Genomic DNA, 56091 nt, shown 5'->3' with positions numbered 1-56091 from the left:
ACGCCTACAGCACCGCCGCCTACCGCACCGGACTGCTCGCCGATTCCCGCGGCCGGGTCGACGCCGTCGAGGCCTACGAGACCAAGGCCGCGGGGGTGTCCGGCGTCCTCGCGCACACGCCGCGTGGCACGCGCGGGGCGCGGTGGTACCTCGGGCAGGCGCCGGAGGCCCCCACCCGGCACGGCAGCATCTGGCGGCAGACCGAGGACGGCGCCGAGGCGGCCACCTGCACCGCGGACCGGTCGCACGCCTGCTGGGGCCTGCGCACCGGGTCCCTGTCCTACTGGCAGGAGACCGGCGAGGTGTGGACGCTGACCCGCACGGCCGGACGGCGGGCGCTCTACGCGGTGCCGCTGTCCGCGGTGGACGGCTCACTGGAGTAGCGTCCGCCCCCGATCCGGCGCCCGCTCCGGACGCGTGTCCGTTCAGCGGTCGCTTTTGGATGCGCCCCCGCCTCCGTGGTTCCCTGGCTCGCATGAGCAACGTCACTGTGACCACCTGGTCCCTGGAGCAGACGGCGCCGGCCGACCTGCTCCCCGCGATCGCGCCCGACGGCGACGTCAGGATCGTGCGTGCCGAGGTTCCCTCGCCCGAGTTCAGCCGCTTCCTGTACGCGTCGGTCGGCGGCGACATCCGCTGGACGGACCGGCTCGGCTGGACGTACGCGCAGTGGCAGGAGGCTCTGGACCGGCCGGGTGTCGAGACCTGGGTCGCATACGACCAGGGGACGCCCGCCGGTTACGTCGAGCTGGACCCGCAGGACGACGGCGTCGTCGAGATCATGTACTTCGGACTGATCCCCGCGTTCCGGGGCCGCCGCATCGGCGGGCACCTCCTCTCCTACGGCGCCGCCCGCGCCTGGGACCTGGCCGACCGCTGGCCGGGCCGGGCCGAGACCAAGCGCGTCTGGCTGCACACCTGCAGCAAGGACGGCGCGCACGCGATGGACAACTACCTCCGGCGCGGCTTCAAGCTCTTCGACACGAAGGTCGAGGAGGAGCCGGAGATCGCCACACCGGGACCGTGGCCGGGGGCGCGAGCCGTCTGAGCCGTTCCGGCCCGGTTCAGGGCCCTTGTGTGACCGACGACACCCTTGTCCCAGCATTCGGGACAAGGGTGTCCACATGACGGACGATGGTGGACTGTGCGGAGATCCCCGTGACACGCTTCCGTCATGTCTGGAACTGGAATTGCCTTGGTGAGTCGGCGGCACGTCGACCTCGGCCGCATGTCCAGCGCCATCTGTCCGGCGAGCTGACGAACCCTTCAGTGGCCTTCGGCCACGGGCTCAGCACCGCCGACCTCTTCTCTTCCGCACCCCTGCGCAAGGACGCGCCCATACTTCCGTATGCGCCCGTATGCGCAGGTCAGAGCCGCTGACACACCTGTCCCGCAGTCTCGAAGGACGTAGCAACCATGGCCGCCACCCCGCAGAACCCCGCCACGCCCCGCCGCAAGGTGAGCCGTCACCGTGGCGAGGGGCAGTGGGCCGTGGGTCACTTCACCCCCCTCAACGGCAACGAGCAGTTCAAGAAGGACGACGACGGTCTCAATGTGCGGACACGCATTGAGACGATCTACTCCAAGCGGGGTTTCGACTCGATCGACCCCAACGACCTGCGCGGCCGGATGCGCTGGTGGGGGCTCTACACCCAGCGCAAGCCCGGGATCGACGGCGGCAAGACCGCCATCCTGGAGCCGGAGGAGCTGGACGACAAGTACTTCATGCTGCGGGTCCGCATCGACGGCGGTCGGCTGACCACCGCGCAGCTGCGGGTCATCGGTGAGATCTCCCAGGAGTTCGCACGCGGCACCGCCGACCTCACCGACCGGCAGAACGTCCAGTACCACTGGATCCGCATCGAGGACGTCCCGGAGATCTGGAACCGGCTGGAGGCCGTCGGCCTGTCCACGACCGAGGCCTGCGGCGACACGCCCCGCGTCATCCTCGGTTCGCCCGTCGCCGGCATCGCCGAGGACGAGATCATCGACGGCACGCCCGCCATCGACGAGATCCACCGCCGGGTCATCGGCAACAAGGCGTTCTCGAACCTGCCCCGCAAGTTCAAGACCGCGATCTCCGGCTCGCCCCTGCTCGACGTCGCCCACGAGATCAACGACGTCGCCTTCGTCGGCGTGAACCACCCGGAGCACGGGCCCGGCTTCGACCTCTGGGTCGGCGGCGGCCTGTCCACCAACCCGAAGATCGGTCAGCGCCTGGGCGCCTGGGTCCCGCTCGACGAGGTCCCGGACGTCTTCGAGGGCGTCATCTCGATCTTCCGCGACTACGGCTACCGCCGGCTGCGCACCCGCGCCCGCCTGAAGTTCCTGGTCGCCGACTGGGGTGTCGAGAAGTTCCGCCAGGTCCTGGAGGACGAGTACCTGAAGCGGAAGCTCGTCGACGGCCCGGCCCCCGACCAGCCGGTCGCCCGCTGGCGCGACCACGTCGGCGTGCACCGGCAGAAGGACGGCCGGTACTACGTCGGTTTCGCACCGCGTGTGGGACGCGTCGACGGCGCCACCCTCACCAAGATCGCCGAGCTGGCCGAGGCGCACGGCTCCGGCAGGCTGAGCACCACCGTCGAGCAGAAGATGATCGTGCTGGACGTGGACGAGTCGCGGATCGACTCCCTCGTCGAGGGCCTGGAGGCGCTCGACCTGACGGTCAACCCCTCGCCCTTCCGGCGCGGCACCATGGCCTGCACCGGCATCGAGTACTGCAAGCTCGCGATCGTCGAGACCAAGGCGCGCGGCGCTTCGCTCATCGACGAGCTCGAACGCCGCATCCCGGAGTTCGACGAGCCGATCACCATCAACATCAACGGCTGTCCGAACGCCTGCGCCCGTATCCAGGTCGCGGACATCGGTCTCAAGGGCCAGCTGGTCCTCGACGACCGCGGCGAGCAGGTCGAGGGCTTCCAGGTGCACCTGGGCGGCGCGCTCGGCCTGGAGGCCGGCTTCGGCCGCAAGGTCCGTGGACTGAAGGTCACTTCGGAGGAACTGCCCGACTACGTCGAGCGGGTCCTCAAGCGCTTCCAGGAGGAGCGCGAGGACGGCGAGCGCTTCGCCGCCTGGGCTGCGCGGGCTTCAGAGGAGGCCCTGTCGTGAGCGAGCGGGCCGCCCCCTTCTACTGCCCCTACTGCGGTGACGAAGACCTTCGTCCGAGCGAGCAGGGTCACGGCGCATGGGAATGCGCGGCGTGCAATCGAGCCTTCCAGCTGAAGTTCCTCGGGCTGCTCGCCCGTGGGCTCCAGCAGGGTGACGACGGAGGGGCACAGATATGACGACCATTCAGGAAGAGCGTACGGGCGAGGACTTGAAGCACCTCGCCGAGCAGGCCGGGCGCGACCTGGAGGACGCCTCCGCGCTGGAGATCCTCCAGTGGGCCGCCGACACCTTCGGCAAGAAGTTCTGCGTGACCTCCTCCATGGAGGACGCGGTGGTCGCCCACCTCGCGTCCCGGGCCGTCCCCGGTGTCGACGTCGTCTTCCTCGACACCGGCTACCACTTCCCGGAGACCATCGGCACCCGCGACGCGGTCGAGGCCGTGATGGACGTCAACGTCATCACGCTCACCCCGCGCCAGACGGTCGCCGAGCAGGACGCCGAGTACGGCCCCCGGCTGCACGACCGCAACCCCGACCTGTGCTGCGCGCTGCGCAAGGTCAAGCCCCTCGAAGAGGGCCTGACCAGGTACGACGCGTGGGCGACCGGGCTGCGCCGCGACGAGTCCCCGACCCGGGCGAACACCCCGGTCGTCGGCTGGGACGAGAAGCGGCAGAAGGTCAAGATCTCGCCGATCGCCCGCTGGACGCAGGACGACGTGGACGCGTACGTCGCCGAGCACGGGGTCCTCACCAACCCGCTGCTGATGGACGGTTACGCCTCCGTCGGATGCGCGCCCTGCACCCGCCGGGTCCTGGAGGGCGAGGACGCGCGCGCCGGCCGCTGGGCGGGCCGCGCCAAGACCGAGTGCGGGCTGCACTGATGACCACGACGACGGGGACGGCAGTGCCCACCGCCACCACCGACAACCTCCAGAACTCCCGGGAGAAGCAAGTGACGACCGGAGCCACCGTCTGGCTCACGGGTCTGCCGAGTGCCGGCAAGACCACCATCGCGTACGAGCTGGCCGGCCGGCTGCGCGAGGAGGGACATCGCGTCGAGGTGCTCGACGGCGACGAGATCCGCGAGTTCCTCTCGTCGGGTCTCGGCTTCTCGCGGGCGGACCGTTTCACCAATGTGCAGCGCATCGGTTTCCTCGCCGAGCTGCTCGCGCGCAACGGCGTCAAGGCACTCGTCCCGGTGATCGCGCCGTACGCGGACAGCCGTGCGGCGGTGCGCGAGCGCCACAGCACGGGAGGGACGCCGTACGTGGAGGTCCATGTGGCCACTCCGGTCGAGGTGTGCTCCGTGCGCGACGTGAAGGGCCTGTACGCCAAGCAGGCGGCGGGCGAGATCTCGGGGCTGACCGGAGTCGACGACCCGTACGAGGAGCCCGCGTCGCCCGATCTGCGCATCGAGTCGCACAACCAGACCGTGCAGGAGTCCGCTGCCGCGCTGCACGCGCTGCTCACCGAGAGGGGTCTCGCATGACGACCGCAGCCACTGTCTCCGAGGCAGCCGGTAATTCCGAGGAGTCCAGCCCGTACGCCCTGTCGCATCTGGACGCGCTGGAGTCCGAGGCCGTGCACATCTTCCGCGAGGTCGCGGGCGAGTTCGAGCGGCCGGTGATCCTGTTCTCCGGCGGCAAGGACTCCATCGTCATGCTGCACCTGGCACTGAAGGCCTTCGCCCCCGCGGCCGTCCCCTTCTCCCTCCTGCACGTCGACACCGGACACAACTTCCCCGAGGTCCTGGAATACCGCGACCGCACCGTCCACCAGCACGGACTGCGCCTGCACATCGCCTCCGTACAGGACTACATCGACCGCGGCATCCTGCGCGAACGCCCCGACGGCACCCGCAACCCCCTGCAGACCCTCCCCCTCACCGAGAAGATCCAGTCCGAACGCTTCGACGCCGTCTTCGGCGGCGGCCGCCGCGACGAGGAAAAAGCCCGCGCCAAAGAACGCGTCTTCTCCCTGCGCGACGAGTTCTCCCAATGGGACCCCCGCCGCCAGCGCCCCGAACTGTGGCAGCTCTACAACGGCCGCCACGCCCCCGGCGAACACGTCCGCGTCTTCCCCCTGTCCAACTGGACCGAACTCGACGTGTGGCAGTACATCGCCCGCGAACACATCGAACTCCCCCAGATCTACTTCGCCCACCAGCGCGAGGTCTTCCAACGCGCCGGCATGTGGCTGACCGCCGGCGCATGGGGCGGCCCCAAGGACGGCGAGACCGTCGAGAAACGACTCGTGCGCTACCGCACCGTCGGCGACATGTCCTGCACCGGCGCCGTCGACTCCCACGCCACCACACTCGACACCGTCATCGCCGAGATCGCCGCCTCCCGCCTCACCGAACGCGGCGCCACCCGCGCCGACGACAAGATGTCCGAGGCCGCGATGGAAGACCGCAAGCGCGAGGGGTACTTCTAGACATGACCAGCACCACCGAACCCACCGAGCCCTTGTCGGTCGAGCAGCTGTCCGCGACCACCCTGCTGCGCTTCGCGACCGCCGGCTCCGTCGACGACGGCAAGTCCACCCTCGTCGGACGCCTCCTGCACGACTCCAAGTCCGTCCTGACAGACCAACTGGAGGCCGTCGAACGCGCCTCCGCCGGCCGCGGCCAGGACGCACCCGACCTCGCCCTGCTCACCGACGGCCTGCGCGCCGAACGCGAACAAGGCATCACCATCGACGTCGCCTACCGCTACTTCGCCACCGCACGCCGCCGCTTCATCCTCGCCGACACCCCCGGCCACGTGCAGTACACCCGCAACATGGTCACCGGCGCCTCCACCGCCGACCTCGCCGTCGTCCTCGTCGACGCCCGCAACGGCGTCATCGAACAAACCCGACGCCACGCCGCCGTCGCCGCCCTCCTCCGCGTCCCCCACGTCGTCCTCGCCGTCAACAAGATGGACCTCGTCGACTACCAGGAGTCCGTCTTCGCGGCGATCGCCGAGGAGTTCACGGCGTACGCCTCCGAGCTGGGTGTCCCCGAGATCACCGCGATCCCGATCTCCGCGCTCGCCGGTGACAACGTGGTGGAGGCGTCCGCCAACATGGACTGGTACGGCGGGCCGACGGTCCTGGAGCACCTGGAGACCGTGCCGGTCAGCCACGACCTGGGGCACTGCCACGCCCGGCTCCCCGTGCAGTACGTGATCCGCCCGCAGACCGCCGAGCACCCCGACTACCGGGGCTACGCCGGCCAGATCGCGGCCGGTGCCTTCCGTGTCGGCGAGAGCGTGACCGTGCTGCCCTCCGGGCGCACCTCCAAGGTCGCCGGGATCGACGTGCTGGGCGAGCCCGCCGACGTCGCGTGGACGCCGCAGTCGGTGACCCTCCTGCTGGAGGACGACATCGACATCTCGCGCGGCGACCTGATCGTGCCGAGCAAGGACGCGCCCCCGACCACGCAGGACATCGAGGCGACCGTGTGCCACGTCGCCGACCAGCCGCTCACCGTGGGACACCGGGTGCTGCTCAAGCACGGCACCCGCACGGTCAAGGCGATCGTCAAGGACATCCCGTCCCGGCTGACCCTCGACGACCTGTCGCTGCACCCGCACCCCGGTCAGCTCGCCGCCAACGACATCGGCCGCGTCAAGATCCGTACCGCGGAGCCGCTGCCCGTCGACTCGTACGCCGACTCCCGGCGCACCGGCGCGTTCATCCTGATCGACCCCGCCGACGGCACCACCCTGACCGCCTGCATGGTCGGCGAGTCCTTCGCCGCGCCGCAGCCGGTCAAGGACGAGGCCGACGACGACGGGTGGGACTTCTGACATGACGTCCACCGACTTCTACTCCACGTTCGCGAAGGAGGGCGGCCGCGTCGGCAGCGGCGCCCTCGGCAGCGGGCAGGGCGGGGTGGCGCGATGTGCGCGATGACGTACGCGCACTGCCTGCGCGCCCTCACCCCCCACCGCCTGCACAGACGAAGACCTGCCGACCTCCCGGCCACGACCTGAGACACCGTGACCGCCGGGCCAACGAGAGGAACACCTCCCGTGCCTGCCAACCGCAACCGCTCCGCCTTGCTCCGCCGCGGCCTCGCCGTCGCCGCCGCGCTCCCCCTTCTCGCTCTCGCCGCGTGCAGCTACGGCTCCGAGGCGAAGGACGACACCTCCGAGAAGGAGAAGGTCGCCGCCGGGTCCGAGAAGATCGACGGTCTCGACTCCGTGAAGATCGGGTACTTCGGCAACCTCACCCACGCGACCGCGCTCGTCGGCCGCCACGAGGGCCTCTTCCAGAAGGAACTCGGCGCCACCAAGGCCGAGTACACCACCTTCAACGCCGGTCCCTCCGAGATCGAGGCGCTGAACTCGGGCTCGATCGACATCGGCTGGATCGGCCCCTCGCCGGCCATCAACGGCTACACCAAGTCCAACGGCAAGAGCCTGCGGATCATCGGCGGTTCGGCGTCCGGCGGCGTCAAGCTCGTGGTCGACCCGAAGAAGATCAAGTCCCTGAAGGACGTCAAGGGCAAGAAGATCGCGACCCCGCAGCTCGGCAACACGCAGGACGTCGCGTTCCTCAACTGGATCGCGGAGCAGGGCTGGAAGGTCGACGCCGACAGCGGCAAGGGCGACGTCTCGGTCATCCGCACGGACAACAAGATCACCCCGGACGCCTACAAGTCCGGCTCCATCGACGGTGCCTGGGTGCCGGAGCCGACCGCGTCCAAGCTGGTCGCCGAGGGCGGCAAGGTACTGCTCGACGAGTCCACGCTGTGGCCCGACAAGAAGTTCGTGATCACGAACATCATCGTGTCGCAGAGCTTCCTCAAGGAGCACCCGAAGGTCGTCGAGGCGGTCCTCAAGGGCTCCGTGGCGACCAACAAGTGGATCGGCGCCAACCCGGACAAGGCGAAGACCGCGGCGAACGCGCAGCTCAAGGTCGACTCCGGCAAGGAGCTCCCGGCCGAGGTCCTGGACCCCGCCTGGAAGTCGATCCAGATCACCAATGACCCGCTGGCCGCGACCCTCAACACCGAGGCGGCGCACGCGGTGAAGGCCGGTCTGCTGGAGAAGCCGAACCTGAACGGCATCTACGACCTGACGCTGCTCAACAAGGTCCTGTCGGCTGCGGGCGAGAGCTCGGTCGACGACGCCGGTCTCGGCGCCAAGTAAGCCCGGACACCGATGAGTTCCCAGGAGGTGACGACCATGGCAACAGCTCTCGCCAAGGCCGCCGACGTCACGACGTCGGTGGAGCACGCCGCGCGGATCGAGAACGTCTCGAAGTCGTTCGCAGGACCCGCCGGGCAGCAGCTCGTCCTCGACGACATCACGCTGGATGTCGCGCCGGGCGAGTTCGTCACCCTCCTGGGGGCCTCGGGGTGCGGCAAGTCGACGCTGCTCAATCTGGTCGCGGGGCTCGACGACCCGACCGCGGGCAGCATCACGACCAACGGGCGCCCGGCCCTGATGTTCCAGGAGCACGCCCTGTTCCCGTGGCTGACCGCGGGCAATAACATCGAACTCGCGCTGAAGCTGCGGGGGGTGGCCAAGGCCGACCGCCGCGACAAGGCCGAGGAACTGCTCGAACTCGTACGGCTGAAGGGCGCGTACGGGAAGCGGGTGCACGAGCTGTCCGGCGGTATGCGCCAGCGGGTGGCGATGGCGCGGGCGCTCGCCCAGGACAGCCAGCTGCTGCTGATGGACGAGCCGTTCGCGGCGCTGGACGCCATCACCCGGGACGTCCTGCACGACGAGCTGACCCGGATCTGGCGCGAGACCCGGCTGTCCGTCCTGTTCGTCACGCACAACGTGCGCGAGGCGGTGCGGCTCGCCCAGCGCGTCGTGCTGCTGTCCTCGCGCCCGGGGCGGGTCGCGCACGAGTGGACCGTGGACATACCGCAGCCGCGCCGCATCGAGGACACCGCCGTGGCGGAGCTGTCCGTCGAGATCACCGAACAACTGCGTGGGGAGATCCGCCGTCATGGCCAGCACTGAGACCAAGTCCGCCGCGGCCGTCGACGACAGCCACGACCTGGCGGGTCTGGAGGCGGGCCTGGACGCCCTGGAGACGGTCCACACGGGCCGGCCCCCGTTGCGGCAGACCCTCGTCCAGAAGGTCCTGCCGCCCGTCGTCGCCGTCGCGCTCGTCCTCGTGGTGTGGCAGGCGCTGATCACGTTCAAGGTCGTCGACGACCCGACCAAGCTGCCTTCCCCCGGGGACGTGTGGGGCGAGGTCGAGGACGCCTGGCTCCAGGGCAAGCTCTTCGGCTACATCTGGACGAGCGTCTCGCGCGGCCTGCTCGGCTTCCTGCTGGCGCTGGTCATCGGCACGCCGCTGGGGCTGCTGGTGGCGCGGGTGAGGTTCGTGCGCGCCGCCATCGGCCCGATCCTGTCCGGCCTCCAGTCGCTGCCGTCGGTGGCCTGGGTGCCGCCGGCCGTGATCTGGCTGGGTCTGAACAGCTCGATGATGTACGCCGTGATCCTGCTCGGCGCGGTCCCCTCCATCGCCAACGGTCTGGTGTCCGGCGTGGACCAGGTCCCGCCGCTGTTCCTGCGGGCCGGCCGCACGATGGGCGCCACCGGGCTGCGCGGCACCTGGCACATCGTCATGCCGGCGGCGCTGCCCGGCTACCTGGCGGGCCTGAAGCAGGGCTGGGCCTTCTCCTGGCGCTCCCTGATGGCCGCGGAGATCATCGCCTCCTCCCCCGACCTGGGCGTGGGCCTCGGCCAGCTGCTGGAGAACGGCCGCACCGCCAGCTCCATGTCCATGGTCTTCCTCGCCATCCTGCTCATCCTGATCGTCGGTATCGCCATCGACCTGCTGATCTTCAGCCCGCTGGAGCGGTGGGTGCTGCGCAGCCGCGGTCTGCTGGTCAAGAGCTGAGTCCGACATGCGCCGATCCGTCAGCCCCGTCCTCGTCGTCGTCGCCCACGGCAGCCGTGACCCGCGCCATGCCGCGACGGTGCACGCCCTCGTACGGCAGGTGCGGGCCCGGCGTCCGGGGCTGCGCGTGGAGACCGGCTTCCTGGACTTCAACATCCCCTCCGTGCAGGGTGTGCTGGAGTCCCTCGCCGCCGAGGGCGTGCGGGACGTGGTGGCGCTGCCGCTGCTGCTGACGCGGGCCTTCCACGCCAAGGCGGACATCCCGGCGGTGCTCCGGGAGGTCCCCTCCCGGCTGCGCATCCGCCAGGCCGACGTGCTCGGTCCGTCCCCGCTGCTGACGGCGGCGCTGGAACGACGGTTGTACGAGGCGGGGCTGAGCCCCGCGGACAAGTCCTCGACCGGGGTCGTGCTGGCCTCGGCGGGGTCCACGGACCCGGAGGCGATCGCAGTGATCGCTGAAATCGCGCGGGAGTGGCGGCACACCGGTTGGTGCGCCGTGCGGCCTGCGTTCGCCTCCGCATCTCTTCCGCGCACCGAGGACGCGGTGCGCGAACTGCGCGCCGCCGGGTGCGCCCGGGTGGCGGTCGCCCCGTACGTGCTGGCGCCGGGCTTCCTGCCGGACCGCATCGCCCGGGGCGCCGCCGACGCGGATGTCCTGGCCGACGTCCTCGGTCCCGCCCCCGAGGTGGCCCAGGTCCTGCTGGAGCGCTACGACGCGGCCCGCACGCCGGTCCTGACGGCGCTCGGCGCGTAGGCGGGCGAAGCGCCGGGGCCGGGGATCAGTCGAAGCTGAGTCCGCCGGTCCGGGTCCTCTTGAGCTCGAAGAAGTCCGGGTGCGTGGCGAGGACCCGGAAGCTGTCGAAGAGTTCGGCCGCCTTCTCGCCCCTCGGGACGGCGCGCAGCACCGGGCCGAACCACACGGTCCCGTCGACATGGATCGTGGGCGTGCCGACATAGGTGCCGGAGTCCGGCTCCCTGCCCGCGTCATGGCTGCGGGTCACCGCCTCGTCGTACGCGGGATCGTGCGCCGCGTGCGCCAGTTCGGCCGGGAGTCCGAGTTCGGCGAGGGACTCGGTGACGACCGCGTCGAAGTCCTCGATGCGGCGTTCGTGGATACGGGTGCCGAAGGCGGTGTAGAGGTCGCGCAGCACCTTGTCGCCGTGCTGCTCGGCGGCGGCCACCGCGACCCTGACCGGGCCGATCGACCTGTCGACCAGTTCCCGGTACCAGTCTGGGAGTTCATTGCCGAGATTGTGCAGATAGAGGCTCATCACGCGGAAGCGGAGGTCGAGCGGGCGCTCGCGCTCGACCTCCAGCATCCAGCGGGAGGAGATCCAGGCGAAGGGGCAGGCGGGGTCGAACCAGAAGTCGACGCGAGTGGGCGCGGTGGTCGTCATGGCGCCGAGGCTAGTCCGCGGGTGGCCCAGGATCACGGTCCAATTCGACGTCGAAATCGTGGTCCAATCGGGCCTGGCCCCTTTCAGACCTTGCCCCCTCCCGTGTCTCCTCAGACCTGGCGTCCCCCCTCGGGCCTGCCCCCGTCAGGTCTTGCCCCGCCTCAGACCGGACCCCCGTCAGGCCCGGGACAGCCGCGGGTCGCGGCCGCTGTGGGCGAGGGCGCGGTCGAAGACGGAGACGTCGTCGGGCACGTCCACCGGGTCGGCGAAGCCGTCGTACTGCCGGTAGAGGTCGCCGTGCGTGTCGACCACGTCCAGGATCAGCCGGGCCGCGCCGTCGGAGATCCGGAACCGCTGTCCGGTGGCCGTCGCGACGTCCCAGCCGTGCACCGCCATCTCCTTGACGATCATCGGGGCGAGTTCGGCGGCCGGCATCTTCGCCATGCCGAGATCCACCTCGCCCTCCCAGACGGCGGGGTCGTCCCAGGCGGCCACGGCCCGGTCGAGCTGGTCGGCGTACGCCTGCGCCCAGTCGGAGTCGGCCGTGAAGTCCCGCGCGGTCAGCTCCTCGGGGAGTTGCTTGCGCAGCGCCCGGTGCTCCAGTCCGTGCGAGGTGTAGAGGACCCAGTGGTTCACCAGGGCGCGGACGTCCCACGGCGGGCAGTGCGTGGCCCCGGACAGCTGCGCCGCCGTGACACCGCGGGCGACGCGGGCGGCCTCGGTGGCGCACTCGACCATGTACGGATGCACGTTCTTGTACGGCTCGTTCATGCGTCCCACGCTAGGGACCTTGCGCCGGGCCCTCTTGAAGAAACGCGACAGCTTCCCGGCAGGACCCCGCGCCGAAAGCCTCACACGCATGGGTGCACTCCCCACCGATCCGTGCGACGCTGTCCGCCGTGCGCAAATGGGTGCCCCTGGTCCTGGGCCTGTTCTTCCTGGCCCTCACCGTGTTCACGGTGTACTCGGCGACCGTCCAGTGGCAGCGGGGCAGGCTCATCGACGACACCGGGGTGCAGGTCACCGGTACCGTCACCCGGCTCCTCGACGTGGGCAAGGGCAACAAGAGCAAGGAGATCGCCTACACGGTCGACGGGCGGCGCCACACCCTCCAGAAGGGCTACGACGCCAGTCTCCAGGACCCCCGGCGCGGAGACCGGGTCTGCCTGGAGGTGGCCCGCGAGCAGCCCGACATCGTCCGCATCTGCGAGGACCACTACCCGCAGGGCGACGACACCTTCCCCGGCTACGTACTGGGAGCGGTCTTCGGCACGGCAGGACTGCTGTTCGTCATCGGCCACCAGGTCACCGAAGCACGGCGTACACGCGAGATCGGAACGGCAGCATGAGCACATCCACCGCCGACGCCGGGACCGGCGGCCCTGAGGGCGGCACGAGCGCCTTCCTCGTGGGCGGCGAACTGCCCGTGTGCCGCCTCGGGTACGGCACCGCGCAGCTCACCGGTCCCGGGTACTGGGGTCCGCGCGGCGACGCCCGGGACGCGGTGGCCGTGCTGCGGCGGGCCGTGGAACGTGGCGTCACCCTTGTCGACACCGCCGACAACTACGGTCCGTCGGTCGCCGAGGAGCTGGTCGCCGAGGCCCTGCACCCGTACGCCGAGGATCTGCTGATCGCCACCAAGGGCGGCGTCGTGCGCACCGGCGACAGTGCCTGGCACATCGCCGGACGGCCCGAGCAGCTGCGCGCGATGTGCGAGGCGAGTCTGCGCCGGCTGCGTCTCGACACCATCGGCCTGTACCAGCTGCACCGCCTCGACCCGGACGTGCCGATGGCCGAACAGCTGGGCGCGCTGGACGAGTTGCGCGCCGAGGGCAAGATCAGGCACATCGGGCTCGACACCGTCACCGACGGGCAGCTCGCGGCGGCGCTGGAGCTGATGGACATCGCCTCCGTGCAGAACCGCTACAACCTGCTCGACCGTGCCTCCCAGCCGCTGCTGGAGCTGTGCGAGGCGCGCGGGATCGCGTTCCTGCCGTGGTTCCCGCTGGGCAACGGCTCGCTGACCTCCGACCCGGTGTGCGCGGGGATCGCCGCCGCGCACGGGGCGACGCCGGGGCAGGTCGCGCTGGCCTGGCTGCTGCGCCGCTCCCCCGTGCTCTGCCCGACGCCGGGCACCGGCAGCCTCGTCCACCTGGAGGAGAACCTGGACGCGGGCGGGGTCCGGCTGACGGACGAGGACATGGACCGTCTCGACGCCCTCGCGGACACCCCGCCCGGCGCCCGCGGTTGACCTTGCCCCTGGGGCAGACCGCAGAGTCCCGGGCATGGACCTCCACCGCAGACAGAGTGTGTTCAGCGACCCCGGCGACCTGGACGTCGCCGGGCTCCCCCGGGACCCCGGCGGCCTCGCCCGCATCGTCAGGGGCCTGATCATCCACCGGGGCGAGGGGGAACGCTTCGGCGTGACCCTCCCCGAGACGCGGCTGCGCGGGGACGCCGAGTCGCGCTATGTGACGGAGATCCTGCGGCTGCTCGGCGAGCGCTCGGACCGTCCGCTGACCGAGCGGCGGGAGCCGGCCGAGCGGTTCGTCGGGACCTGCCGGGACTTCTCCCTGCTGCTGTGCTCGCTGCTGCGCGCGACGGGCACGCCCGCCCGGCTGCGCTGCGGGTTCGCCACGTACTTCGTCGAGGGCTTCCACGAGGACCACTGGGTCACCGAGTACCGCCTCCCGGACGGCGGCCTGCGGCTCGTCGACGCGCAGATCGCCCACGGGCCCTACGACGTGGACTTCGATCCGCTGGACGTCCCCAGGGACCGTTTCGTGGTGGCGGGGCAGGCCTGGCGGGAGTGCCGGGCCGGGCGCGCTGACCCGGCCGGCTTCGGCGTCAGCTGGCTGAAGGAGATCAGGGGCCTGTGGTACGTCCGCGGCAACGTCCTGCACGATCTCGCCGCGCTCAACGGCGTCGAGGTGCTGCCCTGGGACGGCTGGGGCCCCGAGATCCTCGACGACGCGTCGCTGACCGCCGAGGATCTCGCGTTGACCGACGCGGTCGCCGCCGCCGGGTCCGAGGAGGAGCTGCGCCGGCTGTACCGGGACCCCCGGCTCGGTGTGCCGGACGAGATCGTCTCGTACACCACCTACCAGGGCGTACGGAAGGTCACTCTGCGCCCACGCTGAACGGGGTGCCCTGGTGGAAGTACAGCAGCCAGCCGTCCACCGACCGCCGCCACAGCGAACTGCGGTGCGCACGCGAGCCGTTGTGCCCCTCCGTGTCGAAAGTGAGGTGGACCAGGTCCGGTGCGAGCTGTACGCCCCGCATCCGCGAGGCGGTGATCGGGCGGGTCCCCGCCCCGGGCACCGCGGTCAGCTCGGCGATGATCGAGGCGCGGTCCCACAGCCGTCCGGAGGAGCCGAACTCGTGGAACTCGGGGTGCAGCAGCGCCCCGAGCCGCTGGGGCGACCGGCGGATCGCGGGGTCCAGCAGGCGCAGCTCACCCTCGATGGCCGCCTCGACGGCGGCGTTGCGCTCAAGCACCGGTCAGCTCCTCCAGTTTGACGACGGTGTTCCAGTTGCGGGTGGTGGCGAGGATCCCCTTGAGGAGCTTCGGCCGGGCCAGTGCCTCGGCCAGCTTGGAGCGGCCGAGTCCGTCGGGGGCGTACAGGTACAGGACGCGGTCGCCGAGGCGGTACTCCTCGGGCAGGAACGCGTCCTGGGCGACGTCGGCGAAACGCCGCGCGTCGACGGGGCCGGAGAAGTACGTGGCGTGCAGTTGCTTCGCCTCCAGCTCGGCCGCCGGGAAGGGGCACGCCTCGCGTACGGCCTTCAGGTAGGTGTGGTCGCGCACCAGCACGCCGACGGTGAAGCCGAAGTGCTTCTCGACGGCTTCGGCGAGCTCCGCCGCGAGGGAGTCCTCGTCGCCGCGGTCGCTGCTGAACACGGCGTTGCCGCTCTGCAGATACGTGCGCACGTCGCCGTGCCCGAGCCCCTCCATCAGGGTGCGCAGTTCGGCCATCGGCACCTTCTTGGCGCCGCCCACGTTGATCCCGCGCAGGAGTGCCGCGTACCTCGTCGTCATCCGCACACCATACGGCCGCCGCGGGGCGCCGGGCGGACGTGACGGCGAGCGGGCCCGGAGCGGCTCGCCCCTGATCCACATCCCCGAGAAGTCGGTTTACATGTAAGGGGCTTCCATCCTCCCCAGTGCGGAGACGCCGGGGTCCGCGGGTAGGACTCACGGGCCCCGGGGTTCACCAGGCAGCACGACGAGACGCGCTTATCCGGCCCATACCTTCGTATCGAAAGGTGACGGCAGGGGGCCGTCGCCGCACACGAGGGGGCTTGCCCGTCATGGGGAACGGAGACACACGGGTGCGGGGCTTCGCCGCGCGGGCCGGCGGCTGGAGCGCCCGGCACCGATGGGCGGCCGTCGGGATATGGGTGCTGTTCGTCGTCCTGGCGATGGGGCTGGGCTCGGCCGCCGGCCGCGTCGACGTCAGCGAGAGCGATCAGCTCAAGGGCGAGACGCACACCGCCGCCAAGATCATCGAAGACGCGGGGATCGAGGAACCGGCGAGCGAGACCGTCCTGGTCCAGTCGAAGGACGGCGGCCCGAAGGCCACGGACGCCGCGTTCAAGGCTGCCGTCGGCGCGGTCGTCGACGCCGTCGACGCGACCGGCAAGGTCACCGACGTCCAGTCGCCGTACGACACGCAGACGATCTCCGAGGACGGGCGCAGCGCGCTGGTCCAGTTCGACATGCGCGGCGACTCGGACACCGCGGGCGACCGCGTCGAGCCCGTCCTGAACGCCGTCGAGCGCGTGCAGAAGGACCACTCGGAGCTGCGGATCGAGGAGATCGGCGGCGCCAGCATGATGAAGACGTTCGACGACGCGTTCGGGGACGACTTCCAGAAGGCCGAGTACTCCGCCGTTCCGGTGGCCCTCGGCATTCTGCTCATCGCCTTCGGCGCGCTGGTGGCCGCGCTGCTGCCGGTGGCGCTGGCCGTCACCGCGATCATGGCGACGATGGGCCTGATGGGCATCGTCAGCCACCTCCAGCCGATGAGCGACACCGCCAACTCCGTGATGCTGCTGGTCGGTCTGGCCGTCGGTGTCGACTACTGCCTGTTCTACCTGCGCCGGGAACGCGAGGAGCGCGCGGCGGGCCGCGACGCCGGTGCCGCCCTGCGGATCGCCGCCGCCACCAGTGGCCGCGCGATCGTCGTCTCCGGTGTCACGGTGTGCGTGGCGATGGCGGGCATGCTGTTCACCGGGCTCGCCGAGTTCGAGGCGATGGGCCTGGCCTCGCTGATGGTCGTGGCGGTCGCCATGGTCGGATCGGTGACGGTGCTGCCGGCGCTGCTCTCGCTGCTGGGCGAGCGGGTCGAGAAGGGCCGTATCCCCTTCCTGCACAAGGTCATGCAGCGTCGCGCGGCGCGCACCAACGGCGAGAGCCGCTTCTGGACCGCGGTCCTGCGCGGCGTGCTCGCCAAGCCGCTGGTCTCCGTGCTGGTGGCGGCCGGTGTGCTGCTGGCGATCGCGGCTCCCGCGGTCGGCATGAAGACGCAGAACCTCACGCTGGACCAGGAGTTCGGCGACTCCCTGCCGATCGTGCAGACGTACAACCGGGTCAACGACGCCTTCCCGGGCGGCTCCGAGCCGGCCGAGGTCGTCGTCAAGGCCGCGGACATCAACGCCCCCGAGGTCAAGAGCGCCCTCGCCGACTTCAAGGACCGGGCGATCAGTTCGGGCGCCTCGCGCGGCCCGGTCGAGATCAAGCTGCACGACGCGCAGAACATCGCCTACGTGTACGTCCCGCTGGTCGGCGGCTCCGACCTCGACAAGGCGGGCGCCAGCCTGGAGAAGCTGCGCGACGAGGTACGGCCCGCCACGCTCGGCAAGGTGGACGGCGTCCAGGCACCGATCACCGGACAGGTGGCGGGCTCGCACGACTTCAACGACCAGCTCGGCGGCGCGGTCCTCCCGGTCTTCGCGTTCGTGGTGGTCTTCGCCTTCCTGCTGATGCTGCTGTCGTTCCGCTCGCTGACGGTCGCGGTCACCTCGATCCTGCTCAACCTGCTGTCGGTGGGCGCCGCCTACGGCATCCTCGTCGCCGTCTTCCAGCACGGCTGGGGGGCGTCCCTGGTGGGGGCGGAGGGCGTCGGCGCCATCGTCACCTGGCTGCCGCTGTTCCTCTTCGTGATCCTGTTCGGACTGTCGATGGACTACCACGTCTTCGTGGTCTCGCGGATCCGCGAGGCACGGCTGCGGGGCCGCACCACCAGGGACGCGATCCGGCACGGTGTGGTCACCACGGCGGGTGTGGTCACCAGCGCCGCGGTCATCATGGTCGCCGTCTTCGCGATCTTCGGCACGCTGTCCATGCAGTCCATGAAGCAGATGGGTGTGGGCCTGGCCGCGGCGGTGCTCATCGACGCGACGATCATCCGCGGTGTGCTGCTGCCCGCCGTGATGGCCCTGCTCGGCGAGCGCAACTGGTACCTGCCGAAGTGGATGCACCGGCTGCCGGACCTCACGCACGACGAGTCGCCGGAGCCGGTGGCGCCGCCGGTCGCCCGGGAGGGTGAGCGGGCCGGGGTGTAGCCCGCGGCACCACCGGACGGCAACCGCGCTCGGACATGGGCCTGCCGGTCCCCCTCGGGGGGACCGGCAGGCCCTTCGCCTATGCGCGCCCCGGCAGTTCGGCCTCGATGAGGTCGGCCGCCCGCCGGGTGCCTCCTTCGCGGGCCATCTCCGTCCGGATCTCCTTCAGCCGGCGGGCCACCTCGGGGTCGTCCACCAGGGCGAGGGCGGTGGCCCGCAGGGCCTGCGCGGTGGCCTCCTCGGTGGACAGCCGGCGGGCGACTCCGAGGGCCTGGAGCATGTCGGCGTTGCCGAACTGGTCCACGGCCTGGGGCACGGCGATCATCGGCGTGGCGGTGGCCAGTCCCTCCTGGCTGCCGCCCGCTCCGGCGTGCGTGACGAACAGGTCGGCCTGCTTCAGGATCGCCAACTGCGGTACCCAGGCGTGGACTTCCACGTTCCCCGGCAGCTCGCCGAGTGCGGCCGGGTCGACGTGTTCGCCGATCTGGAGCACCAGGTGCCAGCCGGGCAGGTCACCGAACGCTCCCACGCACTCCCGGTAGAAGTCGGGCTGCTTGGTGAAGGCGGAGCCGAGCGAGACGAGGGCCACCTTCTCGGCGCCGGCCGGCCGCCGCCAGTCGCCCTGGGCCGTGCGGTCGCCCTGGCAGGCGCCGACGAAGGTGTGGACGCGCTCGTCGACGCGATCGGCGTTCGGCTGGAGGGCCTTGGGGATCAGGACGAGGGAGCGGGCCGGGCGGCCGGCGAAGGGGTCGGGGTGTTCGGTGATCCCGTTCTCCGTCAGCCAGGCCTCGAAGCGGGCGTAGTAGGCCCGGCCGCGTTCGGTCCGCCTGGGCTCCGCCCACATCGGCTCGGCGACCTCCTCCTCGTAGCCGTCCCAGGCGACCAGGTTCGGCGAGAGGGACACCGCGGGCACGCCCCAGCGGTGGGCGAGGACGCGGGCCGGGTAGGAGGCGATGTCGTGCAGGACGAGGTCCGGCTCGTCCCCCTCGTAGGCCGCGATCAGCTGCGGGAGCGCCTGGACGGCGTCCGCCAGGAACGGCTCCACGTTGTCCAGCAGCGTGGTCCCCCAGGCCTCCGGGTCGGCGCCGGGGCCGGGCAGGGTGGAGGTGTAGGGCACGGGCCGGGCCCCGGTCTCCGCCACCTTCTCGGCGAACACCGGCGGGATGGCGTAGGTGACGCGGTGCCCCCGTGCGACGAGCTCGCGGATCACCTCCAGGCTCGGGTTCACATGGCCGTGGGCGGCGATGGAGAACATGGCGATGTGTGCGGGAGTGGTCATGGGAGCGAGACTAAACAAGACGATACGTCTCGTCCAATTCTTTTGGGCTCCGGCCGGGCGTGAGCCCGGCACCCGCGGGCCGCGGCGGATCCGCGATCGGCTACGGTCCCCCTCATGGACCTGGACGAGGACGGCGTACTCCTGCCGCGGTTGCGGCTGCGTGACGTCCTGCTCCGCGGGGCTCTGTTCGGTCTCGGCGGCATCGTCGTGCTCGCGGTCGCCGCCGCCCTCATCGGCCGCCACCACGACCGCATGGAGTTCCTGGCCGTGGCGGGGGGCATATGCCTCGTGTTCGGAGGCGGCCTGCTGCTCTTCGGCCTCTTCTTCTGGGCCGTGTGCGCCGGCGACATCCGGCGCTGCCGGGACTGGCGGACCCTCACCGGACAGCACTCCGCGCCCACGGTCGTGGCCCCGGTCAGCGTCCGGCTCGGCGTGCTCGGACTCGTCGCTGCACCGGCGGCGTTCGGCCTGTACCAGCTGGTCGATCGTGCACCTTACGGCAGTTGGCTCCACAGCGGCTGACCCGGCGCGGACCGGCCGTCCGCCGCCGGCAGGCGCGCCGGCCCCGCGTGCCCGGCGCGCTCAGCGCTGGTAGCGCGCCAGCACCAGATTGCCGTCCTTCTCCAGACGGCGGCGCAGTTCGCCGAGCCCGATCGCTCCGCTGTAGTACTCCTGGAACGCGGGGGTGGCGACCTTGTCCTTCCACTCGGGGTAGCCGCGTACGGACTGGGCCGGGGCCGGGCTGAGCCGGTCGGCGAGCGCGGTGCCGGTGGCCCAGCCGTACTTGTCCGTGTGCAGGGCCGGGTCCTTCAGGGCCTCGGTCCCGGTGGGGAGCATCCAGTCGCCCAGCGCCAGCCGGACCATGTTCTTCGGCCGGAGCAGGAAGTCGACGAACTCGGCCGCCTCCTTCTTGTGCGGGCTGTCCTCGGCGATCGAGAGGGTCTGCGGGCTGACGCCCTGGGTGAGCCCGTCGGCGCCGGCCGGGGCGGGCAGCACCTGCCAGTCGAAACCCTTCGGCGCCTGCTGCACGATCTGCTGGCGGTAGGAGAAGCCGAGCGGGACCATCGCGTACTTGCCGCCGAAGAAGCCGGGCAGCGTGTCCGAGCCGCCGCTGCCGAGGGTCGAGCCGGGGGCGCTGCGGTCGGTGCCGACCTGGTCGTGGATCGTGCGCGGCACGAGCTGGTCGCCGGCCTCGACACGCACGGTCACCCTGCCGTCCGCGCCCCGGTGGAACAGCTGCCCGCCCGCCGACAGGGAGAGGTTGAGCGTCGCGGAGACCGGTTCCTTGAGCGGCCAGGCGACGCCGTACCTGCCGTCCCCGCTGAGCTTCTTGGTGACCTGCCGGAACTCGGCCCAGCTCCACGGCCGTTCGGGGGTCGGTATGCGCACCCCGGACTTCCGCAGCCGGCCGGCGTCGGCGATCAGCACCCGCGGCTCCTGGAGGAACGGCACGCCGTAGATGCCCTCGCCGAAGGTCGTGGTCTGCCAACTGCGCTGTGGGATGTCGGACTTGAGGCGATCGGAGAGCAGCCCCCGCAGATCGGCGAGATAGCCGCCGTAGGCGAAGTCGGCGAGGTCGTCGGAGGCGTCGTGGATGACGTCGGGGGCCTCACCGCCCTCGAAGGAGGTGAGCAACTGGTCGTGGACGCTGTCCCAGCTCCCCTGGACGTACTTCACCTTGACGTCCGGGTGGGTCGCGTTCCACTCCGCCACCAGGTCCTTGTTGGCGGCGACGGACTCCTGCTGCCAGGCGAGGGACTGGAAGCGGAGCGTGATCACTCCGTGCGGGTCGCGGCCGCTGTCCGTGCACGCGGTGAGCAACAGGCCGAAGACGGCCAGGATCACCAGGAGTCTCGTCCGCATCAGCTCTTCACCGCCCCGGCGAGCATGCCGCCCGTGATCCGTTTCTGGATGACCGCGAAGACGACCAGCGACGGCAGGGTCGCCAGGAACGCCGCGGCGGCCAGCGGGCCGAGGTCCGCGACCCCCTCCGCCCCGATGAAGTGGGTGAGGACCACCGGCAGCGTCTGCTTCTCCGGGGTCTTCAGCAGGACGAGCGCGAAGAAGAACTCGTTCCAGGCGCTGATGAACGCGAACAGCGCCGTCGCCACGATGCCCGGGGCGAGGAGCGGTGCGGTGATCGAGACCAGGGTCCGCACCCGGCCCGCGCCGTCGACCGCGGCCGCCTCCTCCAGTTCGGCGGGCACCGCCCGCACGTACCCGACCAGCATCCACAGCGCGAACGGCAGCGCCCACACCACGTACACCATGACCAGTCCGGGCACCGAGTCGATCAGCCGGAGGTTCTTCAGGAGCAGGAAGAGCGGGATGATCACGAGCACGAACGGGAACGCCTGACTGACCACGACCCACCCGGTGGCGGCCTTGGCGAGCAGCGTGCGGCGCCGGGCGAGGACGTACGCCATCGGTGTGGCGATCAGCACGGCGATCGCTGCGGCTCCGAGGGCCGCGGCCAGGGAGTTGAGCGCGGCGCGCAGCAGCGGCTGCTCGTCGAAGGCCTGACGGAAGTTGGCGAGGGTGGGGTCCTTCGGTATCCAGGTGGGATGCAGACTCGCCAGCTCGCGTGCCGGTTTGAACGCGGTGGAGACGAGCCACAGGAACGGGAAGGCGAGGAAGAGGAGGTAGGCGAGGAGCGCGAGGTACTGTCCCGCGCGGGCGCCCTTGCCGGTCTTCACGCGTCCTCACCTCCGTTCAGACGGCCGACGAGGTGCACGGCGAGGATCACCGAGATCACCGCGACCATCACACAGCCCATCGCCGCCGCGTAGCCGAACTGTCCGTAGCGGAAGGCCTCTTCGTAGGCGAAGAGCATGGGGAGCCGGGTACGGCCTCCCGGACCGCCGTTGGTCAGCACGTACACCAGGGCGAAGGAGTTGAAGTTCCAGATGAAGTTGAGCGCGGTGACGGCGAGCGCGACCGGGCGCAGGGCGGGCCAGGTCACGGTGCAGAAGCGGCGCCAGGCGCCCGCTCCGTCCATAGCGGCGGCCTCGTGGAGCTCGCGCGGGGTGTTCTGGAGTCCGGCGAGCAGCGTGACCGTGGTCTGCGGCATGCCCGCCCAGACGCCGACGACGATCACGGCGGGCAGGGCGGTGCCGAGGCCGCTCAGCCAGTCGCGGCCGTCGCCGAGGCCGAGGTCGCGCAGGGTTTCGTTGAGGATGCCGGCGTCCGGGTTGTAGACGAGCCGCCACATGATGCCGACAACGACCTCCGGCATGGCCCAGGGGACGATCGCGAGGGCGCGGGCGAGCCAGCGCAGCCGGAGGTCCTGGTCGAGGAGGAGGGCGAGCCCGAGGGCGAGGAGGAACTGCGGCACGGTCACGCCGACGGCCCACAGCAGACCGATCCGGAACGACTCCCAGAACAGCGTGTCGTGCAGCAGGTCCTGGAAGTTGAGCGTGCCGATCCACTGCGTGGCCGCGGTCCGGCCGGACTGCGCGTCGGTGAAGGCCAGCGCGATCCCGTAGAGCAGGGGTCCGACGCTGAGGACCAGGATCGGGATCAGCGCGGGCAGGACCAGGAACCAGGCGCCGCGGTCGGCGGCGCGGCGGCCGCCGGCCCGGACGGGCGCGCGCTTCACCGACCGCCTCGTCGCGGTCGCCAATGTCATGGAATCGGCTCCTTTGGGCGGCTCGTGGGGGTCTGGCCGCCCGGGCGGCCCCCGTCATGGTCGTGAAGCAGGGGTGGGCCGTCAAGGCACCGTGCACGCGCTCCGACCTGTGCGAATGCGACACTGGCCGACGGATGGCGTGAACACGACGCCATACGCGAGGACTGCGCGGGACCTGCACGAGTGCCGCACAAGGACGGAGGCGACGGATGGACGAGGCACGGGCGCGTGACGTACTGGCCGGGGCGGGGGTGCTGCCCGGCCCGGCGCGGGACGCGACGCTCCTCGCCCTGGGTGAGAACGCGGTGTTCGCCGCCGGTGACCTGGTGGTCAAGGTCGGGCGCGACGCCGAACTCCTCGACCGCGCCCGGCGCGAACTGGACATCGCGGCCTGGCTGGCCGAGGCGGGCGTCCCCGCGGTGCGCGCCGCCGAGCCGAAGGCCCTGCTGGCCGACGGTCATCCGGTGACCGTGTGGCACCGGCTGCCGGACCCCGTACGCCCCGCGGAGCCGCGGGATTTGGCCGAACTGCTACGGGTGGTGCACGCCCTGCCCTCGCCCTCCTTCGCCCTCCCGCCACGCGAACTGCTCGGCGGTGTGGAGCGCTGGCTGCGGCTCGCGGGTGACGCCGTCGACCCCGCGGACGCGGCGTACCTGCGGGCGCGGCGCGACGGTTTCGCGGATGCCGCGGCGGCACTCACCCCGCATCTGCCGCCGGGCCCGATCCACGGCGACGCGCTGCCCCGCAACGTCCATGTCGGCCCCGACGGCCCCGTCCTCGTCGACCTGGAGACCTTCTCCGCCGATCTGCGCGAGCACGACCTGGTGGTGATGGCCCTGTCCCGGGACCGCTACGGGCTGCCGGCCGAGGCGTACGAGTCGTTCACCCGGACGTACGGCTGGGACGTCCGTGAGTGGGAGGGGTGCTCGGTGCTCCGCGGAGCGCGGGAGACCGCGAGCTGCGCCTGGGTCGCCCAGCACGCGCCGGCCAATCCGAAGGCCCGCGCCGAGTTCGAGCGGCGGGTGGCGTCGCTGCGCGACGGGGACGAGACGGTGCGCTGGTATCCCTTCTGACGGGGCGCGTCGGTACGCGCGGCAGCTGGGGCGCGCCGCCGGACACCGCGCGGTGAGCGACCCGGAACGAGCGGCCCGGCCGCCCTCAGACCCGCTCGTCCGCGAGGTCTCGCAGCGGCCAGGTGCCGTCCACCACCGCGTCCGCGTCACCCTTGCGGCGCAGGAAGCCCTGGAAGTCGGCCGCCCACGCGGCGTACCACTCGATCTGGCGGCGGTGCAGCTCCGCCGGGCCGAGGCCCGCGACCTTGGGGTGACGGCCGGCTATCGCACAGGCGAGCCGGGCCGCGGCGAGCGCGTCGGCCGAGGCGTCGTGGGCGGATTCGAGCGGGACGCCGTACTCCGTGCAGACGGCTTCGAGATTGCGCTTGCCGCGGCGGTAGCGGTCGACGGAGCGGTCGATCGTGTACGGGTCGATGACCGGGGCGGGGTCGACGCCGCCGAGCCGCTCGCGCAGCGACGGCAGTCCGTACCGCCGCAGCTCGGCGGAGAGCAGGGTCAGGTCGAAGGCGGCGTTGTACGCGACGACGGGGACGCCCGTCTTCCAGTACGAGACGAGGACGTCCGCGATCGCGGCGGCCACCTCGTCGGCGGGCCGGCCCTCGGCGGCCGCCCGCTCATTGGTGATCCCGTGCACCGCCACCGCGTCGACCGGGATCTCCACGCCCGGATCGGCCAGCCACTCGCGGCGGCCCAGCGGCTCTCCGCCCCTGACCTCGATCACCGCGCCCGTGACGATGCGCGCCTCGCGCGGATCGGTCCCGGTCGTCTCCAGGTCGAAGCCGATCAGCAGCTCCCGGTGCCAGCCCATCGGCGGCCCCCCTTCTTCGTGGTGCTTTCCCCCAGTGGTCTCCACGATCCCATGAGCCACTGACAATCCGAGGACGGCCTTCCGCTTACCCGGGCCGGCGGGCTCCACGCGTCCGGACCCCGGCCCTCAGGACACGGGGCGCGAATCGGCCCAAGCCACCTCGAACTCCTCGCGATAGGTCGGGAAAAGCCCTTCCTCACCGGTGTCGCCCGGTTTGACCACCCGTCCGCCGCCGCGCAGGACGAGGACCGGCGCCTCCATGCCCCGGGTGCGGCGCAGATACGACTGGACGACGGCGACGCCGTCCGAGCCGTCGCCGTCCACCAGATAGGCGGTGAAGCGGGGCGTCTCGTCGTAGACCTGGATCTCGAAGGCGCCCGGATCGCGCAGCTTGGAGCGCACCCGGCGCATGTGCAGGATGTTCATCTCCACACTGCGGCTCAACTCGCCCCGCTTGATGCCCAGTTCACGCTCGCGCCGCTTGACCGCGCTGGACGCGGGATTGAGGAACAGCAGCCGCACCCGGCAGCCGGACTCGGCGAGCCGCACCAGGCGCCGTCCGGAGAAGTTCTGCACCAGCAGGTTGAGGCCGATGCCGATGGCGTCGAGACGCCGGGCGCCGCCAAAGAGGTCCTCGGCGGGAAACTGGCGCAGCAGCCGCACCCGGTCCGGGTGCACCCCGACCACGTCCGCGTACCGGTCGCCGACCAGGTCCTCCACGGCGTCGACGGGGAGCCGGCGCGCGGAGGGCACGTCACTGCCCGCGCCGAGTATCTCCAGGAGCCTGGCCGCGGCCCGCTCGGCCTGGTTGAGGACGGCCTCCGACAGGGCGCGGTTGCGGGAGACGACGTTCCGGGTCACTTCCAGCTCGTCCAGGGCGAGTTCGACGTCCCGGCGCTCGTCGAAGTAGGGCTCGAAGCACGGCCAGTGCTGCACCATCAGCTCGCGCAGTTGCGGCAGCGTCAGGAAACTGAGCACATTGTCGTCGGCGGGGTCGAGCAAGTACCCCTTGCGGCGGCTGACTTCGCGTACGGCGACCGCGCGCTGCACCCATTCCTGCCCCGCGGGACCGGCGGCGGCGACGACCCAGTCGTCCCCGTGGACGGGTTCGTAGATGGGACGCAGAACAGCGGCCACGACCGCGCGCAGCCGCTGTTCCACGAGGTTCAGCCAGATGTAGGCGCGTCCGGCCCGCTGGGCGCGCGTCCGCACCTCGCGCCAGGCGTCGGCGCCCCAGTCCAGTTCCGGACCGATGGATCCCATCTCCATCGGCCGTGCCAGGGACACCGCGCCGGGTGGGACATCTGTGGAGTTTCCCTCGTGACCCTCGTCACCAGGAGGCAACTCCAGCCCTCCCGAGCCCACCCGCGCACCGCCTTCCGCTCCCCCGAGCTCTCCCCTAGTCAACGATCAAGGAAGGGTACTCCGGGAGCGGTGGGCGGTGCAGCCCGATGCGCAGGTCGTTTCTCAACGACCTTGTTCCACATGGCCGTTCTGGTCCGCGAGCTCCGGCGGAGTGAGCGGATTCATAGCGGTGACGTCGCGCGGCGCTATGGAGAAGCCCTGCCAGTGGACCGGCATGGGCTGCTGGTCCTCGTCGCGCGCGATGTGGTGGAAGCCCACGTTGACCCAGACGACGGGATGGGTGAGGGTCTGCCCGTCCACCCACTTGTCGACGGACTTGCCGTGCCCGGCACCGCAGTTGGGCAGGTTGTCGCTGGCGAACTGCTCGCACTTGTTGTACTCGGTGAAGTAGACGTCGTGCTTGGTGAAGTTACGCCCGAGGTACTTGGTGGTCGGGCCCGGCACGAGCTCGTACGAACGCGCGTGGTTGTCCTTGTTCTTGCCGCTGTTGCTGACGATGCGCCACCAGCGCATGTTCTTCGCGTCGCCCGCGAGTTCCTTGGTGATCTTCGTCCGCGTGGTCTTGTTGCTCGGGGCCTCGGCACCCTGGGCCGGCGGGCTGACCACGGAGTCGTACTGCTCGACCTTGGTCTTGGAGGAACCGTCGAGGCCGAAGTTCAGCCGCCAGAAGACGTTGTGGCTGTGGCTGGTGGCGTAGTCCTTGGCGTTCTTGCCCAGCGGCCAGCCACGGCCGTCGCCCGCGTCGTAGTCACCGGGCGAGAGGCTGCCGGTGGCGCCGACGTTCATGTTGAGGGTGCCGTCGTCCTGGAAGCGCCACTCGGTGATGTACTCGTACCAGCCGACCTTGTTGACCGTGTAGACCAGCAGGTCCTTGCCCTGCTTCTGGAAGACCTTGTTCCCCGTGTCGGCCTGCATGCGGTAGGCGTGGCCGCGCGAGCGGGTCGTCGTGCACAGGCCCTTGACGTCGGCGTGCTGCGGGTCCCAGGCCTCGGGGACCTTCACCGTCTTGATGGTGCCGCCGGGACACTCGGCCGGCGCCATGTCGACCAGACCCTGCCCGAACCCGGCACCGGTGAGGTCGCTGTACTCGACCGAGCCGTCGTCGTACGGGACGTCGATCTGGGCGAGCTTCGCCGTGTTGAGGACCTTGATCGGCTGGGCCTCGCCGGGCGGCTGGTACGAGATGTTCTCCAGGACGAGCCCGGCCTCGCTCTCGTAGTGCCAGCACATCCGCCATGTGGTGCCGGTGGAGAGCTTCTGTTCGATCCGGTAGGCCGCGCTGCAGTCGGCGGCCGCCGCGGCGGCCCTCTTGGGCTGGGCCACGGCCGGACCCGCCGCCGTCGTCGCGCCGGCGGCCAGGGCCAGTGCCGTCAGGCCCACCGCCGTCCGGCTGCGAGCACGGCTGTTTCTGTTGACGCGCATGAAGAAGTGACTCCTTGCGGAAAGCAGTAAGAGTGGGAAGTCGGAGAAGGCCGCGGTCAGCCGAGCTTGCCGACCTTGCGGGCGCTCAGGTCGATCACCAGGTCACGGCTGTCGATCCAGGGCCCGTTCTTGACCTTCGGGAAGAGCCGCACGCACCGGTGCTCGCCGCAGGCGGCGAGGGCGGCCGGCTGGGCGCCGGGCGTCGCGCGGTAGACCATGCTGTTCAGCACCAGCTGGCCGGGCGAGGTCAGTTCCTTGCCGGTGGCGTCCTTGAAGTCGGCCTTCAGGCCCGCGCCGAGCGGGTCGGCGATCAGCAGCTCGGCGGCCTCGGTCATCTCGTCGCGGCTGATCGGCGGCTGAACGTCGTGCTGGGAGCCCGTCTTCTCGACCTTCCCCGTGTCGAGGTTGACGGTCCGGGTGACGAGCGTGTCGTTCTTGTAGTCGTAGAACGAGACGTCGGCGCGCCGGGGCGCGTTCGGGTCGTCCAGTTCGTCCGCCTCGGGCTCGGCGAGGTTCACGCTGAGCCGCTGCGGGCCGCGCTTGCCCTCGACGTTCTCCCCGGCGGTGAGCATCTGGCGGCTGAGCGCGATCCGCGTCACCCGCTCGGTCTCGTCGTCGGTCAGCGGGTCGCGGCCCTTGCCCTTCTCGCCCTCGTCCGGGGCCTGCTCGACCACGCCCGGCTGCACCGCTCCCTGTCCCTGCTGAGCCGCCTGCTGCGAGGTCCCGCCGCTTCCGTCGGCGCCTCCCGATTCCTCGGCCCCCGCCGAGCCCGGAAGGGTGATCCCGACCATCACGGCCGTCCCCGCCACCGCGATGGCCGCACCCGCCACCACCTTGCCCAGGTGGCGGTGCACTATCTTGCGCACATTTCCCCCTACTCCTCCCATGTCATCAGGAGTCGTTCGAGCCCCACTGGTTCGGCATACGCCGTATGCCTGGTCAGTGGGTAAGAGGGACGTAAGTCACAGGAGGTTCCATCACTTTCAGGGAGACTCGGCCCGGACTCGCCCCCAGGGGCTCGGCACTACTGGAAGAGTCATATCCATGCAGGTCTGGCCTGGAGAGGCATATCCACTCGGCGCCACGTACGACGGCGCCGGCACCAACTTCGCGGTCTTCTCGGAGGCCGCCGACCGGATCGAGCTGTGTCTGCTGCACGACGACGGCTCGGAGACAGCGGTGGAGCTGCGCGAGACCGACGCCTTCGTCCGGCACGCGTACCTGCCGGGGATCATGCCCGGACAGCGGTACGGCTTCCGGGTGCACGGGCGGTACGCGCCCGAGCGGGGGCGGCGGACCAACTCGGCGAAGCTGCTCCTCGATCCGTACGCGCGCGCCATCAGCGGTTCGATCAAGTGGGGCGAGGAGGTGTACGGCTACCCCTTCGGCTCGCCCGACAAGCGCAACGACCTGGACTCCGCTCCCCACACGATGTCCTCGGTCGTGGTCAATCCCTACTTCGACTGGGGCGACGACCGGCGACCACGCACCGAGTACCACCACACGGTGATCTACGAGGCCCATGTGAAGGGCCTGACCATGCAGCACCCGGAGCTGCCCGACGAACTGCGCGGGACCTACGCGGCACTGGCCCACCCCGCCATCATCGAACATCTGACCGAACTCGGCGTCACCGCGCTGGAACTGATGCCCGTTCACCAGTTCGTGAACGACCACCGGCTGGTGGAGATGGGCCTCAACAACTACTGGGGCTACAACACCATCGGCTTCTTCGCCCCGCACAACGCGTACGCCTCCTGGGGCGACCGGGGCCAGCAGGTCCTGGAGTTCAAGTCGGCCGTCCGGGCCCTGCACGAGGCCGGGATCGAGGTCATCCTCGACGTGGTCTACAACCACACGGCCGAGGGCAACCACCTGGGCCCGACGCTCTCCTTCCGGGGCCTGGACAACGCGTCCTACTACCGCCTGACGGACGACCCCCGCTATTACATGGACACCACGGGGACCGGCAACTCGCTCCTCATGCGCTCCCCGCACGTGCTCCAGCTGATCATGGACTCGCTGCGCTACTGGGTCACGGACATGCACGTCGACGGGTTCCGCTTCGACCTGGCGGCCACGCTGGCCCGCCAGTTCCACGAGGTGGACCGGCTGTCGTCGTTCTTCGACCTGGTCCAGCAGGACCCCGTGGTCTCGCAGGTGAAGCTGATCGCCGAGCCGTGGGACGTCGGCGAGGGCGGCTACCAGGTGGGCAACTTCCCGCCCCTGTGGACCGAGTGGAACGGCAAGTACCGCGACACCGTCCGGGACATGTGGCGCGGCGAGCCACGCACCCTGGCGGAGTTCGCGTCCCGTCTGACGGGCTCCTCGGACCTCTACCAGGACGACGGCCGCCGTCCGCTCGCCTCCATCAACTTCGTGACCTGCCACGACGGCTTCACGATGCACGACCTCGTCTCGTACAACAACAAGCGCAACCAGGCCAACGGGGAGGACAACCGGGACGGCGAGAGCCACAACCGGTCCTGGAACTGCGGAGCCGAGGGCGACACCGACGACGAGGACGTGCTGGCCCTCCGAGGACGTCAGATCCGCAATTTCATCGCCACGCTCATGCTCTCCCAGGGCGTGCCCATGCTCAGTCACGGCGACGAGTTCGCCCGCACCCAGGACGGCAACAACAACGCCTACTGCCAGGACAACGAACTGTCCTGGGTGCAGTGGCCGGAGGACGGCAGCGAGCTGCTGGACTTCACACGGGCGATGGTGTGGCTGCGGCGGGACCACCCCGTCTTCCGGCGGCGCCGGTTCTTCCACGGCCGGCCCGTCCAGGGCACGCACGACGAGCTCTCCGACATCGCCTGGTTCACTCCGGAGGGCAAGGAGATGACACAGCGCGACTGGGATTCCGCCCAGGCCCAGGCCCTGTCGATGTTCCTCAACGGCAACGCGATCTCGGAGCCCGGCCCGCGCGGGGAGCGCATCTCCGACGACTCCTTCCTGCTGATGTTCAACGCCTCGCCGCGGCCCCTGGAGTTCGTGGTGCCGCTCGACCACGGACGGCAGTGGCAGGTGGTCGTCGACACGGCCGTCCCCGAGGGGGTGGCTCCGGGCACGGGCACCAAGGTGGCGGCCGGTGACCGGCTGACGCTGGTCGACCGGAGCATGACGGTGCTCCAGCGGCCCGCCTAGCCTCGGGGCCGCCGACGACCGGCACACGCGCGTGCACACCGTTCACGGGGCGCACGCGCGTGAAGGGCCCGGGTACGGGCGCCCGGCGTCCGGATGCGCGCGCCGATGACACGAAAGGCGACAAGAAGGGTACGTAGGTTCGCATGACACCTGAGCGTCCCGACCCGGAGATTTCGGACCCGACGGCCCCCGGCCCGGCGATTCTGGCCGTGCCGACGGCCACGTACCGGCTCCAGCTGCAGCCGGAGTTCCCGTTCGCCGGCGCCGAGGCGGCCGTGCCCTACCTGGCCTCGCTCGGCGTCTCCCATCTGCACCTGTCGCCCGTCCTGGAGGCCGTTCCCGGCTCGACGCACGGGTACGACGTGGTGGACCACTCACGCGTGCGGGCCGAACTGGGCGGCGAGGAGGGACTGCGCGCGCTCTCCCGCACCGCACGGGCACACGGCCTGGGCCTCGTCGTGGACATCGTGCCGAACCACATGGCCATGGACCCGCGCCACAACCGCGCCCTGTGGGACGTGCTGCGCGAGGGCCCCGAGTCGCCGTACGCGCGCTGGTTCGACATCGACTGGGAGGCGGGCGGTCAGCTGCTGCTGCCCGTACTGGCCCGCAGGCTCGGCACGGAGATCGACCACCTGAAGGTCGACGGCGACGTCCTGCGCTACTACGACCACGCCTTTCCGCTGCGCGCCGGCACCGAAGAACTGCCCCTGCTCCAGCTCCTCGACGCCCAGTGGTACCGCCCCGCCTGGTGGCGGCAGGCCCGCACCGAGCTCAACTACCGCCGTTTCTTCAGCATTTCGGAGCTCATCGGCGTACGCGTCGAGGATCCGGAGGTCTTCGACGCCACCCACGCGAAGATCCTGGAGCTGCTCCACGAGGGCGTCGTCCACGGCCTGCGGGTCGACCACCCCGACGGCCTGGCCGACCCGGACGCCTACCTGCGCCGGCTGCACGAGGCGTCCGGGGGCCGCTGGACGGTGGTCGAGAAGATCCTCGCCGACGGCGAGCCGCTCCCGGCCGCGTGGCCCGTGGCGGGCACCACCGGCTACGACGCGCTGCGCCATGTGGACGGCCTCTTCACCGACCCGGCCGGCGCGGGCGAACTCCTGGGCCAGTACCGGAGGTTCGCGGCACCGCAGCCCGACCGCGGCGGCCACTGGGAGGCGACGGTGCGCCGGGCCGCGTACAAGGTGGTCACGCACGAACTGGCCACCGAGGTCGACCGCCTCACCCGCGTGGTGAGCGGTCTGTGCGCCGCGTCCCCCGATCCGGCGCTGCGCGACCACGCGCCCTGGGCCCTCGGCACCGCGCTGCGAGAGCTCCTCGTACGCCTCGACGTGTACCGCCCCTACTCGTCCACGGACGCCTCCCTGGTGGTGACCGAGCAGGCCGCCGACGAGGCCCGGGCCGCGTTCACGGTGCCCGACGAGGCGCACGCCGTCGACGTCGTGCGCGACCTGGTGCTCGGGCGGGCCGGGGACGGGCCCGCGCACCGGGAGTTCCGCGTCCGCTTCGCGCAGACCGCGTCGGCGCTGCGCGCCAAGTCCGTCGAGGACACCGCGTTCTACCGCTACGTGCCCCTCCTGTCGGCCAACGAGGTGGGCGGCAGTCCGGGCAGCCCGGCCCTGCCGCCGGAGGCCTTCCACGCCTACTGCGCACGCGTGCAGCGCGACTGGCCCGCGACCGGCACGGTCCTGTCGACGCACGACACCAAGCGCAGCGCCGACGTGCGCGCGGCCCTCGCCGTGCTCAGCGAGTGCCCGGACCGCTGGGCCGGACTGCTCGCGGAGGTGACCCGCGACGGCACGGGCGTTCCCGACCCGCAGCTGGCGTGGGCCGCGTGGCAGACCGTGCTGGGGCTGGGCCCCGACGCCGAGGCACGGCTGCACGACGCGCTGCTCAAGCACGTCCGCGAGGCCGGCCTGCACACCGCCTGGACCGAGCGGAACCCCGCCTACGAGGACAGGGTGGCGGCGTTCGTCGCCGAGGGGCCGTGCGGAGCCCCGGGGCGGCGCGTGGCCGCCTTCCGGGCGTCCCTGGCCCCCCATGTGCGGGCCAACGTCCTCGGTGCCGCTCTGGTCCATCTGACGATGCCGGGGGTGCCCGATCTCTACCAGGGCACCGAGGACGAGTACCTGGCTCTGGTGGACCCGGACAACCGGCAGCCGTTCGCGCCGCCGAAGAGCCCGTCCGAGAAGACGGAACTGACCCGGGCCGCGCTGGGGCTGCGCGCACGGCGCCCCGCCGCCTTCGGCGAGTCGGCGACGTACGAGCGGCTGCCGGCGGAGGGTTCCGGGGCCGCGCACTGCGTGGCGTTCGTGCGCTCCGGCGAAGTGGTCACGGCCGTCACCCGGCTCTCGCTGAGGCTGGCCGACTCCGGGGGCTGGGGCGACACCCTGCTGGCCCTCCCCGAAGGGCGGTGGGCCGACGTGCTGTCCCCGGGGCGGGAGTTCAGCGGGCACGCGCGCGTGGCGGACCTGTTCGAGCACGCGCCCGCCGCCCTCCTCGAACGGCTCGGCGCGCTCAGTGGAGCAGCACCCGCAGAGCCCGGGGCGAGGGGCTGACGGGCCCCTCCGGTACGGGCCGGAAACCGGGCACCCAGCGCAGGCCGGGAGCCACGCCCAGCAGGGCGTGCAGACCGTGTTCCGCCGTGAGCGCGGCCAGCAGGGGGCCGGGACAGAAGTGCCTCCCGGAGCCGTACGCGAGGTCTCCCGGATCGGCACGGAACGCGTCGTAGCGGTCCGGGTCGGCGAACCGCGCCGGGTCGCGGCCCGCGGAGCCCAGCAGGCAGGCCACGGTGGCGCCCTCGGGGATCACGCCGACCGGTGCGACGGCCCGCCGCTCCACGATGTGCAGCGGCGGGTCCCGGCGCAGCGACTCGGCCCAGGCGCCCTGCGTCAGCGTCGGGCGGGTCCGGATCACCGCCAGCTGGCCGGGGTGGTCGAGGAGGTTGGCGAGGAACGAGCCGAGTGCCCGCGCGGTGGTCTCGCCGCCCGCGCCGAGCAGGGTGCCGGCCAGGCCCGCCACGGCCTCGTCCGACAGCCGGCGCCCGTCGGGCCTGGCCGTGCACAGGGCGGACAGCAGATCGTCCCCGGGGTGGGCGCGGCGGCGCGCGATGTACGGGCGCAGGAACGCTTCGAGTTCGGGGTGGTGACCGCCGAGGTGGTCCAGGCCCGAGCGGCACCAGGCGTGCACGCGCGCGGTGTCCTCGTACGGCAGCCCGAGCGCGCCGACGACGGCCGCGGTGGGCAGCCAGTGGCAGAACTCGGCGACGAGGTCGGCCTCTTCACGGGCGGCGAGGCGCCGGGCCAGGACGTGGGCCGTGCGTTCGACGCCGGCCGTCAGCGCGGCCAGTGCGGCACCGCGGAAGGCCGGTGAGACGAGGGCGCGGTGCGCGCTGTGCGTGCCGCCCTCCCGGTGGACCAGGGTGCGCCCGGACGGCGGCACGGCCAGTCGCGGGTCCGCGAGCGCGGCGCGCACGTCGGCGTACCGGCTGATCAGCCACGCGCCGAACGGCTCGTCGTACACGAGCGGGAAGCGGGTCCGCAGGGTGCGGTAGAGCGCGTGGGGATCGTGCTCGGTCCCGGCGTCGAGCAGACTCGGCGGCCGGCCCGGTCCCCCGCCGCCCCGCCCGGGCGCGACGGGGTCTTCCGCCGGCGGTCCGGAGGGCACCACCGGGACGGTCGGGACGACCACCGGACCGGAGGACGCCGCAGCGGCGGGAGGCGTCACCCCACCCGGCGACACCGCCGGGGCGGGCGACACCACCGGGCGGGAGGACGCCGCCGGGACGGAAGGCTCCGCCGAACCAGGCGCCGCCACCGGGCCGGAAGACATCGCCGGACCAGAGGACACCGACGGGCCAGAGGACACCGCCGGGTCGGACAACACCGACGGGCCAGAGGACACCGCCGGGCCGGACAACACCGACGGGCCACCAGGCGTCGAACCGGAAGACGCCCCAAGGACGGGCGGCACCACCGGACCAGAAGACACGGACACACCGGACGACACCGACGGGCCGCCAGGGACTGATGGACCAGCCGACGGACCAGAGGATGGCAACGGCCCGGACGGCACCGACGGGCCGGGAGCACCAACCGGCCCGGGCGACACCGACAGGCCGAGCGGTACCGGCAGGCCGAGCGGTACCGACGGAGCGGCGACAGCGGATCGGCCGGGCGACACCGCGGAGCCAGGAGGCGCCGCCGGGCCGGGCGACGGCGACGCGGTCGTGCGCGAGGGGGTCGCAGGGTCGGGCGGCCCGCCGTGCTCGGGCCGTTCTCCGCCCTCCGGCAGGCCCTCGTCGGACGGGAGTTCGCCGGGCGGGACCGGCGCCGTGGCCGGGCCCTCGCGGCACGCGGCCGGCCGTGCGGGCCGCGGTCCCGCGTGCAGGGGTGTGGGCGCGTCTTCGCCGGGAAGGCCGTGAGAACACAGCACCGGGGCCTCCCGCCTCGGGTCTGCGCGCCGTACCCGCGCGCGGTTGGTATCAGCCGACCACCGCCGCCCCCGGACCGCAGTCCCCGTGCGCCCGTACGGGTGAATCGGCCGCCTCGCGGCGGGGCGCCGGAACCTGCGGCCAGGCCGCGCGCAGGAGGTTCACGAAGGCCTCCGCGGCGCCCGTCGGCGGCACGCGCGTGAAGACGGTCAGGGGACGCTTCCAGGGCGGGTCGGCGGAGAGGACCACGCAGTCCTCGCCGACGGCGCCGCGCACGATGTGCGAGGGCGCGACGGCGACGCCGACCCCCGCCGCGGCCATCCGTACCGCCGTCGACGTGTGCTCGGTGAACACGGCGGTACGCGGCCGGAATCCCGCCTGGCCGCACACCCGGTCGAGGAAGCGCTCCCCCTCGACCACGGGCTCCATCGCGCAACGGATCCAGGGACGGTCGGACAGCTCCGCCGGTGTCACCGTCGTGCGGCCCGCCAGCCGGTCGTCGAAGGGGACCACGAGGACGGCCTCCTCCTCGCCGACCGGCAGGACGCTGCCGGGCCAGTCGACGGGCGCGGGCCCGACGGCGAGGTCGGCGACGCCCCGCTCTACCTGCTCCTCCAGCGCCTGCGAGGTGGCGTACTCGTGAAGGTGCAGCAGGACGCCGGGGTGGGCCGCCCGCCAGCGCGCGAAGACGTCGGGCAGGACGCCGACGGCCACCGAGTGCACGGCGGCGATGTGCAGTTCGCCGCCCTCCGCGCCGGCGGCGGCGCGAGCGGCCCGGCGGGCCTGGGCCGCGCTGCGGACGGCGAGCTCGGCGTGCGGCCGGAAGGCCCGTCCCATGGGCGTCAGCCGCACACCGCGCGGCATGCGCTCCAGGAGGGGCCCGCCGACGGTCTTCTCCAGGGCCTTGATCTGGTGGGACAGCGCGGGCTGGGTGACGTGGAGGGTCTCGGCGGCGCGGGTGAACGACGCCTCTTCGACGACGGTCAGGAAGTACTCCATCTGACGCAGGCTCATCCCGGGCACGTCCGTCCGGCGGAGGACCCATAAGTGTTCTGCATGAGTTCCACACAAACATTGCCTTGGACTCATGACAAGGAGCGGACGGAGGTTGAGGACATGGACACCTCCAGCGCATCCGGCATCTCCGGCGCATCCGCCGCCTCCAGGACATCCGACACCTCTGGCACCTCCGGCACCTCCGGCGCCTCCCACGCCGCGGCCGACGTCGTCGTCATCGGCGGCGGCACCGGCGGGTACAGCACCGCGCTGCGCGCCGCCGCCCTCGGCCTCGACGTCGTGCTCGCCGAGCGCGACAAGGTCGGCGGCACCTGCCTGCACCGCGGCTGCATCCCGAGCAAGGCGATGCTGCACGCCGCCGAACTCGTCGACGGGATCGCCGAGGCGCGCGAGCGATGGGGCGTGAAGGCCACGCTGGACGAGGTCGACTGGGCCGCGCTGGTCGCCACCCGCGACGACATCGTGCAGCGCAACCACCGGGGCGTGGAGGGACACCTCGCCCACGCGGGCGTGCGGGTGGTGCGGGGCAGCGCCCGGCTGACCGGCGTCCGTGCCGTACAGGTCGAGGGCGTGGGCGCCTTCACCGCGCGCCGTGGCATCGTGCTCGCGACCGGATCACGCCCGCGCATGCTCCCAGGGCTCGTGGCGGACGGCCGGCGCGTGGTGACGAGCGACGACGCCCTGTTCGCCCCCGGCCTCCCCCGGTCCGTCCTGGTCCTCGGGGGCGGTGCCATCGGCGTCGAGTACGCCTCGTTCCACCGTTCCATGGGCGCCGAGGTGACGGTCGTCGAGGCCGCCGAACGACTGGTCCCGCTGGAGGACGCCGACGTGAGCCGGCACTTGACGCGCGGTCTGAAGAAGCGCGGCATCGACGTGCTGACGGGGGCGCGGCTGCTCGACGCGGAGGTCGTGGACGACGGCGTACGGGCCCGGGTGCGCACCGAGCGGGGCGGGACCCGCACGGTCGCGGCCGATCGGCTGCTGGTGGCCGTGGGACGGGCTCCGGTGACCGAGGGACTGGACCTGGCCGCGGCGGGCCTCGCGGCCGACGGGCGGGGCTTCCTCGAACCCGCGGACTGGGACCGGCTGGAGACCGCCGTGCCGGGCATCCACGTGGTCGGGGACCTGCTGCCGCCGCCGTCGCCCGGACTCGCGCACGCCTCGTTCGCGGAGGGGCTGCTGGTGGCCGAGACGCTGGCCGGCGTGGAGTCCGCGCCGGTCGACTATGCGGCCGTGCCGCGGGTCACCTACTCGTCGCCGCAGACGGCGGCCGTCGGGCTGAGCGAGGCGGAGGCACGCGCGCGCGGGCACCGGGTCGACGTCGGCACGATGCCGCTCACCGCCGTCGCGAAGGGCATGGTGCACGGCCGGGGCGGCATGGTGAAGGTGGTGACCGAGGCGGGCGGCGGACGGGTGCTCGGCGTCCATCTGGTGGGCCCGAACGTGTCCGAGATGATCGCGGAGAGTCAGCTGATCGTGGGCTGGGACGCCGAACCCTCGGACGTGGCGCGGCACATCCACGCGCACCCGACGCTCTCCGAGGCGGTCGGGGAGACGTTCCTGACGCTCGCGGGGCGCGGTCTGCACCAGCGGTGACCGGCCGAGCGCTCCCCCTTGCCGGCGGAACGTGCCACCTGGCGCCCCCTGGAGCCGCCCGGCCCGATCCTTGACAGTTCATCCAGACCGTGGACTACTGCCAAAAGCGACGCAGGGCGGACAAGTCGGGGGTGAGTCTCCTGCCGGAGTTGCGCTACCCCAGTGTGACCGAAATCGTCTCCTCCGCACGGGCATTGGCCGCTCATCGCCCCGGCCTGTGCACCCTGAGGCAAGTGGGTTCCTCACGCGCGGGAAGACCCCTGCACCTGCTCTCCGTGGGGCACGCACGGCGCGCGGTCCTCGTCGTGGCGGGGGCCCACGCGAACGAGCCGACGGGTGGTTCGACCCTGCTGGCCCTGGCCGAACGAGCCCTTCAGGAGCGGGAGCTGCGGGCGGGCACCTCCTGGCACTTCCTGCTGTGCGCGGACCCGGACGGCGCGAACCTCCATGTCACGCCCGCGCCGCGCACCCTGTTCGACTACCACCGGGGCTTCTTCCGTCCGGCGGGTCCCGAACAGCCGGAGTGGTCTCCGTCCGTGCTGCCTCCCGACCGGCTGCCGCCGGAGACCCGCGCCCTGACCCGGGTCATCGACGAGCTGCGGCCCTACCTCCAGGTGACGTTGCACGGGACCGATCTGGGCGGCAGCTGGGTGCAGCTGACGAAGGACATCCCCGGACTCGCCGAACCGTTCGCCAAGTCTGCGGCGGAGCTGCGCATCCCGGTGGAGACGGCCGCGTCGGACGCCGCGGGCTGGCCCGCCTCGGGGCCCGGGGTGCACGTGATGCCGGCGCCGGGCTCGGACACGGCGTATCCGAGCATGCCGGACGACGCGCGGCACAGCACGTGGTACCACGCCCACCGGTACGGCGGTCTCACCGCCGTCGTGGAGGTGCCGATGTGGGCCAGCGACCTGGTGGACGATCCGGCGCCGCACCCGGCGCCGGTGGCGGCGATGCGCCGGCTGGCGCGCCGGCTGCTGCGCGACGCGCTCCAGGTGGAGGTGGTGCTCGCGGAGGCGCTGCCGCGGTTGCCGGGGCCCGACGGGCCGCTCCTGCGCGCCGCGAAGTGGGCGCTGGAGCTGGTGCCGGGCCTTGCCGACGACTGGGCCCGCACGCCGCCCCCGGACACGACGATGGCGTACGTCGGCAGTGTCGACGCGTTCGGCCGCCGGCTCCCGCTGCGGGCCGCCTCGATGCTGCTGCGGGTGCTCAAGGAGGCCGACGACCGTGCGGCGCCCCATCTCGAACGTCTGGTCGCCTCCTGGAGCGACGCCTTCGCCGCCCGCTTCCGTGCCCGCTGGGTTCCGCTGGAGAACCAGGTCGAGCACCAGGCCCGTACGGTGGTCGCGGCGGCCCGGCACGCGCGCGACGGGGCGGTCTGAGGGCGGCCGCGGCGTCCGCGCGCGTGACCGGCGGCCGGGTCCTCGGCCGGCCGGGACGGACGGCGCCGGGCACCCGCGCGGCTCGGCCGTCCGGCCCGGCCCGTCGGTGCCGTGGTTGCCCGCGCGGTGCCGTCGTCCGGCTCAGTCCGTCAGGGCGAACACCGCTCCGGTCTCGGCCTCCATCACGCAGGAGTTGGAGAAGGTGTGCGTGTAGTCGATCCGGCGGCCGTCCCACACACCCTGCGCCGAGGCGGTCACCGGGGCGTAGATCAGCGAGCACACGGCGTCGGGGGCGGGCGGGATGCGGGAGATGTCGCCGTCGGCGGCGTCGAGTTCCTCGCAGGCCCGGACCGCGTGCGGGTGCCCTCCCGGCGGGTCGCAGAGCAGCAGGGCGCCGCGGGTGCCGCCGGTGGCCACGTCCCCGTGGGTGACGGTCAGGTGGAGCCAGTCGCCGGCGTGGGACGTCCGGGGCACCGCTTCGGCCGGGACGGCGCCCGCGGTCAGGAGCGCGGCCCCGGCCAGCACCAGGGCCCGGACCGCTCGCATGCTTGTCGTCATTCCAGGTGCATCGGCACGGCGGTGGGCGAACCCCACCCGGAGTCACTCGAACGGGAGCGCGCGGGGGCCCGCCGCGCGGCGAGGTGGAACGCGGAGAGCACCACACGCGCCTGGTACTCGACCTGGCGGGCGACCGGGATCCAGCGCGCTCCGCAGCCGTCGCGGTAGTCGGCGCACCACACGTCGATGAGGCGGTCGAGTTCCGGCAGCGCCCCGGCGGGGTCGTGGCCGGAGGCGGTCACGAGCTGGTGCAGCAGCCCCGCCGTCCGCAGCGCGACACGCCGGCCCGCGAGACGCAGGGCCGTCAGGCGGGCGGTGTCGAGCGGTGGCAGCGGGCGCGCGGCGGGCTGGTCCAGGTCGGGGTCCCAGGAGTCGGCGAGTCCGGGTCCGACCAGTAAATAGTCGTCGACGGGCGCGAGCAGGCAGGCCGTGTCCGGGGAGGTGCCGAGGCCCGGTCTGACGCGCGCGAGGATGCCTTCCAGGAGCCGTGTGTCGTCACGCAGTTTGCGGCTGACGGAGCGCAGCGCGGCCTCGGCGTCGGCGGGCCGGCCGGCGTCCTCCACGGAGGCGACGCCCCACATGGGGGCCTCGACGACGGCGGTCACCGTGCCGTACGCGTGCGGGTGGAACCAGGTCGACTCGACCGCGGCCTCCGTGATGGCGGCGGCCAGATCGCCCCGGCGCGGCGGTGGGATGCGATAGACGGCGGGCCCGAGGGCCGGCCAGTACAGGGTGTCGTACGGGCCGAGTTCCCGCGGGATGCCGAGGCGTGCGGCGGTGTGGGCGACGCGCTGGGCGAGGCCGGGCAGGTCGTGGGTGAGCTCGACGAAGGCGCCGCCCACGTCGACGCCGTGCAGGGAGCACTGGAGGAAGGGCCGCAGTTCGTCCTGGAGGTCGAGGAGCGTCCGCGTCTCCGGCAGTACGGCGCTGTCCGCGCCGTCCGGCAGCCATTCGGGCTGTTCCAGGAAGCCGGGCCGGAAGAAGTGCCGGAAGTAGCGGCCGAGGGTGTACGGGCCGGACAGCCAGCCCTCGTTGCGGCGGGAGCCGTCGGGGTCGAGGCACAGCAGCAGGTTCCAGGTGGCGTCCGCTCCCTCGCACAACCGGGGGTCGGCGAGGACTCGTTCGGCGAGGCGCAGGACGGTCGCGCCGCCGACGGGTTCGTTGGCGTGCGGTCCGGCGACGACGAGGGCCTGGCGGCTGCCGTGTCCGACGGACAGGAGCCAGAGCGGCGCGCCGGCCCGCGAAGTGCCTACGCGGCGCAGTCGGGCGTCCCGGGGGCGGCGGGCGACGAGCGCGGCCGCCCGGGTGCCGAGCTCGTCCACGGTCGGGTAGCGGAGGAGTGGCGGCAGGACACACCTCCACTCATGTGGTGCCGTCGGTTCACCTGATGTGCATGGTGTACGCACAGTCAGTCACGGCGGTAAGGGTTCGTCAACACCGCGGAACACCGCGGATGTTGGGGAAAACGGTTACTCCCGATGCGGACCGGGTCAGTCCGAGGCGAGCCGGAACGCCATCCGTCCGAAGGCGACCTGGTCGCCGTCCTTGACGACGGTGGAGCCGACGACGCGCCGTCCGTTGACGGTCGTCCCGTTGGTCGAGCCGAGGTCGCGCAGCACCCACAGCCCGCCCTGCCGGCTCAGTTCGGCGTGCACCCGGGACACGGTCTCGTGGTTGAGCCGCAGCCCGCTGGCGGGGTCGCGGCCGATGCGCAGCGGGTACGTGTTCCCGGGGTGGGGCAGCTGGAGCTTGGGGAGCCGCTCGGCCTGCCAGGCCCTGCGCACCCGTACGGTGAAGCCGGAGATCGCTTCCACGGTGCCGAACACGAGCTTCGCCCAGCGCCCCTCGGTGGGCAGGTCGGCGGTGAGCACGGCGAGTTCGTCGGACCTGCGGGCGGCGAGCGCGAGCTCCATACGGCGGACGAAGGTGTCGTGGGAGAGGCGGCCGAGGGCGACGCCGTCGCGGAGCGCCTTCAGCGCCCGGTCGCGCTCCGCGTCGGACAGCCGCGCGGGGTACGTGTGGAACTCGAAAGACGACGTCACGCTGGTGATTGTCGGACAGGGCGGGCGGGGTGTCCAGAAAACGGGGAAAGGGGCGCCTCGGCCGACCGGAACGATTCGGCGGCCCGGGTGTGACACAAGCGCGGCGGACACGCGGCAAAAGGGTGGATTCGAAAGCGAATTGATCTCAGGTGAAGCACCATGGACGAATTACGTCACGGTGAGCTGACAAGGGGGAACCGTCTGTGCGGTTCGAGGTGTGGGCACCGCAGGCCGACCGGGTGACGCTGCATTGCGCGGACACCACGCGCGCGTTGGAGCGCGATCCGGAACGGGCCGGCTGGTGGACGGGCGAGGCGGACGCGCAGCACGGGACGCGTTACGGCTTCGCGGTGGACGACGGCCCCGTACGGCCCGATCCCCGCTCGCGGCGCCAGCCCGACGGACCGGACGGGCTGAGCGCGGTGGTCGAGCACGACCGGTACGCATGGCGTGCGCCGTGGGCGGGGCGCCCGCTGCCCGGTGCGGTGCTGTACGAGCTCCACGTGGGGACGTACACGCCGCAGGGCACACTGGACGCGGCCGCCGAGCGGCTCGGCCATCTGGTGGAACTGGGCGTGACGCACGTCGAGTTGATGCCCCTGTGCCCGTTCCCCGGCCGGCACGGCTGGGGGTACGAGGGAGTCTCGCTGTGGGCCGTGCACGAGCCGTACGGCGGCCCGCAGGCGCTCAAGCGCTTTGTCGACACCGCGCACGGGCTGGGACTGGGCGTGGTCCTCGACGTCGTGCACAACCATCTCGGGCCGTCCGGCAACCACCTGCCCGCGTTCGGGCCGTACTTCACGGACACCCATCACACGCCCTGGGGCTCCGCGGTGAACCTGGACGCGCCCGGTTCGGACGAGGTGCGCGCGTTCCTCGTCGGCAGCGCTCTCGCCTGGCTGCGCGACTACCGGTTCGACGGGCTGCGGCTGGACGCGGTGCACGCGCTGCGGGACACGCGCGCGCTGCACTTCCTGGAGGAGCTGTCGACGGCGGTGGACGCGCTCTCCGGGGACCTCGGCCGGCCGCTCTTCCTGATCGGGGAATCGGACCTCAACGACCCGCGGCTCGTCACCTCCCGCGGGGAGGGCGGTCTCGGGCTGCACGCCCAGTGGAACGACGACTTCCACCACGCGCTGCACACCGCGCTGACCGGTGAGGCGCAGGGCTATTACGCGGACTTCGCACGGGACCCGTTCGCGGCGCTCGCGAAGACGCTGACCTCCGGCTTCTTCCACGACGGCACGTACTCCAGCTTCCGCGAACGGCACCACGGCCGCCCGCTGGACCGCACCCGTGTCTCGGCGCACCGCCTGCTCGGCTACTCCCAGACCCACGACCAGATCGGCAACCGCGCCCAGGGGGACCGGCTGTCGGCGTCCCTCTCCCCCGGGCTGCTGGCCTGCGCGGCCGCGCTGACGCTCACCGCGCCCTTCACCCCGATGCTCTTCATGGGCGAGGAGTGGGCCGCGGGCACACCGTGGCAGTTCTTCACCGACCACACCGATCCGGAACTGGCGGAGGCCGTGCGCAGGGGCAGGCGCCGCGAGTTCGCCGCGCACGGCTGGGCCGAGGAGGAGGTGCCCGACCCGCAGGACCCGGCGACCCGGGACCGCTCCTGCCTCGACTGGTCGGAGCCCGAGAAGGCCCTTCACGCGCGCGTGCTGGCCTGGTACCGGGAGCTGATCGCGCTGCGCCGCCGCCAGCACGACCTCTCGGACCCCGACCTCGCCGCGGTCAGGGTGGCCCAGGACCCCCGGGCCCGCTGGCTCGCCCTCAGGCGCGGGGACGTCCGGGTGGCGGTGAACCTCGGCAAGGAGCCCGCGGCGATCCCGCTCGGCCTGCGCCAGGCACGCGTGCTGGCGGAGTGGGAACCGGTGGAAGCGCCCGACACGGACGGAGTGTTGACCGTGCCCGGCGAATCGTGCGTGGTGCTGACCCAGGCCTGACCCCAGGGGGTTTCGTTCGGATCGGCCCGGGTCCGCGGTGTCCGGCACGGCACCTCGCCGCGTTGCCGGACCACCCGAGTACGCCCAGTACGCGAGTGATCCTCCGCCTTGCGACGCACCGCACCGGACACCGCTCTGATCCGACCTGACCCGAACGAAGCCCCCTAGGAGGCTTCGTCGGGATCGTCCCGCAGGTCGGTGACCCGTTCCAGCATGATCGCCTCCCAGGCGCGGCCCAGTCGGGTCCGCAGGAGCGGGACGGGGCTGCCGTCGCCGCCCCGCAGACGGTCGGCGAGACGGATCACCGTGTCGCAGCGCGCGAGCCACAGACCGCGCAGACAGGGGCGGGCGCCGTACCCGGCCAGGGTGGCGGCGCGGACGGCCGCCCCCGCGCCGACGGCGATCGCCAGCCCGCCGATGTCCTCGGCCGGGTCGCCGATCACCGCGTCGGTCCAGTCGAGGACGCCGCGCACCCGCCCGTCGGCGCTGACCACGAGGTGTTCGCCCTTGAGGGCGTGGTGCACGAGGAACGCGGCTCCGGGCTGGGCGGCGAGCTGGGCGGCGCCCGGTGCGGTGAGCTGGGCGAGCCGGGCCGGGTCGAACTCCTCGGCGGCGGCGAGCTGCTCGGCGGCACCGGTGGCGGCCTCGCGCAGCGCCTCCAGGGAGCGCGGGGCGACGCGGGGCACGCCGAGCGTCTCGGCCTGCCGTACGGGCACCTCGCGCAGACCCGTGAGCAGGCCCGCCAGATCGGCCTCGCCGACGGCCGAGACGTCCTGGACCTCGCCCGAACCGCCGGCGAGCCGGGTGTCCAGGGTGCAGCCGAGTCCGCTCGCCCATTCGCCGTGGGCGACGCTCACCGGGACCGCGACGCCGACGTGCGGCCGGATCAGGTCGCGCAGCCGCAGTTCGCGGCGCTGACGCGCGGCCGCGTCACGGTCCCGGGCGAGCCGCAGCACATGGCGCCGGCCCACCCACCAGCTGGAGTGTTCACCGCCCTCGGCGACCGGGCGCACGTCGGGGCCGGCTCCCTCCGCCGTGCCGCCGGCGAGCAGCGAACGGACCAGTTCGCGGACGGTGTCCTCGGTCGGTGTCGGTGCCTGGGTCATGGTCGCGCCCTTGTCGTTCGGGGGCGTGGGCGGGGCTTCTGCCGCACGGTCGGTGGGTGCAGGTCAGTCGACGATCACCATCTCGCGGGAGGTGGTGTTCAGGCGCCGCCCGCCGTCCTCCGTGACCGTGACGATGTCCTCGATGCGGACCCCGAAACGGCCCGGCAGGTAGATGCCGGGCTCCACGGAGAAGCACATGCCGGGGACGAGGGGCTGCTCCTCGCCCTCGATCATGTACGGCGGTTCGTGGGTGGTGACACCGATGCCGTGTCCGGTGCGGTGGATGAACCGGTCGCCGTATCCGGCCTCGGTGATGACCGCCCGGGCCGCGCGGTCGACGTCCTGGCAGGCGGCGCCCGGCCGCACCGCGCGGAAGCCCGCCTCCTGGGCCGCGCGCACGACGTCGTGCACGGTGCGCTCCTCGGCGTCGGGCTCGCCCACGTGGACGGTGCGGGAGGTGTCGGAGCCGTAGCCGTGCTTGAGGCCGCCGAAGTCGAGGACGACCATGTCGCCGTGCTCGATGACGCGGTCGTCGGCCTCGTGGTGCGGATTCGCTCCGTTCGGGCCGGAGGCGACGATGGTGAAGTCGACCTGGGAGTGTCCGAACCGGCGCAGCAGATCGGCGAGGTCGGCGGCCACGTCGGTCTCGCGGCGGCCGGAGAAGCGGACCTTGCGGATCTCGTCGAAGGCCTCGTCCGCCGCGGCGCCCGCCGCGGCCAGCCGCTCCAGTTCGGCGGCGTCCTTGACGGCGCGCAGCATCGGCAGGGCCTTGGTGAGGGCCTGGTAGCGGGTGCCGGGCAGGTGCTGCTGGAGTCCGAGCAGGTGCAGGGCCCAGCCGTTGTCGCTGACTCCGAAGCGGCCCTCGTGGCCGAGGAGCGGCGCGGTCGCCTCGTAGGGGTCCTTGCCGTCGGTCCAGTCGCGCAGCGTCAGGGCGGGCGCGCCGGGTGCCTTGGCGGCGTCGGGCGCCTCCAGGGTGGGCACGACCAGGACCGGGTCCTGTCCGGGCCGCAGCACGAGGAGGGTGAGCCGCTCGGTCTCCACCGGCCGGTAGCCGGTCAGCCACACCAGGTCGGGACCCGGCGCGACCAGCACGCCGTCGAGCCCGGCGTCCGCGGCGGCCTCGGCCGCACGCCGCATCCGGGCCTCGTAGTCACCGGCCGCGAAGGGCGCGGGTGTGGCGGTCATGCGTGCCTCCAACCGTCCGGGGTCCCCCAGGGGGCTACGGGCAGCATCCTGCCCCTCCGGTGGGGCGTGCGCGAGCCGATTGCGGTGCCTTTGTGTCAGCTCTCCAGGGCGAGGCGGGCACCCAGGAGGAGCAGGACGCCGCCCGAGACCTGTTCCAGACGCCGCCGCACGCCGGTCCGGGACAGCACGGCCTTCATCCGTCCGACGAACCACACGTACAGGCCGTAGTAGCCGACCTCGTAGACCGCCCAGAGCGCGGCGAGGCCGACCATGGTGGGCAGGTGCGGGGCCCCTTCGGGCACGAACTGCGGCAGGAAGGACATCGCGAAGACGGCCGCCTTGGGGTTGGCGAGGTTGAGCAGCAGTCCGCCCCGGTAGGAAGCCCAGCCGCTCTGCTCCGTGCCCTCCCAGCCTGCGCTGTCCGGGGCGTCCTTGGAGCGGCGCGCCTGCCGCAGCGTCTGGACGCCGAAGCCGACGAGGACGACGGCGCCGACGACGCGCATGACCCCGTACGCCACCTCGGAGGCGGCGAGGAGCGCGGAGAGGCCGAAGGCGGCGACGACGCCCCAGACGAACACCCCCGTCTCGTTGCCGAGGACGGTCAGGAAACCGGACCGCCGGCTGCGCAGCGACTGCTTGATGATCAGCACGGTGCTGGGTCCGGGGGACGCCGCGATCAGCGTGCAGGCGCCGAGGAAGGCGAGAAGGGTGCTCAGCATGCGGCCATGGTGACGCAGCGTCCGCGGGGCGGCCAGCACTTTTCCGCGCGAACCCAAGGGCTGTCCCGGCCTTCTTCTAACGGCCGGGCATTGCCTTGCCATTAGCAGTAATGCTTAGATGCCGTTGTTCCATTAAAAGAACTCGGGGCTTCGAGGCCTCGGCGACGGGGACGGGGGACGGGGGACGGCATGTTCGTGCTGGCGCACATCAGCGACCTTCACTTGGACGGGACCGAGCGGGCGACGGAGCGGGCCGAGCGGGTGCGCGACCGGCTGTGGGGGCTCGCGGGGCGGGTGGACGCGCTCCTGGTGACGGGGGACATCGCGGACCACGGCGCGGAGGCGGAGTACGAGGAGGCGGCCCGTCTGCTGGGACTGCGCGAACCGGGCACGGCCCCGTTCCCGGTCCTCACCTGCCCGGGCAACCACGACAGCCGCGCGCCCTACCGCAAGGCCCTGCTCGGCGGGCCCGCCGGTGACGGCCCGGTCAACAGCCTCCACGTCTTCGACGACGCGGCCGTGCTCATGTGCGACTCCAGCATCCCGGGCCGGGACGAGGGCGAGTTCGACGAGGAGACGTACGCCTGGATCGAGGCGACGCTCGACGACCTGGACGGCGGCCTGCCCGCACTCCTCGCCTTCCACCACCCGCCGGTCGCCCTGCACCACCCGCTGCCGGACGCCTACCGGCTGCGCGAGCCGGGCGCCCTCGCCGGGCTGCTGGACCGCAGGCCCGAGATCGCCGGACTGATCACCGGGCACGCGCACACGCCGGCCGCCACCACGTTCGCGGGACGGCCGCTCGTCGTCGGCCCCGGTGTGACCTGGACGCTGCGGCTGCCCTGGGAGGGCGAGGGGGCCGCGGACCGGGACGCCCCGCCCGGCTTCGCGTTTCATGTGCTGGACGACGAAGGGCGGTTGACGAGCCACTTCAGGGTCGCCTGAGCCGGGGCCGGGATCAGGTCACGACGCCCGGGACCGTGGACAGTCGGCTTCGCGACCCGTTCGCGTGACGGACGGAGAGGGTGACGGACGTGCCCGGGCGCGCGGCGGCGACCGCGCGCGCGAGGTCCGCCGCCGAACCGACCCTGCTCTCCCCGAGGGCGAGCAGGACGTCACCGCGCACCAGGCCCGCGGTGTACCCCGGCCCGGGGACGTGGACGGCGACGACGAGCGCGCCCCCGCCCTTCGGGGCGTCGACGGCCTCGACGCCCAGCGTGGCCCGCGCCGACTCCGTCGCCGGAGCCGTCCCACTGCCCGCCGACGCCGACTTGGAACCGCCGGGGGCAGCCGGACCGGAGGCGCGCCCGGAGGCGCCCGGCGGCACGGACGGCCCGGGTCCCGCCGCCCCGCCCGCCTTCTGCTGGAGGGCCGCCAGTTTGCTCATGCCGATCACCGTGGCACCCACGGTGCCGAGCCCGACCCCCGACAGGACCAGCACCACGCCGACGAACAGGCTGAACAGCAGCGTCATCAGACGCCTGCCGCGACGTCGGGCGGCATGCGGTCGCCGGCCGCCGCCGGACGGGCGGACACCGTCCGGCTCCTGACCGGGCATCGGCTTGGGACGCAACGCGGTCTGTTCCATGGATCGCCTCCGGCAGCTGTTCTACGGACCGCCTCCGGCTCTTGCTCTACCCTGCGCTCCGGCGCGCGACGATTCACTAACGAGTGAGACTTTCAGGACCGTTCGAGAAGTTTGTCCACCATCGCGGCCGCCGCGCCCCGCGGCGATCCGGCGTGCACCAGCTCCGTGCGGTGCACGAGCCGGGGAGCCACCAGCGGCACGGCCGCCGTGCCGGGCACGCCGACGGCCGCCGTACGCGGCAGCAGGACCAGGCCGTGCCCCGCCGCGGCCAGAGCGGTGAGGGCACGCAGGTCGGTGCCCTCGTAGCGCAGGGCCGGGCGGAAGCCCGCACCGCCGTGCGCGGCGCGCAGGTGGGCCAACGGCAGGCCCGCGCCGGGAGCGTCCAGCCAGCGGGCGTCGACCAGGTCGCCCAGCCGCAGCCCCGCGCGCCGGGCCAGTGGATGCGAGGCGGGCAGCAGGACGCAGACCGGCTCCTCGCCCGCACCGTGGATCGTCAGCGGCGCCACGTCCGGCAGCCGCAGGGGGTCGCTGGGCGCGGCGAGTCCGCCGACGAGCCCCAGGTCCGCGCCGCCGGTGGCGACGGCCGCCGGGACCTCGTCGCGGGCCAGCACCCTGAGCGTCACACCCGCGGCGGGCAGCGCCGCGACGACACGGGGTCCGAGTGCGGTCGGCGCCACGGCGAGCGTCAGACCGTGCGCGGGCGCTGCCGCCATCCGTGCGACGTCGGCCCGGGCGGCGTCCAGACGCAGCAGCAGCGGGCCCGCGTGTTCGAGGAGCCGCTCGCCCGCCGCGGTCGGCGCGACGGGCCGCCGGGTGAGCAGCGGCGCACCCAGGTCCTGCTCCAGCGCCGCGATGTGCTGGGACACCGCGGACTGGGTGTAACCGAGCTCGCGGGCGGCCTCCGAGAAGGACGCGAGCCGCGCCACGGTGACGTACGTACGCAGGAGATGCGGATCCATGCCGCCAAGGATGGCGCACCGTATCAGCGTTGCTTATCGAGGGTGCAGAAATCATCGTTGGACGTGAACTCGACGGCGCGCCGAGGATGAACCGCATGACCACGAACAGCAGCACGGCCACGCACGGCCTGGTGAGAAGCCCCATGACCACGAACGGTCCGGCCACGCGCGACTCGGACACCGCGCACGCGGCTGCGCACAGGCCGACCGCGAACGCCCCGGCCACGAACGCCCCGGCCACGAACGGCGGCAGCACGGCCGGCCCGGCACGCGGCGCCCGGATCGCCCTCGTCGGGGACCGCTCCCCCACCGTCGTCTCGCACACCCGCGTCCCGCTCCTGCTCGACGCGCTCGCGCACCGCGACCGGATCGTCCTGGACGCCTACTGGATCCCCTCCGAGGACGCCGAGGACGCGACGGCCGTACACGGATTCGACGCCGTGTGGGTGCTTCCCGGGAGCCCCTACCGCAGCGAGGCGGGCGTGCTCACGGCGATCCGGACGGCTCGCGAGGAGGGCATCCCGTTCCTCGGCACGTGCGGCGGTTTCCAGCACGCCCTCCTGGAGTACGCCCGCGACGTCTGCGGCCTCACCCGGGTCGCGCACGCCGAGAACGACCCCGGCGCGGACGACTTCCTGATCGAACCGCTCGCGTGCTCGCTCGTGGGGCACGAGGCCGCCGTCACCGTCGAGCCGGGCTCGCTCGCGCAGTCGCTGATCGGGGCGGAGCGGACGGTCGAACGGTACTTCTGCTCGTACGGCCCCTCACGCCATCTCGACACCCTGCGCGCGCGGGGGCTGCGCTTCAGCGGGCACGACCAGGACGGCCAGGTCCGGATCGCCGAACTCCCCGGCCATCCCTTCTTCCTGGCCACCCTGTTCCAGCCGGAGCTGTCCGGGGACGGTTCTCGCCCGCACCCGCTGATCAGGGCGCTCGCGCGGGCCGCGGTGGAGCACGCCGCACGCGTACGTGCCGAGTGACGGTGCCCGGCCGTATGAGGGTGAGCGCCGTCATGAGGATGAGCGCTGTGTGACGGTACGCGCCGTGTGACGGTGCGCGCCCGTGTGTCCGTGCCCCGCCGTGCGACGGCACGCGGCACGCGGCGCTGCGTGCCGATGCCGCACACCGGTCAAGTCCCCCTGTCAGTGGCAGCTGTTACTTTCTGTGACATGACCGACGACGCCCTGCGCCTGCTCCGGCAGGACCCTCACCTGGCCGGCCTGGCCGCGTTCCCCGTCGACTTCGACCTGAGCCGCGCGGCCCACGGTCATGTCGAGCCGGTCCGTCTCGCCTCGGGCGGCCCCCTGGAGGTGGTGGCCGGGGACGACACCGGTGGCACCTTCTTCCTGTGCGCGGACGGCTCGATGCTGTACGCGGACTCGGAAGGCGGCTCGGGCATCGTGGGGTCGAGCGCCGACGAGGCACTGGAGATATTCGTCGGCCTGCCCGGCTGGCACGACCATCTCGGACTGTCGCCGCAGGACGGCGCGGAGAAGATCCTGGCCGCGGTCGCGGAGACCGAGGACGATCTCCGCGAGTGCTACGGCTTCGACGACGAGCGCACCGAACTGCGCGCCGCTCTGGGCTTCCCCGAGCGTTCCCCGGTCGAGCTCGTCGGCATGCTGCACGCGGCACTGCGGCGCACCGAGCCCGACTTCGTGCTGATCCACGGGGAGGAACTCCTCGCCTACCGCCTCCTGGACGAGTTGCCCGGCCCACCCCTGTGGGAGGCCGTTCTCGCCCGCGGGCACGCCGATCTGGCCGGGCTGCGGGCGGGCGAGCGGAGGGTCGAGGACGCGCTGGCCGAGGATCCGGTACGGCGTCGGGTCGCGCTGCGCGCCGCGCAGTTCGACCGCGCGGACGGTGACATCGGACTGCTCCGCCGACTGCTCCGGCACGAGGCACGGACCTCGATGACGGACGAACTGCGGCTGGCCGCCGTGCTGGTGGGTCTGCGCGGAGACCCCGCGGACCTGCCCCTGCTCCACGAGGTCCGGGACACCGACTTCGACACCCGGTGCGGGCTCGGCGGGATTCCCGGACCGGACGCGGACGGCGCCGGCCTGCGCTCGTGGGCGCGGGACCTCGACGACTCCCTGTTCGGCACGGACCCCGCCGACGAACCACTGCTCACCTGGACCGAACTGGCCCTGGACCAGGGCCTGACGGAGCTCGCCCGGGTGGCGCTGATCCGGCGGCTGGACGAGATCGAGATGAACCAGAGCATGCTGCGGCGGCCGGACGCCCCGACACGCCTCGACCCGTCCCCGCTCGGCTCGCTCGCCCGGGAGTTCGAGCGGCTCGGCGACCTCCCCCAGGCGCTGCGCGCCCAGCGTCTGTACGCGCGGCTCCAGGAGCGGGCGTGGGACCAGGTCTCGGCCCGGCTGACCCAGGCCCGGCTGGAGCGGGAGGCGGCGCGTCTCGACAGAGCCGTGAGCACCCTCGGGATTCTCCGGAAGATCCTTGCGGCTCCGGGCGACGACTCGCTGCCGCACTGGCAGGGCGTCAACCTCGGCCGGTTCATCGCCGAGGAGCACTATGCCCTCGCCCATGCCCTGGCCGACGCGGATCTTCCGAAGGAGGCCCGCGAGGTTCTCGCGGCCGGCGACGCGATACGCGACGGGCTCTCGCCCGTCGGCGCCGCGGCCGTGCGGCAGGCGGCCGAGGAGGCGGCACGCAGGACGACCGGCCGGACCCGACCCGGCCCGCACGCGTGAACGCGCCCCGGGCCCGCCGCCCCAGGGGCGCGAGGAACCGGGCACTTGGCCACACCCGGCCCGCACGGGCGAGCGCAGGTCAAGACCGCCCGACCGGGAGGACAGCGGATGCGGGGCGACCGCGGGCCGGGGGCTGGTCGCGCAGTTCCCCGCGCCCCTGGGTCGGGCGGTACCGGCCGGTGCTCGCCCGTGCGGGGCGGCTACCGCCGGGCGCGCAGTTCCCCGCGCCCCCAGCCGGTGCCCGCCCCGTGCCGGCACTCCGGCAGCGAACCGGGGTCGCCACCCAAGCTCCCGCCGGAGCAGTCCGGCATGGGCGGTCTCAGCCGACGGGGAGCGCCGGAGCGGGCGGCCGGTCCGGGAGGAAGCCGTGAGCACGGCGCGCCAGGTACTCGGCCTTGTAGCGGTCGACGCTCCGGTGCCAGTTCAGGATGCCGGCCATCCAGTTCTGCAGGTCGGCGACATAGCCCGCCATGATCTCGCGCGCTTCCTCCGACAGACCGAAGTCCTCGTACAGGACGGGCAGTTCGTGCGCGGCGACGTGCTCGAACTGTCGCATGCGCTGATTCAGCAGATCACCCACCACGCCGAGCGCGGTCGGGTAGTCGCAGCCGAAGAAGTTCTGCACGACGAGGACGGCGTTGTGGATCTCGCCCTCGTACTCGATCTCCTTCTGGTACGAGAAGACGTCGTTCACCAGGCAGGCGTAGTCGACGGCCGAGTTCTCCAGGGAGCGGACGGGTCCGCTGCGGTACACCTCCGGCGGGACGGCGGGGCCGTGGCCCATCCGGCACAGGCTCAGGGTGAGGTCGGAGCCGAAGGTGGCGCGCCGCATCTCCAGGTAGTCGATCGGGTCCGGGACGCGGTGCTGGATCTGGTTGGACAGCTCCCACAGCCAGCTCGCCGTCATGACGTCCACCGCGTCCTTCAGGCTCCGCCGCGCTTCGGGAGTCATCCCGTCCGTGGTGCGTGCCCACAGGTCGATGAGGCCCTGCTCCAGGCCGTTGACCGGGAGGGGCACCTCCTCACCGGCCAGGGGCATGCAGGCGGACAGACGCTCGGTGGTCGCGCGCCCGGCGGCCAGGTCGCGGCGGTGTCCGAAGACGAGCGGGTAGTAGTCGTCGCCGTACGTGCCCCAGGCGAGCCACTGTGAGCTGAGGTCGAGGGCCTCGGCGGTCGCGTCCGGGTCCAGCCCCGCCGCGCACAGCGGGAGGTCGGCGGCGGCGAGCCGGTCCTCGTCCCAGACGCCCTCGTCCAGCATGCCCATGCGGTGCATCCACGGGGTCAGCCGGCCGCGAGCGGCGTCGAGGTGCGGGCTGAGCTCGACCTCGAACGGCATGGCGAAGTCGGGCAGCAGCGACGGGCCCACACGCTGGTGCGGGAGGTGGGAGTAGGCGCGCAGGCGTTCCGCGGCCACGGCGGCCAGGAGCGCGCCGACGTCGGCGGCGGAGGTGCCGGGGCCGGTCGGCGCCTGCCAGGGCGCCGCGGACGTCGCGCCCTCGTTCATGTAGCGGCTGGAGCGCATGTGCCATTCGTGGCCGCCGGACTGCCAGTCCTGCAGGCCCTTGGTGTACGCGGCCACCGCCGCGACCTCGCCCGGGGTGAGCCCCTTCTCCAGGGCGAGCGCGGGCACTTCGGTGAGGGCGGTGTGCTCGAACTGATGGAGCCGGGAGGTCAGGATGTCGTTGACGGTCTCGGCGGCCTCCTGGGTGGTGCAGCCGAAGAACGTCTCCAACACGAGGACGCCGTTGCTGAGTTCGCCCTCGTCCTCGACCTCCCGCTGGTAGGAGAACAGGTCGTTGCGCAGGTGCACGGCGTCGGAGAACGTCTCCATCAGCACCCGGAGCGGCCGCGTCCGCGAGACGGCCGCCGGGACCTCGGCGGTGGCGTACTCCACGAGCCCCGCCGACCAGGGCGCACCGCCCACCTTGCGGCGCATCTCGATGTACTCGACGGGGTTGGAGACCCGCCCTTCGTTGATGTTGGACAGCTCCCACATCGACTCGTTCAGCAGGTGCTCGGTGGCGACGGCGAAGCGGCGGCGCCAGTCGGCCGACATCGACGGCACCGTGCGCGCCCACAGGTCGGCGAGCCCGGCCTCGACCGGGTTCTGCGGTTCCGGCACGGGCGTCGACAGGTCCAGGGGCATGAACAGCGGCAGGCGGTCCAGGTGGGCCTTGCCCGCCGCGCGGTCCTGGGTGCGCTTGAACATGTCCAGGAAGTGGTCGTCGAAGAAGAACACCCACACGTACCAGTCGGTGATCAGGGACAGCGCGGGCCCGTCGCAGTCGGGGTGCGTGTACGCGCACAGCAGCCCGTAGTCGTGGGCGTCGAGGTCGGACTGCTCCCAGATGCCCGAGCCCTCCAGCATGCCCATGTCCCGCGCCCACCCGACCGAGTGGGCACGTGCCTCGTCGAGGTGCGGGTTGAGCCGCGCGGGATACGGCATGTAGAAGTGCGGGAGTCGGAACGGCTGCGTCATGGCCGGGCCCTACCCATGGCCTCCGGGCGACACCCGCGGGCCCGGACATGATCACACCATCGCGTGAATCCCCTGGGTGGCGGCCCCTCCGCCTCCCGGATCTGCACCGCGGCATGGCCGGCGAGCCCCTTGCCGCCGCCGGACCGGGCCGGTCACCGTGGTCGTATGACGTCCACACCACGGGCCCCGCGGGACACGGCGGAGGCATCGGATGCGCCGGTGACGCCCCACCTGCCCGACCCGCCCGATGTCTTCGACCCCCGGCAGTACGCCGACGGGGTCCCGCACGCCGCGTACCGTGCGCTGCGCGATCACGTTCCCGTCGCCTGGCAGGAGGAGCGCGAGGTGCTCGGCTGGCCGGCGGGACCCGGGTTCTGGGCGGTCACCCGGCACGCGGACGTGGTGCGGGTGCTCAAGGACTCGGCGACGTACTCCTCGTGTCTCGGGGCGACCCAGATCCGCGATCCGGCCCCCGGTGACCTGCCGTTCATCCGGCGCATGATGCTCAATCAGGACCCGCCGGACCACGGCCGGCTGAGGCGGCTGGTGAGCCGGGCGTTCACTCCGCGCCGCGTCGCGCAGTTCGAGGCGGTGGCCCGCGAGCGGGCCCGTGCGCTGCTCGGGCGGGCGGTCGAGGAGGCCCGCGCGGGCGACGGCACGTGCGATCTCGTCGGTGCGGTCACCGACGACTACGCTCTGCTGAATCTGTCGGACCTGCTCGGCGTGCCGGTGCGCGACCGGGGCCTGCTGCTGGACTGGACGCGGCGGGTCATCGGCTACCAGGACCCGGACGAGGCGGGCCCGACGACGGTCGGCACAGACGGGAAGCCGGTCGATCCGCGTTCCCCGGCGATGCTGCGGGACATGTTCGAGTACGCCCACCAGTTGGCCGTGCTCAAGAAGAACCACCCCGCCGACGATGTGATGACCACGCTCGCGGCCGACCCCGAACTCGCCCCCGAGGAACTGGAGATGTTCTTCTTCCTGCTCACCGTCGCGGGCAACGACACCGTGCGGGGCGCGGCGCCGGGGGGCCTGCTGGCCCTGGCGGAGCACCCGGACGCGTACGCGGCACTGCGCGCGGGGCGGGTCGGACTGCACACGGCCGTCGACGAGTTGCTGCGCTGGCATCCGCCGGTGCTCACCTTCCGCCGCACGGCGGCCGTGGACACCGAGCTGGCCGGTCGGCGTCTGCGGGCCGGCGACAAGGTCGTCGTCTTCCACGCCTCGGCCAACCGTGACGAGCGTGTCTTCGCCGACCCGCACCGGCTGGACCTCGGCCGGGCACCGAACCCGCACGTCTCCTTCGGCGACGGCCCGCACGTCTGTCTGGGCGCCCACTTCGCCCGGCTGCAGCTACGGGTGCTGTACGAGGAGACGCTCCGCGCGGCGCCCGCGCTGGGCATCGCAGGACCTTCCCGGCGTCTCGTCTCGAACTTCATCAACGGACTCAAGTCGCTTCCCCTGCGCCTGATCTGACCCCGCGTCCGGGGACACCCGAGGAAGGTCCGCGCTCAGGACCTGACCTGGATCAGCGCGTGCGTGCCGCCGGTGCGCCAGCGCTGCTCCTCGGCGGCCACGAGCGCGGCCTCGGTGCGGGCGTCGAGCCCGACGACCACATCGGACTTGAGGGTGCGCAGTGCGGCCACCGCGCCGGGGAAATCAGCCGTCGCCACCGCGAAGGGCGTGGTCGCGGGGT

51 protein-coding genes and 1 pseudogene (2 of these 52 only partly in view) are annotated in these 56091 nt (G+C 72.3%); 28 read left to right on the top strand and 24 right to left on the bottom strand.

The annotated features are described in order from the left end of the window. The 13 genes from ACSYGO_RS34720 to ACSYGO_RS34660 form a co-directional block, all read left to right on the top strand. Positions 1-383: the 3' portion of a hypothetical protein gene (locus ACSYGO_RS34720; protein ID WP_460388926.1), read on the top strand. 961 nt of this gene lie to the left of the window's left edge; the window shows 383 of its 1344 coding nt (coding positions 962-1344); the start codon falls outside the window, past its left edge; the stop codon is at positions 381-383. A gap of 92 nt (positions 384-475) precedes the next feature. Continuing rightward, on the top strand, positions 476-1048 hold the full coding sequence (locus tag ACSYGO_RS34715) for a GNAT family N-acetyltransferase (RefSeq protein WP_432177083.1): 573 nt from the start codon (positions 476-478) through the stop codon (positions 1046-1048). Positions 1049-1174: 126 nt separating this feature from the next. Beyond that, positions 1175-1258 carry a putative leader peptide gene (locus tag ACSYGO_RS34710; protein ID WP_309486338.1) on the top strand — a complete coding sequence of 28 codons (84 nt, stop codon included), beginning with the start codon at positions 1175-1177 and terminating at the stop codon, positions 1256-1258. 158 nt (positions 1259-1416) lie between these two features. Beyond that, positions 1417-3108: a nitrite/sulfite reductase gene (locus ACSYGO_RS34705; RefSeq protein ID WP_359502568.1), complete on the top strand. Its 1692-nt coding sequence runs from the start codon at positions 1417-1419 to the stop codon at positions 3106-3108. Then, complete coding sequence (locus tag ACSYGO_RS34700) at positions 3105-3284, top strand: hypothetical protein (protein ID WP_345657722.1); 180 nt, start codon at positions 3105-3107, stop codon at positions 3282-3284. Before ACSYGO_RS34705 ends, ACSYGO_RS34700 begins: the two co-directional genes overlap by 4 nt. After that, positions 3281-3988, top strand: a complete 708-nt coding sequence (locus ACSYGO_RS34695; RefSeq protein WP_460388925.1) for a phosphoadenylyl-sulfate reductase — start codon at positions 3281-3283, stop codon at positions 3986-3988. The genes ACSYGO_RS34700 and ACSYGO_RS34695 overlap by 4 nt, the downstream gene beginning before the upstream one ends. A 71-nt stretch (positions 3989-4059) precedes the next feature. Continuing rightward, positions 4060-4596 carry an adenylyl-sulfate kinase gene (gene cysC, locus ACSYGO_RS34690; protein WP_426681263.1) on the top strand — a complete coding sequence of 179 codons (537 nt, stop codon included), beginning with the start codon at positions 4060-4062 and terminating at the stop codon, positions 4594-4596. Next, positions 4593-5543 carry a sulfate adenylyltransferase subunit CysD gene (cysD, locus tag ACSYGO_RS34685; protein WP_460388923.1) on the top strand — a complete coding sequence of 317 codons (951 nt, stop codon included), beginning with the start codon at positions 4593-4595 and terminating at the stop codon, positions 5541-5543. Before cysC ends, cysD begins: the two co-directional genes overlap by 4 nt. A 2-nt stretch (positions 5544-5545) precedes the next feature. Then, the gene (locus tag ACSYGO_RS34680) at positions 5546-6901 is read left to right on the top strand and encodes a sulfate adenylyltransferase subunit 1 (RefSeq protein WP_426681457.1); all 1356 of its coding nucleotides are present in this window, start codon (positions 5546-5548) and stop codon (positions 6899-6901) included. Between the two features lie 225 nt (positions 6902-7126). Then, positions 7127-8248 (top strand): aliphatic sulfonate ABC transporter substrate-binding protein, encoded by a 1122-nt coding sequence (locus ACSYGO_RS34675; RefSeq protein WP_359496026.1) that lies wholly within the window; start codon positions 7127-7129, stop codon positions 8246-8248. A gap of 36 nt (positions 8249-8284) precedes the next feature. Beyond that, positions 8285-9073, top strand: coding sequence for an ABC transporter ATP-binding protein (locus tag ACSYGO_RS34670; protein WP_460388922.1), 789 nt, complete (start codon positions 8285-8287; stop codon positions 9071-9073). Next, positions 9060-9962, top strand: a complete 903-nt coding sequence (locus ACSYGO_RS34665; RefSeq protein WP_426681454.1) for an ABC transporter permease — start codon at positions 9060-9062, stop codon at positions 9960-9962. The genes ACSYGO_RS34670 and ACSYGO_RS34665 overlap by 14 nt, the downstream gene beginning before the upstream one ends. 7 nt (positions 9963-9969) lie before the next feature. Next, a complete protein-coding gene (locus ACSYGO_RS34660; RefSeq protein WP_460388921.1) occupies positions 9970-10716 on the top strand; it encodes a sirohydrochlorin chelatase in 747 nt (248 codons plus the stop codon). Between the two features lie 25 nt (positions 10717-10741). On the opposite strand, the gene ACSYGO_RS34655 is transcribed toward ACSYGO_RS34660, so the two are convergent. Both ACSYGO_RS34655 and ACSYGO_RS34650 read right to left on the bottom strand, forming a co-directional pair. Beyond that, positions 10742-11359 carry a mycothiol-dependent nitroreductase Rv2466c family protein gene (locus ACSYGO_RS34655; RefSeq protein ID WP_028800701.1) on the bottom strand — a complete coding sequence of 206 codons (618 nt, stop codon included), beginning with the start codon at positions 11357-11359 and terminating at the stop codon, positions 10742-10744. Between the two features lie 177 nt (positions 11360-11536). Further along, positions 11537-12130 (bottom strand): TIGR03086 family metal-binding protein, encoded by a 594-nt coding sequence (locus ACSYGO_RS34650; RefSeq protein WP_426681451.1) that lies wholly within the window; start codon positions 12128-12130, stop codon positions 11537-11539. Between the two features lie 128 nt (positions 12131-12258). Between ACSYGO_RS34650 and ACSYGO_RS34645 the strand changes: the two genes are divergently transcribed. The 3 genes from ACSYGO_RS34645 to ACSYGO_RS34635 are packed head-to-tail and all read left to right on the top strand — an operon-like array spanning position 12259 to position 14499. Then, positions 12259-12708 carry a DUF3592 domain-containing protein gene (locus ACSYGO_RS34645; protein ID WP_460388919.1) on the top strand — a complete coding sequence of 150 codons (450 nt, stop codon included), beginning with the start codon at positions 12259-12261 and terminating at the stop codon, positions 12706-12708. Then, positions 12705-13610 (top strand): aldo/keto reductase, encoded by a 906-nt coding sequence (locus tag ACSYGO_RS34640; RefSeq protein ID WP_460388918.1) that lies wholly within the window; start codon positions 12705-12707, stop codon positions 13608-13610. Before ACSYGO_RS34645 ends, ACSYGO_RS34640 begins: the two co-directional genes overlap by 4 nt. A 34-nt stretch (positions 13611-13644) precedes the next feature. Further along, entirely contained in the window at positions 13645-14499 is an 855-nt protein-coding gene (locus ACSYGO_RS34635; RefSeq protein ID WP_432189260.1) for a transglutaminase-like domain-containing protein, read from the top strand. Here the strand turns inward: ACSYGO_RS34635 and ACSYGO_RS34630 are convergent. Both ACSYGO_RS34630 and ACSYGO_RS34625 read right to left on the bottom strand, forming a co-directional pair. Then, positions 14480-14857, bottom strand: coding sequence for a nuclear transport factor 2 family protein (locus ACSYGO_RS34630; protein WP_426681447.1), 378 nt, complete (start codon positions 14855-14857; stop codon positions 14480-14482). The two genes, ACSYGO_RS34635 and ACSYGO_RS34630, sit on opposite strands and share 20 nt — an antisense overlap. Continuing rightward, a complete protein-coding gene (locus ACSYGO_RS34625; protein WP_435225110.1) occupies positions 14850-15398 on the bottom strand; it encodes a DUF1697 domain-containing protein in 549 nt (182 codons plus the stop codon). Before ACSYGO_RS34625 ends, ACSYGO_RS34630 begins: the two co-directional genes overlap by 8 nt. A 272-nt stretch (positions 15399-15670) precedes the next feature. Here ACSYGO_RS34625 and ACSYGO_RS34620 point away from each other — a divergent pair, with 272 nt between their 5' ends. Next, complete coding sequence (locus ACSYGO_RS34620) at positions 15671-17926, top strand: MMPL family transporter (RefSeq protein WP_426681445.1); 2256 nt, start codon at positions 15671-15673, stop codon at positions 17924-17926. A 79-nt stretch (positions 17927-18005) separates the two neighbouring features. On the opposite strand, the pseudogene mgt reads toward ACSYGO_RS34620, so the two are convergent. Beyond that, a pseudogene (gene mgt, locus ACSYGO_RS34615) lies at positions 18006-19302 on the bottom strand (macrolide-inactivating glycosyltransferase). Positions 19303-19319: 17 nt separating this feature from the next. Between mgt and ACSYGO_RS34610 the strand changes: the two are divergent. After that, positions 19320-19727: a DUF6336 family protein gene (locus ACSYGO_RS34610; RefSeq protein ID WP_426681444.1), complete on the top strand. Its 408-nt coding sequence runs from the start codon at positions 19320-19322 to the stop codon at positions 19725-19727. Positions 19728-19787: 60 nt separating this feature from the next. On the opposite strand, the gene ACSYGO_RS34605 is transcribed toward ACSYGO_RS34610, so the two are convergent. Genes ACSYGO_RS34605 through ACSYGO_RS34595 form a run of 3 tightly spaced genes read right to left on the bottom strand, consistent with a single transcriptional unit; the run spans position 19788 to position 22833 of the window. Continuing rightward, positions 19788-21068: an ABC transporter substrate-binding protein gene (locus ACSYGO_RS34605; protein WP_432175982.1), complete on the bottom strand. Its 1281-nt coding sequence runs from the start codon at positions 21066-21068 to the stop codon at positions 19788-19790. Further along, positions 21068-21901, bottom strand: coding sequence for a carbohydrate ABC transporter permease (locus tag ACSYGO_RS34600; RefSeq protein WP_426681442.1), 834 nt, complete (start codon positions 21899-21901; stop codon positions 21068-21070). Before ACSYGO_RS34600 ends, ACSYGO_RS34605 begins: the two co-directional genes overlap by 1 nt. Continuing rightward, the gene (locus ACSYGO_RS34595; RefSeq protein ID WP_426681441.1) at positions 21898-22833 is read right to left on the bottom strand and encodes a carbohydrate ABC transporter permease; all 936 of its coding nucleotides are present in this window, start codon (positions 22831-22833) and stop codon (positions 21898-21900) included. Before ACSYGO_RS34595 ends, ACSYGO_RS34600 begins: the two co-directional genes overlap by 4 nt. A 209-nt stretch (positions 22834-23042) precedes the next feature. On the opposite strand from ACSYGO_RS34595, the gene ACSYGO_RS34590 reads away from it, so the two are divergent. Continuing rightward, positions 23043-23906: a phosphotransferase enzyme family protein gene (locus tag ACSYGO_RS34590; protein ID WP_432175981.1), complete on the top strand. Its 864-nt coding sequence runs from the start codon at positions 23043-23045 to the stop codon at positions 23904-23906. An 85-nt stretch (positions 23907-23991) separates the two neighbouring features. On the opposite strand, the gene ACSYGO_RS34585 is transcribed toward ACSYGO_RS34590, so the two are convergent. The 4 genes from ACSYGO_RS34585 to ACSYGO_RS34570 all read right to left on the bottom strand — a co-directional run bounded on the left by ACSYGO_RS34585 (position 23992) and on the right by ACSYGO_RS34570 (position 28367). Next, entirely contained in the window at positions 23992-24714 is a 723-nt protein-coding gene (locus ACSYGO_RS34585; RefSeq protein WP_426681439.1) for a 3'-5' exonuclease, read from the bottom strand. A gap of 126 nt (positions 24715-24840) precedes the next feature. After that, positions 24841-26079, bottom strand: a complete 1239-nt coding sequence (locus ACSYGO_RS34580; protein ID WP_426681509.1) for an SAV2148 family HEPN domain-containing protein — start codon at positions 26077-26079, stop codon at positions 24841-24843. A gap of 102 nt (positions 26080-26181) precedes the next feature. After that, entirely contained in the window at positions 26182-27501 is a 1320-nt protein-coding gene (locus ACSYGO_RS34575) for a copper amine oxidase (RefSeq protein WP_432175980.1), read from the bottom strand. 56 nt (positions 27502-27557) lie between these two features. Continuing rightward, positions 27558-28367: a Tat pathway signal sequence domain protein gene (locus tag ACSYGO_RS34570; protein WP_426681437.1), complete on the bottom strand. Its 810-nt coding sequence runs from the start codon at positions 28365-28367 to the stop codon at positions 27558-27560. 178 nt (positions 28368-28545) lie between these two features. On the opposite strand from ACSYGO_RS34570, the gene glgX reads away from it, so the two are divergent. Together glgX and treY are read left to right on the top strand one after the other, a co-directional pair. Then, the gene (gene glgX, locus ACSYGO_RS34565) at positions 28546-30654 is read left to right on the top strand and encodes a glycogen debranching protein GlgX (RefSeq protein WP_426681436.1); all 2109 of its coding nucleotides are present in this window, start codon (positions 28546-28548) and stop codon (positions 30652-30654) included. A gap of 143 nt (positions 30655-30797) precedes the next feature. Beyond that, a complete protein-coding gene (treY, locus tag ACSYGO_RS34560; protein ID WP_460388913.1) occupies positions 30798-33221 on the top strand; it encodes a malto-oligosyltrehalose synthase in 2424 nt (807 codons plus the stop codon). On the opposite strand, the gene ACSYGO_RS34555 is transcribed toward treY, so the two are convergent. Together ACSYGO_RS34555 and ACSYGO_RS34550 are read right to left on the bottom strand one after the other, a co-directional pair. Further along, the gene (locus ACSYGO_RS34555; RefSeq protein WP_460388911.1) at positions 33181-34329 is read right to left on the bottom strand and encodes a cytochrome P450; all 1149 of its coding nucleotides are present in this window, start codon (positions 34327-34329) and stop codon (positions 33181-33183) included. The genes treY and ACSYGO_RS34555 overlap by 41 nt on opposite strands. Positions 34330-35146: 817 nt before the next feature. Beyond that, positions 35147-36109: a LysR family transcriptional regulator gene (locus ACSYGO_RS34550; RefSeq protein WP_426681433.1), complete on the bottom strand. Its 963-nt coding sequence runs from the start codon at positions 36107-36109 to the stop codon at positions 35147-35149. Positions 36110-36211: 102 nt separating this feature from the next. Between ACSYGO_RS34550 and lpdA the strand changes: the two genes are divergently transcribed. Then, positions 36212-37708, top strand: coding sequence for a dihydrolipoyl dehydrogenase (lpdA, locus tag ACSYGO_RS34545; protein ID WP_426681432.1), 1497 nt, complete (start codon positions 36212-36214; stop codon positions 37706-37708). Between the two features lie 131 nt (positions 37709-37839). Next, positions 37840-39090, top strand: coding sequence for a M14 family zinc carboxypeptidase (locus ACSYGO_RS34540; RefSeq protein ID WP_426681431.1), 1251 nt, complete (start codon positions 37840-37842; stop codon positions 39088-39090). Positions 39091-39231: 141 nt separating this feature from the next. Here the strand turns inward: ACSYGO_RS34540 and ACSYGO_RS34535 are convergent, their stop codons facing one another. From ACSYGO_RS34535 to ACSYGO_RS34525, 3 genes are all read right to left on the bottom strand, one after another. Continuing rightward, complete coding sequence (locus ACSYGO_RS34535) at positions 39232-39648, bottom strand: SSI family serine proteinase inhibitor (RefSeq protein WP_426681430.1); 417 nt, start codon at positions 39646-39648, stop codon at positions 39232-39234. Next, positions 39645-40970: a M14 family zinc carboxypeptidase gene (locus ACSYGO_RS34530; protein WP_426681429.1), complete on the bottom strand. Its 1326-nt coding sequence runs from the start codon at positions 40968-40970 to the stop codon at positions 39645-39647. Before ACSYGO_RS34530 ends, ACSYGO_RS34535 begins: the two co-directional genes overlap by 4 nt. Positions 40971-41138: 168 nt before the next feature. After that, positions 41139-41690, bottom strand: a complete 552-nt coding sequence (locus ACSYGO_RS34525; protein WP_426681428.1) for an FHA domain-containing protein — start codon at positions 41688-41690, stop codon at positions 41139-41141. A gap of 203 nt (positions 41691-41893) precedes the next feature. On the opposite strand from ACSYGO_RS34525, the gene treZ reads away from it, so the two are divergent. Next, the gene (gene treZ / locus ACSYGO_RS34520) at positions 41894-43639 is read left to right on the top strand and encodes a malto-oligosyltrehalose trehalohydrolase (RefSeq protein ID WP_460388908.1); all 1746 of its coding nucleotides are present in this window, start codon (positions 41894-41896) and stop codon (positions 43637-43639) included. A gap of 164 nt (positions 43640-43803) precedes the next feature. Here treZ and ACSYGO_RS34515 read toward each other — a convergent pair whose 3' ends face one another. The 3 genes from ACSYGO_RS34515 to ACSYGO_RS34505 all read right to left on the bottom strand — a co-directional run bounded on the left by ACSYGO_RS34515 (position 43804) and on the right by ACSYGO_RS34505 (position 46649). Further along, positions 43804-44745: an aminoglycoside phosphotransferase family protein gene (locus ACSYGO_RS34515; RefSeq protein WP_432175978.1), complete on the bottom strand. Its 942-nt coding sequence runs from the start codon at positions 44743-44745 to the stop codon at positions 43804-43806. Positions 44746-44808: 63 nt separating this feature from the next. Beyond that, on the bottom strand, positions 44809-45930 hold the full coding sequence (locus ACSYGO_RS34510; RefSeq protein WP_460388906.1) for a M24 family metallopeptidase: 1122 nt from the start codon (positions 45928-45930) through the stop codon (positions 44809-44811). 95 nt (positions 45931-46025) lie between these two features. Further along, complete coding sequence (locus ACSYGO_RS34505; RefSeq protein ID WP_426681424.1) at positions 46026-46649, bottom strand: LysE family translocator; 624 nt, start codon at positions 46647-46649, stop codon at positions 46026-46028. 189 nt (positions 46650-46838) lie between these two features. Here ACSYGO_RS34505 and ACSYGO_RS34500 point away from each other — a divergent pair, with 189 nt between their 5' ends. Beyond that, positions 46839-47594 (top strand): metallophosphoesterase, encoded by a 756-nt coding sequence (locus tag ACSYGO_RS34500; protein ID WP_426681423.1) that lies wholly within the window; start codon positions 46839-46841, stop codon positions 47592-47594. A gap of 13 nt (positions 47595-47607) precedes the next feature. On the opposite strand, the gene ACSYGO_RS34495 is transcribed toward ACSYGO_RS34500, so the two are convergent. Together ACSYGO_RS34495 and ACSYGO_RS34490 are read right to left on the bottom strand one after the other, a co-directional pair. Next, entirely contained in the window at positions 47608-48237 is a 630-nt protein-coding gene (locus ACSYGO_RS34495) for a PDZ domain-containing protein (protein ID WP_460388904.1), read from the bottom strand. 92 nt (positions 48238-48329) lie between these two features. Further along, positions 48330-49196 carry a LysR family transcriptional regulator gene (locus tag ACSYGO_RS34490; protein ID WP_432189249.1) on the bottom strand — a complete coding sequence of 289 codons (867 nt, stop codon included), beginning with the start codon at positions 49194-49196 and terminating at the stop codon, positions 48330-48332. A 95-nt stretch (positions 49197-49291) separates the two neighbouring features. On the opposite strand from ACSYGO_RS34490, the gene ACSYGO_RS34485 reads away from it, so the two are divergent. Continuing rightward, on the top strand, positions 49292-50176 hold the full coding sequence (locus tag ACSYGO_RS34485) for a CTP synthase C-terminal region-related (seleno)protein (RefSeq protein WP_460388902.1): 885 nt from the start codon (positions 49292-49294) through the stop codon (positions 50174-50176). A gap of 189 nt (positions 50177-50365) precedes the next feature. Next, positions 50366-51913 carry a hypothetical protein gene (locus ACSYGO_RS34480; protein WP_460388900.1) on the top strand — a complete coding sequence of 516 codons (1548 nt, stop codon included), beginning with the start codon at positions 50366-50368 and terminating at the stop codon, positions 51911-51913. A 319-nt stretch (positions 51914-52232) separates the two neighbouring features. On the opposite strand, the gene cyc2 is transcribed toward ACSYGO_RS34480, so the two are convergent. Next, positions 52233-54392 (bottom strand): germacradienol/geosmin synthase Cyc2, encoded by a 2160-nt coding sequence (cyc2, locus tag ACSYGO_RS34475; RefSeq protein WP_460388898.1) that lies wholly within the window; start codon positions 54390-54392, stop codon positions 52233-52235. A gap of 165 nt (positions 54393-54557) precedes the next feature. Here cyc2 and ACSYGO_RS34470 point away from each other — a divergent pair, with 165 nt between their 5' ends. Beyond that, positions 54558-55871, top strand: a complete 1314-nt coding sequence (locus ACSYGO_RS34470) for a cytochrome P450 (protein WP_460388896.1) — start codon at positions 54558-54560, stop codon at positions 55869-55871. A gap of 35 nt (positions 55872-55906) precedes the next feature. Here ACSYGO_RS34470 and ACSYGO_RS34465 read toward each other — a convergent pair whose 3' ends face one another. Then, positions 55907-56091, bottom strand: partial view of a damage-control phosphatase ARMT1 family protein gene (locus ACSYGO_RS34465; RefSeq protein WP_432189267.1) — the 3' portion only. It continues 955 nt past the right edge of the window; the window shows 185 of its 1140 coding nt (coding positions 956-1140); its start codon lies beyond the right edge, outside the window; the stop codon is at positions 55907-55909.

The sequence above is a fragment of the Streptomyces krungchingensis genome, from assembly GCF_054729265.1.
The sequence above is the reverse complement of the archived record's forward strand: the minus strand, read 5'-3'. Positions and strand labels throughout refer to the sequence as shown.

Excerpts from the sequence above, each read along its gene's own strand:
- ACSYGO_RS34515 (WP_432175978.1), bottom strand. The coding sequence starts at position 44,745 with ATGACCCAGGCACCGACACCGACCGAGGACACCGTCCGCGAACTGGTC.
- ACSYGO_RS34470 (WP_460388896.1), top strand. The coding sequence starts at position 54,558 with ATGACGTCCACACCACGGGCCCCGCGGGACACGGCGGAGGCATCGGAT.
- ACSYGO_RS34500 (WP_426681423.1), top strand. The coding sequence starts at position 46,839 with ATGTTCGTGCTGGCGCACATCAGCGACCTTCACTTGGACGGGACCGAG.
- ACSYGO_RS34640 (WP_460388918.1), top strand. The coding sequence starts at position 12,705 with ATGAGCACATCCACCGCCGACGCCGGGACCGGCGGCCCTGAGGGCGGC.
- ACSYGO_RS34680 (WP_426681457.1), top strand. The coding sequence starts at position 5,546 with ATGACCAGCACCACCGAACCCACCGAGCCCTTGTCGGTCGAGCAGCTG.
- lpdA (WP_426681432.1), top strand. The coding sequence starts at position 36,212 with ATGGACACCTCCAGCGCATCCGGCATCTCCGGCGCATCCGCCGCCTCC.
- ACSYGO_RS34670 (WP_460388922.1), top strand. The coding sequence starts at position 8,285 with ATGGCAACAGCTCTCGCCAAGGCCGCCGACGTCACGACGTCGGTGGAG.
- ACSYGO_RS34625 (WP_435225110.1), bottom strand. The coding sequence starts at position 15,398 with ATGACGACGAGGTACGCGGCACTCCTGCGCGGGATCAACGTGGGCGGC.
- ACSYGO_RS34705 (WP_359502568.1), top strand. The coding sequence starts at position 1,417 with ATGGCCGCCACCCCGCAGAACCCCGCCACGCCCCGCCGCAAGGTGAGC.
- ACSYGO_RS34585 (WP_426681439.1), bottom strand. The coding sequence starts at position 24,714 with ATGGGCTGGCACCGGGAGCTGCTGATCGGCTTCGACCTGGAGACGACC.
- ACSYGO_RS34620 (WP_426681445.1), top strand. The coding sequence starts at position 15,671 with ATGGGGAACGGAGACACACGGGTGCGGGGCTTCGCCGCGCGGGCCGGC.
- ACSYGO_RS34510 (WP_460388906.1), bottom strand. The coding sequence starts at position 45,930 with ATGACCGCCACACCCGCGCCCTTCGCGGCCGGTGACTACGAGGCCCGG.
- ACSYGO_RS34715 (WP_432177083.1), top strand. The coding sequence starts at position 476 with ATGAGCAACGTCACTGTGACCACCTGGTCCCTGGAGCAGACGGCGCCG.
- ACSYGO_RS34710 (WP_309486338.1), top strand. The coding sequence starts at position 1,175 with ATGTCTGGAACTGGAATTGCCTTGGTGAGTCGGCGGCACGTCGACCTC.
- ACSYGO_RS34490 (WP_432189249.1), bottom strand. The coding sequence starts at position 49,196 with ATGGATCCGCATCTCCTGCGTACGTACGTCACCGTGGCGCGGCTCGCG.
- ACSYGO_RS34485 (WP_460388902.1), top strand. The coding sequence starts at position 49,292 with ATGACCACGAACAGCAGCACGGCCACGCACGGCCTGGTGAGAAGCCCC.
- cysD (WP_460388923.1), top strand. The coding sequence starts at position 4,593 with ATGACGACCGCAGCCACTGTCTCCGAGGCAGCCGGTAATTCCGAGGAG.
- ACSYGO_RS34575 (WP_432175980.1), bottom strand. The coding sequence starts at position 27,501 with ATGCGCGTCAACAGAAACAGCCGTGCTCGCAGCCGGACGGCGGTGGGC.
- ACSYGO_RS34660 (WP_460388921.1), top strand. The coding sequence starts at position 9,970 with ATGCGCCGATCCGTCAGCCCCGTCCTCGTCGTCGTCGCCCACGGCAGC.
- treY (WP_460388913.1), top strand. The coding sequence starts at position 30,798 with ATGACACCTGAGCGTCCCGACCCGGAGATTTCGGACCCGACGGCCCCC.
- ACSYGO_RS34665 (WP_426681454.1), top strand. The coding sequence starts at position 9,060 with ATGGCCAGCACTGAGACCAAGTCCGCCGCGGCCGTCGACGACAGCCAC.
- ACSYGO_RS34535 (WP_426681430.1), bottom strand. The coding sequence starts at position 39,648 with ATGACGACAAGCATGCGAGCGGTCCGGGCCCTGGTGCTGGCCGGGGCC.
- glgX (WP_426681436.1), top strand. The coding sequence starts at position 28,546 with ATGCAGGTCTGGCCTGGAGAGGCATATCCACTCGGCGCCACGTACGAC.
- ACSYGO_RS34595 (WP_426681441.1), bottom strand. The coding sequence starts at position 22,833 with ATGACATTGGCGACCGCGACGAGGCGGTCGGTGAAGCGCGCGCCCGTC.
- ACSYGO_RS34605 (WP_432175982.1), bottom strand. The coding sequence starts at position 21,068 with ATGCGGACGAGACTCCTGGTGATCCTGGCCGTCTTCGGCCTGTTGCTC.
- cyc2 (WP_460388898.1), bottom strand. The coding sequence starts at position 54,392 with ATGACGCAGCCGTTCCGACTCCCGCACTTCTACATGCCGTATCCCGCG.
- ACSYGO_RS34695 (WP_460388925.1), top strand. The coding sequence starts at position 3,281 with ATGACGACCATTCAGGAAGAGCGTACGGGCGAGGACTTGAAGCACCTC.
- ACSYGO_RS34505 (WP_426681424.1), bottom strand. The coding sequence starts at position 46,649 with ATGCTGAGCACCCTTCTCGCCTTCCTCGGCGCCTGCACGCTGATCGCG.
- ACSYGO_RS34610 (WP_426681444.1), top strand. The coding sequence starts at position 19,320 with ATGGACCTGGACGAGGACGGCGTACTCCTGCCGCGGTTGCGGCTGCGT.
- ACSYGO_RS34550 (WP_426681433.1), bottom strand. The coding sequence starts at position 36,109 with ATGAGCCTGCGTCAGATGGAGTACTTCCTGACCGTCGTCGAAGAGGCG.
- ACSYGO_RS34655 (WP_028800701.1), bottom strand. The coding sequence starts at position 11,359 with ATGACGACCACCGCGCCCACTCGCGTCGACTTCTGGTTCGACCCCGCC.
- ACSYGO_RS34495 (WP_460388904.1), bottom strand. The coding sequence starts at position 48,237 with ATGGAACAGACCGCGTTGCGTCCCAAGCCGATGCCCGGTCAGGAGCCG.
- ACSYGO_RS34650 (WP_426681451.1), bottom strand. The coding sequence starts at position 12,130 with ATGAACGAGCCGTACAAGAACGTGCATCCGTACATGGTCGAGTGCGCC.
- ACSYGO_RS34480 (WP_460388900.1), top strand. The coding sequence starts at position 50,366 with ATGACCGACGACGCCCTGCGCCTGCTCCGGCAGGACCCTCACCTGGCC.
- ACSYGO_RS34635 (WP_432189260.1), top strand. The coding sequence starts at position 13,645 with ATGGACCTCCACCGCAGACAGAGTGTGTTCAGCGACCCCGGCGACCTG.
- ACSYGO_RS34590 (WP_432175981.1), top strand. The coding sequence starts at position 23,043 with ATGGACGAGGCACGGGCGCGTGACGTACTGGCCGGGGCGGGGGTGCTG.